This is a genomic window from Salipaludibacillus neizhouensis (assembly GCF_002886185.1).
GTDB lineage: Bacteria > Bacillota > Bacilli > Bacillales > Salisediminibacteriaceae > Salipaludibacillus > Salipaludibacillus neizhouensis.
Window position 1 is genome coordinate 296284 of record NZ_KZ614146.1, and the last position, 57671, is coordinate 353954.

The 57671-nt window shown below is 37.1% G+C and carries 52 protein-coding genes and 1 other annotated feature (2 of these 53 only partly in view); of the genes, 33 read left to right on the forward strand and 19 right to left on the reverse strand.

From position 1 onward, the window contains the following. Positions 1-398: the 3' end of a rod shape-determining protein RodA gene (gene rodA / locus CEF18_RS01260; RefSeq protein ID WP_110934792.1), read on the forward strand. The gene continues 787 nt to the left of window position 1, outside the view; the window shows 398 of its 1185 coding nt (coding positions 788-1185); its start codon lies off the left edge, out of view; it ends in the stop codon at positions 396-398. 206 nt (positions 399-604) lie between these two features. Continuing rightward, positions 605-1330: a pseudouridine synthase gene (locus CEF18_RS01265; protein ID WP_183041090.1), complete on the forward strand. Its 726-nt coding sequence runs from the start codon at positions 605-607 to the stop codon at positions 1328-1330. A gap of 182 nt (positions 1331-1512) precedes the next feature. Here the strand turns inward: CEF18_RS01265 and CEF18_RS01270 are convergent, their stop codons facing one another. Continuing rightward, positions 1513-1731, reverse strand: coding sequence for a DeoR family transcriptional regulator (locus CEF18_RS01270; protein ID WP_110934794.1), 219 nt, complete (start codon positions 1729-1731; stop codon positions 1513-1515). A gap of 437 nt (positions 1732-2168) precedes the next feature. Between CEF18_RS01270 and pepV the strand changes: the two genes are divergently transcribed. Next, positions 2169-3581, forward strand: coding sequence for a dipeptidase PepV (pepV, locus tag CEF18_RS01275; RefSeq protein WP_110934795.1), 1413 nt, complete (start codon positions 2169-2171; stop codon positions 3579-3581). A 158-nt stretch (positions 3582-3739) separates the two neighbouring features. On the opposite strand, the gene cysK is transcribed toward pepV, so the two are convergent. After that, positions 3740-4672, reverse strand: coding sequence for a cysteine synthase A (cysK, locus tag CEF18_RS01280; protein ID WP_110934796.1), 933 nt, complete (start codon positions 4670-4672; stop codon positions 3740-3742). A 114-nt stretch (positions 4673-4786) separates the two neighbouring features. Here cysK and thpR point away from each other — a divergent pair, with 114 nt between their 5' ends. Then, complete coding sequence (thpR, locus tag CEF18_RS01285; protein ID WP_110934797.1) at positions 4787-5356, forward strand: RNA 2',3'-cyclic phosphodiesterase; 570 nt, start codon at positions 4787-4789, stop codon at positions 5354-5356. A 14-nt stretch (positions 5357-5370) separates the two neighbouring features. Further along, positions 5371-6321, forward strand: a complete 951-nt coding sequence (locus CEF18_RS01290; RefSeq protein ID WP_110934798.1) for a nuclease-related domain-containing protein — start codon at positions 5371-5373, stop codon at positions 6319-6321. Between the two features lie 137 nt (positions 6322-6458). Here the strand turns inward: CEF18_RS01290 and CEF18_RS01295 are convergent, their stop codons facing one another. From CEF18_RS01295 to glgB, 5 genes are all read right to left on the reverse strand, one after another. Further along, complete coding sequence (locus tag CEF18_RS01295; protein WP_110934799.1) at positions 6459-8879, reverse strand: glycogen/starch/alpha-glucan phosphorylase; 2421 nt, start codon at positions 8877-8879, stop codon at positions 6459-6461. Positions 8880-8884: 5 nt separating this feature from the next. Further along, positions 8885-10315, reverse strand: coding sequence for a glycogen synthase (locus CEF18_RS01300; RefSeq protein ID WP_110934800.1), 1431 nt, complete (start codon positions 10313-10315; stop codon positions 8885-8887). Positions 10316-10639: 324 nt separating this feature from the next. Further along, a complete protein-coding gene (gene glgD / locus CEF18_RS01305) occupies positions 10640-11746 on the reverse strand; it encodes a glucose-1-phosphate adenylyltransferase subunit GlgD (protein ID WP_110934801.1) in 1107 nt (368 codons plus the stop codon). Then, positions 11746-12900 carry a glucose-1-phosphate adenylyltransferase gene (locus tag CEF18_RS01310; protein ID WP_110934802.1) on the reverse strand — a complete coding sequence of 385 codons (1155 nt, stop codon included), beginning with the start codon at positions 12898-12900 and terminating at the stop codon, positions 11746-11748. The genes glgD and CEF18_RS01310 overlap by 1 nt, the downstream gene beginning before the upstream one ends. 13 nt (positions 12901-12913) lie before the next feature. After that, on the reverse strand, positions 12914-14818 hold the full coding sequence (glgB, locus tag CEF18_RS01315; protein ID WP_110934803.1) for a 1,4-alpha-glucan branching protein GlgB: 1905 nt from the start codon (positions 14816-14818) through the stop codon (positions 12914-12916). Between the two features lie 274 nt (positions 14819-15092). Here glgB and pulA point away from each other — a divergent pair, with 274 nt between their 5' ends. Next, positions 15093-17210, forward strand: coding sequence for a type I pullulanase (pulA, locus tag CEF18_RS01320; protein WP_183041089.1), 2118 nt, complete (start codon positions 15093-15095; stop codon positions 17208-17210). A 92-nt stretch (positions 17211-17302) separates the two neighbouring features. Continuing rightward, positions 17303-18103 carry a phosphotransferase family protein gene (locus tag CEF18_RS01325; protein ID WP_110934805.1) on the forward strand — a complete coding sequence of 267 codons (801 nt, stop codon included), beginning with the start codon at positions 17303-17305 and terminating at the stop codon, positions 18101-18103. Between the two features lie 159 nt (positions 18104-18262). Here the strand turns inward: CEF18_RS01325 and CEF18_RS01330 are convergent, their stop codons facing one another. After that, the gene (locus CEF18_RS01330) at positions 18263-18601 is read right to left on the reverse strand and encodes a YtzH-like family protein (protein WP_183041088.1); all 339 of its coding nucleotides are present in this window, start codon (positions 18599-18601) and stop codon (positions 18263-18265) included. Positions 18602-18761: 160 nt separating this feature from the next. Here CEF18_RS01330 and trmB point away from each other — a divergent pair, with 160 nt between their 5' ends. Then, positions 18762-19406, forward strand: a complete 645-nt coding sequence (gene trmB / locus CEF18_RS01335) for a tRNA (guanosine(46)-N7)-methyltransferase TrmB (protein WP_110934807.1) — start codon at positions 18762-18764, stop codon at positions 19404-19406. A gap of 21 nt (positions 19407-19427) precedes the next feature. Beyond that, positions 19428-20291, forward strand: coding sequence for a YtnP family quorum-quenching lactonase (locus CEF18_RS01340; protein WP_110934808.1), 864 nt, complete (start codon positions 19428-19430; stop codon positions 20289-20291). 65 nt (positions 20292-20356) lie between these two features. On the opposite strand, the gene CEF18_RS01345 is transcribed toward CEF18_RS01340, so the two are convergent. Then, positions 20357-20680, reverse strand: a complete 324-nt coding sequence (locus CEF18_RS01345; protein WP_110934809.1) for a PepSY domain-containing protein — start codon at positions 20678-20680, stop codon at positions 20357-20359. Between the two features lie 222 nt (positions 20681-20902). Here CEF18_RS01345 and CEF18_RS01350 point away from each other — a divergent pair, with 222 nt between their 5' ends. Together CEF18_RS01350 and CEF18_RS01355 are read left to right on the forward strand one after the other, a co-directional pair. Then, positions 20903-21976 carry a M42 family metallopeptidase gene (locus CEF18_RS01350; RefSeq protein ID WP_110934810.1) on the forward strand — a complete coding sequence of 358 codons (1074 nt, stop codon included), beginning with the start codon at positions 20903-20905 and terminating at the stop codon, positions 21974-21976. Between the two features lie 127 nt (positions 21977-22103). Further along, on the forward strand, positions 22104-22610 hold the full coding sequence (locus tag CEF18_RS01355) for a DUF84 family protein (RefSeq protein WP_110934811.1): 507 nt from the start codon (positions 22104-22106) through the stop codon (positions 22608-22610). Positions 22611-22677: 67 nt separating this feature from the next. Here CEF18_RS01355 and CEF18_RS01360 read toward each other — a convergent pair whose 3' ends face one another. Further along, positions 22678-23124 carry a YtoQ family protein gene (locus tag CEF18_RS01360; RefSeq protein WP_110934812.1) on the reverse strand — a complete coding sequence of 149 codons (447 nt, stop codon included), beginning with the start codon at positions 23122-23124 and terminating at the stop codon, positions 22678-22680. A 192-nt stretch (positions 23125-23316) separates the two neighbouring features. Here CEF18_RS01360 and CEF18_RS01365 point away from each other — a divergent pair, with 192 nt between their 5' ends. The 9 genes from CEF18_RS01365 (at position 23317) to murC (ending at position 32731) form a co-directional block, all read left to right on the forward strand. Continuing rightward, entirely contained in the window at positions 23317-23829 is a 513-nt protein-coding gene (locus CEF18_RS01365) for a hypothetical protein (RefSeq protein ID WP_110934813.1), read from the forward strand. A 149-nt stretch (positions 23830-23978) separates the two neighbouring features. Further along, positions 23979-24992, forward strand: a complete 1014-nt coding sequence (locus CEF18_RS01370) for a PTS transporter subunit IIC (RefSeq protein WP_110937552.1) — start codon at positions 23979-23981, stop codon at positions 24990-24992. A 12-nt stretch (positions 24993-25004) separates the two neighbouring features. Continuing rightward, the gene (locus CEF18_RS01375; RefSeq protein ID WP_110934814.1) at positions 25005-25325 is read left to right on the forward strand and encodes a thioredoxin family protein; all 321 of its coding nucleotides are present in this window, start codon (positions 25005-25007) and stop codon (positions 25323-25325) included. Between the two features lie 202 nt (positions 25326-25527). After that, positions 25528-26328 (forward strand): DUF1444 domain-containing protein, encoded by an 801-nt coding sequence (locus tag CEF18_RS01380; protein ID WP_110934815.1) that lies wholly within the window; start codon positions 25528-25530, stop codon positions 26326-26328. 250 nt (positions 26329-26578) lie between these two features. Then, complete coding sequence (locus CEF18_RS01385) at positions 26579-28900, forward strand: DNA translocase FtsK (RefSeq protein WP_110934816.1); 2322 nt, start codon at positions 26579-26581, stop codon at positions 28898-28900. Between the two features lie 207 nt (positions 28901-29107). Next, a complete protein-coding gene (locus CEF18_RS01390) occupies positions 29108-29296 on the forward strand; it encodes a hypothetical protein (RefSeq protein WP_110934817.1) in 189 nt (62 codons plus the stop codon). A gap of 32 nt (positions 29297-29328) precedes the next feature. Next, positions 29329-30435: a nicotinate phosphoribosyltransferase gene (locus tag CEF18_RS01395; protein WP_110934818.1), complete on the forward strand. Its 1107-nt coding sequence runs from the start codon at positions 29329-29331 to the stop codon at positions 30433-30435. Between the two features lie 94 nt (positions 30436-30529). Next, the gene (locus tag CEF18_RS01400; RefSeq protein WP_110934819.1) at positions 30530-31192 is read left to right on the forward strand and encodes a hypothetical protein; all 663 of its coding nucleotides are present in this window, start codon (positions 30530-30532) and stop codon (positions 31190-31192) included. A 234-nt stretch (positions 31193-31426) separates the two neighbouring features. Further along, positions 31427-32731 (forward strand): UDP-N-acetylmuramate--L-alanine ligase, encoded by a 1305-nt coding sequence (gene murC, locus CEF18_RS01405; protein ID WP_110937553.1) that lies wholly within the window; start codon positions 31427-31429, stop codon positions 32729-32731. 207 nt (positions 32732-32938) lie between these two features. Here murC and CEF18_RS01410 read toward each other — a convergent pair whose 3' ends face one another. After that, complete coding sequence (locus tag CEF18_RS01410) at positions 32939-34084, reverse strand: polysaccharide deacetylase family protein (RefSeq protein ID WP_183041086.1); 1146 nt, start codon at positions 34082-34084, stop codon at positions 32939-32941. 185 nt (positions 34085-34269) lie between these two features. On the opposite strand from CEF18_RS01410, the gene CEF18_RS01415 reads away from it, so the two are divergent. The 5 genes from CEF18_RS01415 to ytxJ all read left to right on the forward strand — a co-directional run bounded on the left by CEF18_RS01415 (position 34270) and on the right by ytxJ (position 36760). After that, positions 34270-34473 carry a YvdQ family spore coat protein gene (locus tag CEF18_RS01415; RefSeq protein WP_110934821.1) on the forward strand — a complete coding sequence of 68 codons (204 nt, stop codon included), beginning with the start codon at positions 34270-34272 and terminating at the stop codon, positions 34471-34473. A gap of 47 nt (positions 34474-34520) precedes the next feature. Beyond that, a complete protein-coding gene (locus CEF18_RS01420) occupies positions 34521-34823 on the forward strand; it encodes a spore coat protein (protein WP_110934822.1) in 303 nt (100 codons plus the stop codon). 613 nt (positions 34824-35436) lie between these two features. Next, positions 35437-35895: a DUF948 domain-containing protein gene (locus CEF18_RS01425; RefSeq protein WP_110934823.1), complete on the forward strand. Its 459-nt coding sequence runs from the start codon at positions 35437-35439 to the stop codon at positions 35893-35895. A gap of 31 nt (positions 35896-35926) precedes the next feature. Beyond that, positions 35927-36400, forward strand: a complete 474-nt coding sequence (locus CEF18_RS01430) for a YtxH domain-containing protein (protein ID WP_110934824.1) — start codon at positions 35927-35929, stop codon at positions 36398-36400. A gap of 24 nt (positions 36401-36424) precedes the next feature. Continuing rightward, positions 36425-36760, forward strand: coding sequence for a bacillithiol system redox-active protein YtxJ (gene ytxJ / locus CEF18_RS01435; protein ID WP_110934825.1), 336 nt, complete (start codon positions 36425-36427; stop codon positions 36758-36760). A gap of 86 nt (positions 36761-36846) precedes the next feature. Here the strand turns inward: ytxJ and CEF18_RS01440 are convergent, their stop codons facing one another. Then, a complete protein-coding gene (locus CEF18_RS01440) occupies positions 36847-39012 on the reverse strand; it encodes a cell division FtsA domain-containing protein (protein ID WP_110934826.1) in 2166 nt (721 codons plus the stop codon). 355 nt (positions 39013-39367) lie between these two features. Between CEF18_RS01440 and CEF18_RS01445 the strand changes: the two genes are divergently transcribed. The 4 genes from CEF18_RS01445 to motS all read left to right on the forward strand — a co-directional run bounded on the left by CEF18_RS01445 (position 39368) and on the right by motS (position 43777). Next, complete coding sequence (locus tag CEF18_RS01445) at positions 39368-40462, forward strand: bifunctional 3-deoxy-7-phosphoheptulonate synthase/chorismate mutase (RefSeq protein ID WP_110934827.1); 1095 nt, start codon at positions 39368-39370, stop codon at positions 40460-40462. A 544-nt stretch (positions 40463-41006) separates the two neighbouring features. Next, on the forward strand, positions 41007-42020 hold the full coding sequence (gene ccpA / locus CEF18_RS01450) for a catabolite control protein A (RefSeq protein WP_110934828.1): 1014 nt from the start codon (positions 41007-41009) through the stop codon (positions 42018-42020). 163 nt (positions 42021-42183) lie between these two features. Then, a complete protein-coding gene (gene motP, locus CEF18_RS01455) occupies positions 42184-42993 on the forward strand; it encodes a flagellar motor protein MotP (protein ID WP_110934829.1) in 810 nt (269 codons plus the stop codon). Then, positions 42986-43777: a flagellar motor protein MotS gene (motS, locus tag CEF18_RS01460; RefSeq protein ID WP_110934830.1), complete on the forward strand. Its 792-nt coding sequence runs from the start codon at positions 42986-42988 to the stop codon at positions 43775-43777. Before motP ends, motS begins: the two co-directional genes overlap by 8 nt. Before the next feature lie 180 nt (positions 43778-43957). Here motS and CEF18_RS01465 read toward each other — a convergent pair whose 3' ends face one another. The 4 genes from CEF18_RS01465 to CEF18_RS01480 form a co-directional block, all read right to left on the reverse strand. Then, positions 43958-45136 (reverse strand): acetoin utilization protein AcuC, encoded by a 1179-nt coding sequence (locus CEF18_RS01465; protein WP_110934831.1) that lies wholly within the window; start codon positions 45134-45136, stop codon positions 43958-43960. Beyond that, on the reverse strand, positions 45133-45777 hold the full coding sequence (locus CEF18_RS01470; protein ID WP_110934832.1) for a CBS and ACT domain-containing protein: 645 nt from the start codon (positions 45775-45777) through the stop codon (positions 45133-45135). The genes CEF18_RS01465 and CEF18_RS01470 overlap by 4 nt, the downstream gene beginning before the upstream one ends. A 51-nt stretch (positions 45778-45828) precedes the next feature. Then, the gene (locus CEF18_RS01475; protein WP_110934833.1) at positions 45829-46464 is read right to left on the reverse strand and encodes a GNAT family N-acetyltransferase; all 636 of its coding nucleotides are present in this window, start codon (positions 46462-46464) and stop codon (positions 45829-45831) included. Positions 46465-46832: 368 nt separating this feature from the next. Continuing rightward, the gene (locus CEF18_RS01480) at positions 46833-49931 is read right to left on the reverse strand and encodes a transglycosylase domain-containing protein (protein WP_110934834.1); all 3099 of its coding nucleotides are present in this window, start codon (positions 49929-49931) and stop codon (positions 46833-46835) included. Positions 49932-50071: 140 nt separating this feature from the next. Then, positions 50072-50277: a binding site (T-box leader), on the forward strand. A 134-nt stretch (positions 50278-50411) separates the two neighbouring features. On the opposite strand from CEF18_RS01480, the gene tyrS reads away from it, so the two are divergent. After that, positions 50412-51683, forward strand: a complete 1272-nt coding sequence (tyrS, locus tag CEF18_RS01485; protein ID WP_110934835.1) for a tyrosine--tRNA ligase — start codon at positions 50412-50414, stop codon at positions 51681-51683. A 335-nt stretch (positions 51684-52018) separates the two neighbouring features. Here the strand turns inward: tyrS and rpsD are convergent, their stop codons facing one another. Next, positions 52019-52621 carry a 30S ribosomal protein S4 gene (rpsD, locus tag CEF18_RS01490; protein WP_110934836.1) on the reverse strand — a complete coding sequence of 201 codons (603 nt, stop codon included), beginning with the start codon at positions 52619-52621 and terminating at the stop codon, positions 52019-52021. Between the two features lie 473 nt (positions 52622-53094). On the opposite strand from rpsD, the gene CEF18_RS01495 reads away from it, so the two are divergent. Then, positions 53095-55017: a sensor domain-containing diguanylate cyclase gene (locus tag CEF18_RS01495; protein WP_110934837.1), complete on the forward strand. Its 1923-nt coding sequence runs from the start codon at positions 53095-53097 to the stop codon at positions 55015-55017. Positions 55018-55155: 138 nt separating this feature from the next. Here the strand turns inward: CEF18_RS01495 and CEF18_RS01500 are convergent, their stop codons facing one another. Beyond that, a complete protein-coding gene (locus CEF18_RS01500; protein ID WP_110934838.1) occupies positions 55156-55635 on the reverse strand; it encodes a GAF domain-containing protein in 480 nt (159 codons plus the stop codon). Positions 55636-55786: 151 nt separating this feature from the next. Here CEF18_RS01500 and refZ point away from each other — a divergent pair, with 151 nt between their 5' ends. Next, positions 55787-56428 (forward strand): forespore capture DNA-binding protein RefZ, encoded by a 642-nt coding sequence (gene refZ / locus CEF18_RS01505; RefSeq protein ID WP_110934839.1) that lies wholly within the window; start codon positions 55787-55789, stop codon positions 56426-56428. A gap of 12 nt (positions 56429-56440) precedes the next feature. Here the strand turns inward: refZ and hisJ are convergent, their stop codons facing one another. Then, entirely contained in the window at positions 56441-57244 is an 804-nt protein-coding gene (gene hisJ, locus CEF18_RS01510) for a histidinol-phosphatase HisJ (RefSeq protein WP_110934840.1), read from the reverse strand. 285 nt (positions 57245-57529) lie between these two features. On the opposite strand from hisJ, the gene ezrA reads away from it, so the two are divergent. Then, a protein-coding gene (gene ezrA, locus CEF18_RS01515) for a septation ring formation regulator EzrA (RefSeq protein ID WP_183041085.1) crosses the window boundary here: on the forward strand, positions 57530-57671 show its beginning. 1565 nt of this gene lie beyond the right edge of the window; 142 of the gene's 1707 nt are visible here — the first part of the coding sequence; it begins with the start codon at positions 57530-57532; its stop codon lies off the right edge, out of view.

Consider the following 57671-nt stretch of genomic DNA (forward strand, 5'->3'; position numbering starts at 1 on the left):
ACGGAACTGGTTTATTTGAAGGAGTTAAAGCACAAAGTGGAGCTATTCCTGAATTGCATACAGACTTTATCTTTGCAGTAATAGGAGAAGAATTTGGTTTTGTAGGTGCTACGGTGCTTATCGTAGTCTATTTCCTGCTACTATACAGACTAGTGATTATTGCTTTTACTTGTAACAATACCTTTGGGACTTATCTAGTTGCGGGAACGCTAGGTCTTCTTGTATTCCAAATTTTTCAAAACATTGGTATGACAGTTGGATTAGTTCCTATAACTGGACTTGCGTTACCTTTTGTAAGTTACGGTGGAAGTGCATTGATTACTAATATGCTAGCGATCGGGATCGTTCTTAATGTAAATGTCAGGACGAAGCATTATATGTTTGGTGAAGAGGAATAGAGGGGGGATGACTCAATAGGTCTTTAATGACCTTTAGAGTTATCCTTTTTTCATGTATTATGATAGCAGGACGATGGAAAGCGAGCGGTAATTCTTCCGAACAGACTTCGATGACAACAAAGCAACAAATTCACCAAATTAGATATAAAAGTTTTTTAAAGATTGCAATGGAGTTTTTCTTAAGTTAAAGAAATGAGGGATTTATTTTGCGTACTGACAAGCTTTTAGCAACAATGGGATTTGGATCTAGAAAAGATGTAAAAAAGATTCTTAAACAAGGGCTATTTTCTGTGAATGGAGAAATTGTGAAAGACGGAAAAAGGCATGTGAATACAGTGACAGATATTCTCAAATATTCTGGCGAGGTTATTGAATACAGGGAAACGATTTATATTATGTTGAATAAACCAAAAGGTTATGTTTCAGCGACAGAGGATAAAACTGAAAAGACTGTTATAGATATTTTACAGCCTGAAGATGCATTGTTTGATCCCTTTCCGGTTGGAAGACTTGATAAGGACACAACAGGCTTATTGTTGTTAACGAATGATGGAAAACTGGCACATCAGCTTCTGTCTCCAAAGAAAAAGGTTGATAAACGGTATATAGTACATTTGGATTTACCGATTAATGAAGAAGATATTTTAGCTTTGGAGCAAGGAGTTACATTAGATGATGGGTATACAACCAAACCAGCAAAAGTAGAATATAAAGCGGAATCTAATGCTTCAGTGGCTTATATTACAATCCAAGAAGGGAAATATCATCAGGTAAAGCGAATGTTTCAGACTAGGGGGAAAAAGGTCATCGAGTTAAAACGGGAGAGAATGGGGTCTCTTGTTCTGGATAATGAGTTGGAACTTGGAGAATATCGTGAATTAACTCCTGACGAACTTGAAGAACTAAGAAGTCATCAAGGTCATGAATCATAATGATTGAACATTATGCAAGTTTGTTTTCTGTGACTTATGAATCTAAACAGTGCTAGGCTCAAGGAGAAAAACTCCTTGAGCCTTAACATTATAACTGTGTATAAAATTAAACATACTTTTAGAGGATTAGAAAGCTAGCTATCCTATTATTAAAAAGATAATAGCTCTAATTAGGGATTCTTTTATGAAACCTTGATTTTCCTGTTCGTAGTTGTCCAAACACCGCGTTGATGACTGGCAACCAGATCGTTATATTCTAAAACATTAAGATCGCGTTGGACAGTTCTTTCGGTGATGCCGAATTCTTCCACTAATTCTTTTGTGGATGCACTTCCTTGTTTTCTAATGTAAAGGTAAATGGATTTAATCCGAGTCAACATTCTATTCGTTGATGGCTTCAAAAAACCACTCCTTCTCCTCAGTGAAAGTCAAATACTCCATGTTCAAGGTTTCAGGTCAATGTTTCTTTCGGCATTTAGATGAGAGGCGCATGTAAAAATTCTTTTTTTTAGTTGTAGCTTTAATTATTAACACTTCATTTCTCAAAAGTATAAAAATACATCTCGCATGATTATTAATAAAAAGCTTTCAAAAAAACCGAAGAAGTATCAGTAAAACTCCAGGCAAGTAAAGCCTGTATTTAACTGATGTTTAAAAGCATCTCCACCCTCCTTTGCTTTAAGTTTACCCGAACACGGAATCGGGGTAAAGTAATCTTTGTTTGAATATTGTTAATTGTTTGTAATGTTTTTTAACATCGCTTATATTTGGATTCTTTTTCTTATCATTAGAAAAGAGTATACTAATACTTGGAATATCCCAGTTAGGACGTGAAATTATGATAGATTGGAACCAAGAAGTCTTGATTAGAAAAGCAGAAATTATCAAGGAAACCCAAACATTTCTTCAAATAGAAAGCGTCTTAGATGAAGGGACTGCAACAGAGAATGCTCCTTTCGGTCAAGGGATAAGACGAGCTTACGATTGGCTTTTACAGAAAGCAAAAAATGATGGTTTTACAGTGAAAGATTTGGATGGTTACGCAGCACATATTGAATACGGAGAAGGTGCTGATATTGTTGGTGTCTTATGTCATATTGATGTGGTGCCCGGGGGAGACAATTGGACGACTCCTGCATTTTCAGCAACCATTCGTGATGGAAGCATATTCGCACGGGGAGCATTGGATGACAAAGGACCGACAATTTCTTGCTACTATGCGTTAAAAATTGTTAAAGAAGCTGCAAACAAACTTGGAAAAAGGGTTAGAATAATTATAGGAACCGATGAAGAAAGTCAATGGCGATGTGTTGATCATTATTTTAAACATGAAGAAATGCCTTTGATTGGATTCGCACCGGATGCCGACTTCCCTATTATATATGCGGAGAAAGGTATTTCTAATATTGAATATTCAATGAAAATGCATGGCAAGGGAAAAATACATTCATTTGAATCAGGTGATCGATTAAATATGGTACCTGATCAAGCAAATGCTAAGCTTGATCATTTATCAACTGTAGAAGAACAAAAACTAGAACAAAGTTTTTATGAATTTGTGCGTGAACATGAAGTAAGTGGAAAGTTTTCAAAAAGTAAAGGCTGCTTGGATGTGATTATAGAGGGTGTTTCTGCACACGGAGCTGAGCCTGAGGAAGGGGTAAATGCAGGGCTTTACCTTGCATGCTTCCTAACAAAATATGTGTCATTAACTGAACAAGAGAAACGCTATTTAAAGACGTTAAAAGATTACTTTTTCAGAGATTCCCAAGGGGCAAAACTAGAAGTTTCTTTTAAAAATGAGGAATTAGGCGATCTTACAATAAATGTGGGGAGGATGAGTTATTTCAGCGGAAAAAACGCTAGTATAGGAATAAATGTCAGGTATCCGGAAGGTGCCTCGTATGAAGTATTAAAAAAAATAATAGATGAGAAGCTCGGCAAAGAAGGATTACGTTTTATCACTCATAGTCATGAGGAACCCCATGCTTTAAATAAAACGCATGAGCTTGTTCAGAAGTTGTCTAAAGTATATGAGAGACAAATGGATAAGAAGGCATCCCTAATAGCAATCGGAGGGGGAACATACGCAAGGTCTCTAGATGCTGGAGTTGCATTTGGACCGCTTATGCCAGGTGAAAAGGATACTGCTCATCAGGCAGATGAATGTATATCGATAGACAATCTTTTAAAGATGACCGCTATTTATGCCGATGCTATTTATGAACTAGCTAAAAAAGAAGAGCAATAGATATAGAATGACAATCTCTTTATAATGTTGTTTGGAAGAATCCTCTAGCCCCCCCAGAGCGTTCGTTTGCTCGTGAGGCTCGTGGATCCATCCACGGAAAGCAAGCAGTTATTCTTCCAAACAATTTTCGATAATAATCAGGCAACTAATTAAATTAATTATTCAAATTGAAATAAATCGGTAGAGAGATATCTTTCACCTGTGTCACAAGCAATGGCCACGACAACATCATCTGGTGAGAGGCGCTTTGCTACTTCCAAAGCAGCAAAGCATGCTGCCCCAGAGGAAGGTCCGACGAGAATACCCTCTTCTTTAGATAAACGATGTGTTATGTTATAGGCATCTTCATCAGAGATTTTAAAAATCTCTTGATACACGCTCTCATTTAAAATTGGTGGGATAAATCCTGGGCTAGTGCCTACAAGCTTATGTGGTCCAGGCTTGCCGCCGGATAATACAGGAGATCCTTTAGGCTCAACTACATGAATAGTTGCGTCAGGATATTCCTTTTGTAATTCTTCTCCCGTACCAGTAATTGTTCCACCAGTTCCAGAAGCAGCAACGAAGGCAGATAACTTTTTGCCTATCTGATTCATTCCGTCTTTAATTTCAGCAGCAGTCGTATGGCGGTGAGCATCTGGATTAGCTGCGTTTTCAAATTGCATCGGCATGTAACTATTAGGAATCTCTTTCACTAGTTCATGTGCTCGATCTATCGCCCCAGGCATTTTTTTGTCACCAGGTGTTAGTTCAACTTTTGCGCCGTATGCTTTTAAGAGATTGATTCTTTCTTGTGACATCGTGTCAGGCATGACAAGAATTGATTTGTAACCTTTAGCGGCTGCTACCATTGCTAAGCCAATACCGGTGTTGCCGGAAGTAGGTTCAATGATTATTGATTGATTATTGATAAGCCCTTGTTTTTCAGCATGATCAATCATATTAGATGCCGCTCGATCTTTTACACTTCCACTCGGATTCATAAATTCTAATTTCAAGTATACTTGTGCTCCAGTTGTAGGAGCTAACTTTTGCAACTTAACTAAAGGAGTTTCTCCAATTAGTTCTGCCATATTATTTACTACTTTCACGCGTGTCATCCTTTCTTGTTTCAACGTTACGTATAATTGACTATACATATTTATAAACTATGATTAAGCTATATTGTATCACAGCTTTTTAGACTATAAAAAGGAGGAGACATCATGGCTACATCACATACATTTATTGGTATTCCAATTAACAAGAAACTACAGGAAGAAGCGAAAAAATTACAAGAAACATTTCAATTATCCACATATTTCAAAAAAATCGTGAATAATTACGATTTTCACGTGACATTATTATTTCTAGGTGGTTGGAATCCAGAGAAAAAGGTATTATTGTGGGAAGGTCTAAAAAAAACACTTGCAAACAAAGAAGAATTTACACTAGACTTCTCAAAGATAGAAACTTTCGGAAGTTCTAATAAACCAAGTGTTTTTCATATATCTCCAAACTATTCAGACCATCTTTTCGAGATTCAATCTCTCATACATAAGGAAGCCATTCAACTTGGGTTTGAAAGAGTAAAACGAAGATATAGCCCACATGTAACGTTAGCGAAAAAATGGAAAGACTCAGGGCGTTCCTTGCCTTGCGAGTGGAACTTCCCATTAGAGATAGAATTAATAAAGAATTCCGTGGAAAAAGTTTCTTTATACGAGGTATATCCCTCAAAAGAACCTATGTATAAAGTTCTTTCCTCAATAACACTGCAAAAAGGGATTCAATGAGAGGATGAAATACGATGGCGCAGCTTTTAAAATTAGCTGATTATGTATCACGATATGAAATAGATATTTACAGATACCCAAGCCGGTATGTTCGCTTGAAAAAAGAGCGGTGGCAAAGAGTTCAAAGAGAATGGGCAGTGCAAAAAAATATATCTATTGATCGTCCTTTTTGGGAATCTAATGAGGAGGAAGAAAAAACATTTTTTCAGAAATCTTGGAACAAACTAAGACGAAAAGCAAAAATGGAGTTAGATGATGAAATAGAATTACCGTCTGAACAGGAAATGCCGCACGAAACAAAAGATCAAATGAAAGCATCTTTTCTAGAAGAGCTTTTTAAATTTCAAATAAATTGGGTAAGTTCGACAGTATCAGAGAGATCGGCTGTAAAAAGAAGTTATTATTACGATTCATTGCTAGAGTTTCTTGTGAAAAAGTTGCCGGATTCTTTTTTCATATTATATGAGCCAGTTTTCTTCTTGAAAAAGGCAACGGTTGATTTAGATGTCATTATATTAACTCCTTCTGAAATATGGCTAATAAAACCTTTATTAGGAAATGAAAATACTATTTTTCAATTTGATTCAGACCGCTTTTGGTCAAAAAAGGATGGAAAAAGAGAATCGAAATTTCTTCATCCAATCATTTCTCTGAACAGGATGAGAACGGTAATAGAAAGTATTCTAAAAGAGAAGAACCTTTCAATGCCTATGAAACAAGTCATTGTCGCAAAAAATAGTTATATAGATATTCCACAACACAATCAACGTGCGAAGCTTATAGATAAACGTAATTTTCACGAATTTCATGAACAACTTTTAAGAAATAAATCTCCAATAAAGCATACGCAGCTAAAAATTGCTGATGCTCTGCTTGCAAAATGTATGACAAACTCGAGTTCAAGACTTATTAGTGAATCAGAAAATGCTGAAACTATAGATACTTTTGATGAATATAAGGAATGATGAATGACAGAAGAAAGGGTGTGTCAACTATGGCTAGTTACGCCTTGCTGACATACCCTTTAAAATTATAAACTAATAAAAGTGGCCACTACCTCCACGTTGCAAGTATCAAGGGTAGAGAACCTTTTAAAGCTGCGTTATAGTTTCCAAATTTCTGAAGCGTACTCTTTGATCGTACGGTCACTTGAAAACTTTCCTGAATAAGCAATATTTGTTACGCTCATTCTCTGCCACGTATTTTTGTCGCGGTAAGAACGTTCTACAAGTTCGTGTGATTCAATATAAGGATCAAAGTCTTTTAAAACAAAATAGGGATCATTATGGTACATAATGTTATAAAAGATATCTTTGAATTCAATTTCCTGGTGACCAAATTCTCCAGAATTCAATTGATCTAAAATACGTTTTACTCTATCGTCTGTGTGATAGATATCCTTCGCTACGTACCCGCCATATTGGTAATAATCATGCACTTGGTCTGACGTCAATCCAAATATGAATATATTGTTATCTCCCACTAGATCTTTAATTTCAATATTAGCGCCATCCAAAGTGCCCAGTGTAAGTGCACCGTTCATCATCATTTTCATATTTCCCGTTCCTGATGCTTCTTTACTTGCAGTGGAGATTTGTTCACTAATATCAGCAGCTGGAATAATTTTTTCAGCAAGACTGACATTATAATTCTCCAGGAAAATAACCTTTAATTTAGAATTAATCTGTTTATCATAATTCACTGTAGCCGCAACATGGTGAATCAATTTAATAACTTCTTTTGCTAAATGATAGCTCGGTGCGGCTTTGGCGGCAAAGATAAATGTTCTAGGTGTTATATCCAGAGAAGGATTTTCTTTTAATTCATTATAAAGATAGATGACATGGAAAATATTCAAAAGTTGTCGTTTATATTCATGAAGTCGTTTAATTTGAACATCAAAAATAGAACTTTCGTCAACTTTGATACCGGTTTGATTTAAAATTAATTTTGCTAACGTTTCTTTGTTTTGTTTTTTTACCTTGCCTACTTTTTCTAGAAACGGTGCATCATTTGAATAACGAAGAAGACCGATTAGTTTGTTTGGCTCTTGGATCCATTTGGGTCCAATCGCTTCGGTAATAGTTTCAGATAAACACGGATTTACTTGCAAAAGCCATCTTCTATGTGTAATCCCGTTAGTCTTGTTATTAAAACGGTTTGGGTACAACTTATAGAAATACTTCATTTCCTTATTCTTTAAAATTTCTGTATGAAGACGGGCAACTCCATTCACACTAAAACTGCCTACGATAGCTAGTCTTGCCATATGAATTTGGTCATCAGCAATCACAGCTAGTTCCGGTATTTTATCACGGAGATCCGGGTGATCGAACCAAATACCTTTGCAAAAACGTTCGTTAATTTCATTGATAATCATATAAATTCGAGGCAGGAGTTTTTGTATCATCGAAGTCGGCCATTTTTCCAATGCCTCACTTAATGTCGTATGGTTAGTATAGGCGATCACACTTGCCGTAACTTTCCAGGCTTCATCCCAACTGAAGTTTTCGTCGTCCATTAATATGCGCATAAGTTCAGGTACTGCTAAGCTGGGATGCGTATCATTAATTTGAATAACTACTTTTTCAGACAGGTGAGCAAGAGAAATATCATGGGTTGCTTTAAAGTTCTTTAAGATCCCTTGAATAGTTGCAGAGACAAGAAAGTATTGTTGCTTTAACCTTAATTCTTTGCCTTCGAAACTAGAGTCATCTGGATATAGAAATCCCGATATTTGCTCAATGGAATGGCTGTGATCTAAATGGTGATAATACTGACTGCTTGGATCTGACATAAGTTTAGATTCATCTTCAGTCACTTCGGCACTCCACAGACGTAATGTATTCACAACTTCATTTTGATAGCCGATTACTGGGACATCATAAGGAACTGCCATTACTTTGTCTTGATCTTCATAAGAGAATTCAAAGTCACCATTAAGTTTTTTATGCATATTTATTTTACCACCGAATCGAACTTCAATAGCCTCATCAGCTTTACGGGTTTCCCACGGATATTCCTCTTTCAGCCAGTAATCAGGAAGCTCAATTTGGTTTCCGTGAATAATTCGTTGTTCAAACAAACCATATCGGTATCGAATTCCGGAGCCTTGCCCGGCATACTTCAAAGAAGCGATCGAGTCTAAAAAACATGCTGCTAAACGCCCTAATCCGCCATTACCCAGCGCAGCATCATGCTCATGTTTATAAATTTCCTCTGGATTTCTGCCAATATCCTTTAAAACCTCGTTGCAAATATCAAGCATTCCACAGTTAAGCAGGTTGCTTTGCAACAACCTCCCAATAAGGAATTCCATGGAAATATAATATACTTGCTTTGTTTTATTTTCTTGATATTTTTCTTGAGTTTTCAGCCATTTAGGCGTTATTTCATCTTTAACAATGGATGATATAACATAATACAAATCTTTATCGGAAGCATCTTCTAAATGTTTTCCTCGTTTTCTTGTCATCTTTCCTTCTAATAAAGCCAGAAAGGATTCTTTACGATAATCTGACAAAACTTTCACTCCCTATCTTCTAAAGTTGTTAGTGATTTATAAATATTAGTATATGCTTTTGCAGATTCACTCCAACTAAAGCTGCTTTTATTGACGTTTTTCATAAGTTTTTTCCATAGAGAGCTATCATGGAAGACGTCAAGAGAATAACGTAGAATGGAAAGAAGTTCATGGGCATTGTAATTTGCAAAACTAAAGCCGTTACCTTCACCAGTTTCCGCATTGAAAGCTTGCACTGTATCTTTGAGTCCTCCGGTTTCTCTTACAATAGGTACTGTTTTATATTGCAAAGCGATTAATTGAGAAAGACCACATGGTTCAAATTTAGAGGGCATTAAAAAGAAATCAGCACTTGCATAAAGTTTTCTGGCTTGTCCTTCATTAAACTGTAATAACATGTGCATTTTAGTAGAGTTACGGATGGCAATGTGCGAAAAAGAATGTTCAAATTCATAATCACCAGTACCGAGAATAACAACTTGAATATCTTCCTGTAAAAATTCATCTAAAACTCTTTCTAATAAATGAAAACCTTTTTGCTCCACTAAACGTGAAATGGCAATATACATAGGTATATCTCCATTAACCGGCAGTCCGAGCTCTGCTTGTAAGGCTTCTTTATTTTCCTTCTTTTTTACACGTGAAGATTTGTAATTCACATGAATATATGGATCCTTCATTGGATGATAGTCCTCCAAATTGATGCCATTTATCACGCCTGAAAGGTCACCTTCTCGTTCATGGAGAATAGAATCAAGCCCCTCACTGTAATAGGGCTGCCTTATTTCTTCTGCATAAGTTGGGCTGACGGTCGTAATTTTGTCTGCGTGAAAAATTGCAGCCTTCATGCAATTAAGCATGCCATTCCATTCTAAGCCATTGAAATGCTCTCTTGATAAATTGAAAAGGTTATCGAAAGAATCGTGAGAAAGTAAGCCTTGGTATTTAATATTATGAATCGTAAATACGGTTTTCAATCGTGAAGCTGGAAGATATATATTTGCGAAAGCAACCGCTAGTCCGGTTTGCCAATCGTGAGCATGGAGGACATCAGCATCGAAATCAAGCAAAGGAAGGCCCTCGATAATAGCTTGGCTAAAAAAGACAAACCTTTCCCCGTCATCGTAATAACCGTAAACTCCTCTTCTGGAAAAATAAAAGTCGTTTTTAATAAAATAATAAAGGATGCCATCGTTTTCAAGTGTATATAGAATAGCCTCATGTGTTCGCCAGCCAACTTCTACTTTGAATGATGTTTTCTTTTCCATCTTATTCTGCCATTCTAGTGGAATCTCATCGTATAAAGGTAAAATTACTCTTACGTCAGCTAGATTATCTTTCATCAAAGCTTGCGGAAGAGATCCAATGACGTCAGCAAGTCCTCCTGTTTTTATAAATGGCACACATTCAGATGCAGCAAATAATATTTTAGTCATCGCTTGAATCTCCTCTCTGAAATCAGTGAATATTTTTAACATAAGTGTATAAGTGACAGTTAGCTTTCAAGGCACAGGTGATGGCACCTGTCTCATGGTTGCGTAGAGGTATAATTGCGATGAAAGCTCAACTGCTTAAAAATTAACATGGAAGACTTCCTTAATAAGGTAAGAATTTATAAGTTGACAGCTATCTTTACGCCACACGCATCAAGGGAAGTTCGCTTCCTTTCGAGTAGCACCTACACGCAATACGTAGGTGCTACTCGGGGGTGGCTTTAAAGATCACGCTGTATTTAATTAAAGACGGCTATGCCGTTTTTCTTAAATAGTTTGGCGTTTTGCAACAACAAAAGGTTTATCTTTTGAACCTATAAATGTTTGTCCTGCTGTAATTCGAACATCTTTGTCTAGAATGACATTTTCCAGATGGACACCTTCTTCAATGATACAACGCTGCATGACAATGGAATTTTTTACTTTTGTCCCCTTATGAACTTTCACTCCCCGAAATAGAATACTACCTGAAACCTCACCATCAATCACACAACCGTTGGCGAGCATAGAAGTGGTAACCTTGGAAGACTCTCTATATTTTGCAGGAGGTTCATTACTTATTTTTGTACGTATAAATTCATTTTTAAAGAATAAAGAGCGGTAATTATCCGGTTGTAATAAGTTCATATTGTGTTTATAGAAGCTTTTGATGGAATTTATAAAGATAGAACAACCTTCCGAATTAATATATTGAACGGCGAGACTGTCAAGGTTTTCTTTCACTCCGCCTAGAAAGAAGTGGTCTTTATGATAGGCGATGCACTCATCTAAGAGTTTTAGAAGGACTTCTTTTTTTATGATGTAGGCATTGGTGAATACATGTTTATTTTCATGGTCGTTTGTAAATCCTGTCACCCATCCATCATTATCATGTTCGATACGAAGTTGCGACATATGTTCAGGTTCTAACGTGTCAACCTCCGTGGTAATACACGTAACATCCGCCTCACGTTCAAGATGAAGTTTGAACGCTTTTTTATAATGAGCGTTTGAAATAAACTGACTGCCGCTAATGACTACATGGCTCGCTTTTGAGCGATGGAAATAGTCACGGTTATTGTGAAAGTGCTTTAAATCTCCTCTGGAAACATCTGTCGGATCATTCCAGTCAGGCGGTAGAATAAAAAGACCGCCGTGACGTCTGGCAAGTTCCCAGTCGGCCCCTGTTCCAAGGTGATCCATTAGAGAGCGATATTTGGAATTAGTGAAGATAGCCACTTCACTTACTCCGGAATTAACCATATTGGAGAGGGTGAAATCTACTAACCGATAACGCCCAGCAAACGGTGCTGCAGCACCACAACGAAAATAAGTTAGCTCTTCTAAAAAATCTTGTTCATGCTCTAAATTAATTAAACCCATTAAGTCTCCCATTATCGTTCCACTCCTTCCTTTTGAAAATCAACGATATTTTCACTGTTGATGACAAGTGGTTCGTCATATTTTTCTCCGTCTATGATCGTTCCTTCGGGAATTTCAACCCCCTCCATAATAATTGCCTTTTTAATAAGACAATTACTATTTATTCGTACTTCAGGATGAATAATGGATTCATTAATACTCGAGTTTGCACCGACATCAATTCTTTCAAATAGAATCGAGTTCGTGACCTTTCCGTTAATCCAACAACCTGAATTAATGAGGGAATTTTCTATGATGGCATATTCACCGATAAATTGAGGCGGATAATTCGTATCATGAGAATACGTACGCCATTCTTTACTGTTCAGAGAAAGAGATAAATCTTCTTCTAGTAGATCCATATGCGCTTCCCAATAGCTTTGAATCGTACCGACATCTTTCCAGTAACCTTCAAACTGATAGGCATACATACGCAAACCATCGTTTAACATAGCTGGAATAATGTCTTTCCCAAAGTCGTGGTCTGAATCTGTTAAATTAGCATCTTCCATTAAATATTGTCTAAGGGCTTTCCAATTAAACACGTAAATTCCCATGGAAGCTAAATTATTTTTCGGAGTTTCCGGTTTTTCATCAAATTCATAGATTTCCAGATTATCGAGTGTGTTGAGTATTCCAAATCGGGAAGCCTCTTTCCATGGAACTTCTATGACCGATATCGTAGCATCTGATTGTTTCTCCTTATGGTGCTCGATAAGCTTTGCGTAATCCATTTGATAAATATGATCGCCGGAGATGACAAGTATATACTCGGGATCGTACTGATCAATGTAATGAATGTTTTGATAGATAGCATCAGCTGTTCCTTTATACCAGCTGCCACCTTTTTTAGCAGTATAAGGTGATAAAATAGAGACTCCATCTTCCTGTCGATCTAAATCCCACGGTTTACCTATTCCAATGTGCTTATTAAGGAGCATCGGAGAGTACTGTGTAAGCACGCCTACAGTATGAACGGAAGAATTGGAGCAATTGCTTAACGTAAAATCGATAATTCGGTATTTACCACCGAAATGTACTGCTGGTTTAGCAAGTGTTTTTGTTAGAAGACCTAGACGTTTACCTTCACCACCAGCTAGAAGCATAGCGACACATTCTTTTTTCATTGAGAATCCTCCTTCATTGTTTGGTTTTATCTATTTGTTTGAAAAAGGTAACCGCTAGAGGAGGAACCATGATTTTTATATGTTGATCGAAACCATGCCATGGCTCTGGAAAACTAAAATGGGTACTGAGATTACATTGGTTTGATCCGGCAAAGTCTTCGGAATCAGAGGTGAAAATTTCCTTATACTTCCCGGGAACGTCTACGCCAATTTTATAATCGTAATAAACATTCGGTGTGAAGTTCATAATGATCACCAGACTTTCTTCTTTTCGGGCATCATGGCGATAAAAGGCAAGAATACTTTGGTCGGCATTATCGGCATCTATCCATTTGAATCCATCCGGATCATGGTCTAATTCAAATAAGGCAGGTTCTTGTTTGTAAAAGTTATTTAAAGCTTTTACATAATTAAATATGCCTTCATGCAAAGGATATTCTAATAGATGCCAATCAAGCTGCTCTTTATCTTTCCACTCCGCGTATTGGCCAAGTTCTCCACCCATAAATAAAAGTTTCTTCCCGGGATGCGCAAACATATATCCGTAAAGAAGGCGAAGTTGAGCAAATTGTTGCCACTGATCACCAGGCATTTTATTTAATAATGACTTTTTCCCGTGAACTACCTCATCGTGGGAAAGTGGTAAAACAAAGTTTTCAGAAAAAGTGTACATAAAGGAAAACGTTAGCAAATTATGATTTCCTTTTCGATAAAGGGGATCGAGTTCCATATATTCCAGAGTGTCGTTCATCCACCCCATGTTCCATTTGTAATTAAATCCTAATCCTTCTTCATGAATGGGATAAGTAACTTTTGGTAAATCCGAGCTGTCCTCTGCCATCATAAGTGTATTCGGGAAATATTCGAAAACAACTTTGTTTAACTTTTTAATGAAAGCGAAGGCTTCTAGATTCTCATCGCCACCAAAAGAATTTTGTACTTTTTCCTCTCCGTCATGTTTATCGAAGTTCAAGGAGAGCATGCTTGCTACAGCATCTACGCGAATACCATCAAGGTGATATTCTTCCAGCCAGTAAATGGCGTTGGAAACGAGAAAGCTTTGTACTTCGGGACGTCCAAAATCAAATGTTAAGGTGCCCCAGGATGTTTTCTCGGCTTTTCTGGAGTCTTCATACTCATATAAAGACTCTCCGTCAAATTGACGCAAGCCATGGTCATCTTTGCAAAAGTGTCCAGGTACCCAGTCCATGATTACTCCTATGCCTTGTTGGTGACACATATCAATAAAATATTTAAAATCTTCCGGAGAACCATAGCGGCTAGTAATAGAATAATATCCGGTAATTTGATATCCCCAAGATAAATCAAAGGGGTGCTCAGATATTGGCATTAGCTCTATGTGGGTATACCCAAGGTTTTTCACATAAGGAATAAGTTCATCTGCTAATTCTCTGTATGTTAATAATTCTTCATCGTTTCTCTTTTTCCATGTGCCCAGATGTGCTTCATATACAGTAATGGGTGACTTGTAAAGGTTAGTTGATTTTTTTTGTTCTATCCATCTATTATCTTTCCAATCATACTTATTTTGTTGAGGTGTGAGTGAAGCCGTGGCAGGTCGGAGTTCTGATTGCTTAGCATAAGGATCTGCTTTTAAGATATTACGGCCATCCGGGTGAATAATATTATACTTATATGTTGAATCTGGCGGTATATCTGAGAAAAAAGCGGTCCATAATCCTTGTGTACTAACTCGCTTGAGTGGGTGGGCATTACCTTGCCATTCATTGAAATCGCCGACTAGTTCGACCTTTGCAGCATGAGGTGCCCAAACAGTAAAACGAAAACCTTTTTCTTTCTCCCACGTTATTTCATGGCAGCCTAAAAAGGAATAACTGTGATAATTTGTCCCTTGATGAAATAAATACATGTCATCTTGCGTAAGATGATAAACCAATGAGCATCAATCCTTCCTTTATGTCCAATAATTATTGTGTATTATAAAAATTCGCTAAGATAGCAACAATATCCTTTCTTTTTTAAAATAAAATTCAAAATTATCAAAAGGTTACAAATAATGATAAAATGTACTAGTATACGACAGGAAAGATAACTTAAATCGATGGTTCTCCGACGTTTAAAGAACGGAATAAAGGTTAAGAGATAAGAATAACCAATTAGTTTTTTTGTCATAACATATAGTGGCTAGAGGAAGAAAAGAGGGAATGTATATGAAAGAGTATAAAGCCTGGATAGATAATTTCCATTCTTTACAATTAGAAGGTCCGATCGTAAATGACATCGTTACAAATATAGATCGTGCTTACGCAATTGGTAATGGCGAAAAGATCCACTTAATATCAGAGGGTCATACAATAGATGAAAATACGGTTCGTTTTTACTCGGAAGATTCCCTTCCAGTCGATCAAGATATGTTTTTATATCTGGGAGAACTGGAAATCCCTATTTATGTAAGAGGGGTCGTACGGACGGAAAAATTTGATGAAAAATATGGTGGATCACGTGAAGATTTAGGAGCCGTTTATTATGATATAGAAACGATTTTTCGAGTTTGGAGTCCCGTTGCAACAGAAATGAAACTACATGTGAATGAATCGGTTTATGAAATGAAAAGAAAGAAGTTCGGAGTTTGGGAATATACTCTGACAGAAGACTGTCATGGTTACACCTATTTATTCATCCCTACGTTAAATAAGGAGACGTATGAAGTTGTTGATCCTTATGCGAAAGCAGTCACTACGAATGGGGAATATGGAGTCGTAGTGAATCTGGAAACTACCGATCCAGATGAATTTAGAGAGACACCAAGACCGGTGATAGAAAATTTGCAGGATAGTTCTATTTATGAAATGCATATACGAGATGCTACTATTGATTCCAGAAGCGGAATTGTTGACAAGGGGAAGTATTTAGGATTAACGGAAAAAGATGCTAAAACAGTTCACCAGTATTCATCCGGCCTCTCCTATATTAAAGAATTAGGTGTATCTCATGTGCAATTATTACCAGTGAATGATTTTGCCAGAGTTGATGACCTAGAGCCGAATAAACAATACAATTGGGGATATGATCCACTGTTTTTTCAAGTTCCAGAAGGAAGTTATTCTGTAGATCCAACAGATCCTTTTGCGAGAATTACGGAATTAAAAGAGCTAATTCATTCGTTTCATGAAGAGGGCTTATCGGTAATTATTGATGTTGTATATAACCACGTTTTTGTGAAAGAAACGTCTTCCTTTGAAAAGCTTGTACCAGGATATTATTTCAGGTATCACGATAATGGAACGGTTAGTAATGGAACTGGTGTAGGGAATGATATTGCAACAGAAAAAAGAATGGCTCGAAAATTTATACTGGATACAATTGAATATTGGTTACGGGAGTATCAGGTGGACGGTTTTCGCTTTGATTTAATGGGAGCAATTGATCTAACAACCATGCAGCAAATTCAGAACTCCTGTAAAAAAGAAGAGACACCTATTCTACTATTAGGCGAAGGATGGGGACTGCAGACAGCATTTTCTTCTGAAAAGCTTTCGACAAGTTTCCAGTCTCATCATTTACCGGGGATCAGATTCTTTAATGATGTTTTTAGAGATACAATAAAGGGGAATTTATTTGAATCACATGATCATGGTTTTGTTAATGGTAAGGGAAGGTACATCGAACGATTAACACAGCTTGTGAAAGGTTCAGCTGCAAAGAATGAAGATATACCACCATTTGTTCATGAAGTCACACAAACGGTTAATTACGTAGAATGTCATGACAATCACACACTTTCGGACCGTCTTGAGATCACTAATAGCTCTGACACAAATGAAGAGCGAATGAAAATGCATAAGATGGCCACCGGGTTAACGATTGTTAGTCAGGGAATTCCCTTTATCCATGCGGGGCAGGAATGGTTCAGGTCAAAAAGTGGAGATGAAAATAGTTATATTTCCGGTGATAAGATAAACCAGTTAGATTGGAAAAGACGTGGAGAAAAAGAAGAGGATATTCAATATGTCAGAGATCTTTTAAGCATTAGAAAGGAATATTCCGTTTTCCGTATGACAAAACAAGAAGATATAAATCGTCATCTACATGTTTTAATAACGCCACCTAAAGTATTTGGTTTTACACTTCTCGCTTATAAAAATGATCTTTGTATATACGCGAATCCTACTGAAAAGGATGTTAAAATAGAACTGCCTTCTTCAGGAGATTGGGAAATACTAGTGACGAGCCTAGGAAAACATGAACGAACTTACTTCTCCGTTAGAGGCAAAGAATGTGAGTTAAGACCATATGAATTTATTATATTAAGAAAATCGAGACTTTAAGTTGAACAATAGAGTAATCTTCTTTACAATGAATAAAGGCTTTATTTTATAGTAACGTATTTTAAATGAAATCATTTACTGATAGATGAGATATGAGGGTGAAACGATTGGAACATTTCATGGGTGAAGGTTGGCAGCTGCGTTCCGCTGGTGGAGCAACAGGGGAAGCGTATATTGCTGAACAAGGAGAACAAAAGCTGTTTATAAAAAGAAATTCTTCACCTTTTTTAGCGGTGCTGTCTGCAGAGGGAATCGTTCCTAAATTACTGTGGACGAAACGTCTGGAAAACGGAGATGTTATAACTGCTCAGCAGTGGGTAGATCGTCCGGAATTAAAATCATATGAAATGAATCATGATAGCGTTGCTTCCTTGCTGTCAAAAATCCATCGTTCAAAAGAACTGTTGGATATGTTCATGAGAATGGGAAATCGCCCTTTATCTCCTACTGAAATATTAGCTAACCTGGATTTGAGAACAAGACATTTACAAGAGTCATTGCTGTATGTAAAAGAAGCGATGCAATGGTTAACTGATAACTTCCCGGTATTCTATGAGGAGAAATGTGTAGTTTGTCATTCTGATGTTAATCATAATAATTGGATTAATAATGAGGATGGAAGTTTATTTTTAATCGATTGGGATGGTGCACAAGTTGCTGATCCCGCGTTGGATCTCGCTCCATTACTGTATCTGTACGTACCGAAACAGGATTGGGAAGAGTGGTTAAAGGGATATGGGGAAGAGTTAAGTGAAGACTTAACTTTAAGGATGCAGTGGCACATGGTTGTTCAATGCATAGATAATATTCTTTGGTTTTGGAAACGTGAGGAAACGGCTAACATTACAAAGTGGTCTCATTTGTTGGATGATATTTTACAAGAAAGAACATAAAAACACTGCAGCTGGATTTAAAGGGCTGCAGTGTTTTTATGTTCGTAGATAAGTTTTAAAATAGTAGAGATTGTTGTTTTCGTCGAACAGAAAGGCCCGAATGGAGGCTTTAAAGATCACGCTGTATTTAATAAAAGACGGCTATGCCGTTTTTCTTAATTAAATCTCCCGGCCTTTTCGTTGTTCGTAATCAATGGTGACCTTGCCACCCCCCTCATTTAAAAGTTGAAGTTCTTCTACCCAGCGAGAAAGGTTCAGATGGTGGTGTTTTACTAACTCCGTTCTATTACTACTTTCTCGTCCATTATCGACATACGTATGAATTTCTTGTATCGTTCCTAGGAAGTTTTCGTTAATGGATTCTTCTCTTAGTGTCGCTAAAACTCCATCCATTTTTGTGAATTCTTCTATTGATGCAGTCTCCGTTGATGCAGTCTCCGTTTTTTTTTGGTGATCCAATAAAGACTGAAGCAAATCAATTCTTTGTTTTACATCCATACTCTCATGCACCTCCATTTTAAATTAGGGCTGTTTTACTCTTCATCTTCCCTAATTTTGATAAAGTATACATGTTTTTCAGACTTCTTAAGAGGTTAAAATGTGATATGATATTTTTGATGTACAGATTATGAATTAGAACAATGGAGTGTGACAATATATGCGTTTAAGAAATAAACCGTGGGCGATGGAATTTATCGATAGTCACCCGGAAATAAGAGAAAAGAATCCAAAAAGTTGGCAAGGGAAATGGGATGAGCGATTTAATAAGGCTCAACCTTTGTTTGTCGAGGTTGGTACTGGGAAAGGCAAGTTTGTAACTGATATGGCGAAAGAGTATCCAGACACAAATTTTATTGGAATAGAAAAATATGAGAGTATTATTGTCAGTGGAGTTCAAAGAGTGATCGATGAGCCAGTAGACAATCTTTTATTCTTACAGGAAAATGCTCACAATATTACTGATTTTTTTGGAGCGAAAGAAGTAGACCGCATTTATATTAATTTTACCGATCCTTGGCCTAAGAACAGACATGAGAAGCGTAGACTGACAAATAAATTTTTTCTGGAAAAATATGAGGAAATTTTGAAAGAAAATGGGGAGATTCATTTTAAAACCGATAACCAAGCTTTGTTTGAATACTCGATTGAAAGTTTGACAGACTATGGTTTTCTATTAAAGAATGTAAGTTTAGATTTACACAATAGTGACATGAAAGACAATATCATGACCGAATATGAAGAGAAATTCAGTGAAAAAGGTATGAGAATATATCGATTGGAAGCAAGTTTGCGCAAGCAGTAATCTTATCTGGGAGGAATGTTCATGGCTCTAGAACGCTGGAACGTAACCAATGATTTGACTCTCACTTGGTTGAATGGAGGGATTACACACATGGATGGCGGGGCAATGTTTGGCGTTGTCCCTAAGCCCCTTTGGTCGAGGAAGTACGAAGGAAATGCTCATAATCAAATTGAACTTAGAACGGATCCTATTCTCATTCAAGTGGATGGTAAAAATATCTTAGTGGAGTCTGGGATAGGTAATCAGAAATTCTCCGATAAAGCAAAACGTAATTTTGGTATCACTGAAGAATCAAAAGTAAATGAGAGTTTAAATGATTTGGGACTATCTTGCCAAGACATCGATCATGTTTTAATGACTCATATGCATTTTGATCATGCTTGTGGATTAACGGTATGGAATGGGGATGAACTCACTCCCGCTTTCCCAAATGCTACAATCTGGGTACAAGAGACGGAATGGATGGAATTAAAGAACCCGAATATTCGTTCCAAAAACACGTATTTTAAAGAAAATTGGCAAGGGATCCAAGACCAGGTGAAAACGTTCCAGAAGGAGATAGAAGTTGTAAACGGTATTAAGCTTATCCACACTGGCGGGCACAGTGCAGGACATTGTATCCTTCATATCACCCGTGGAAAGCAGGATATCTGGCATTTAGCAGATATTATGCCTACTCATGCTCATCAAAATGTTTTGTGGGTACTAGCGTATGATGACTTCCCAATGGATTCTATTGCAAAAAAACAAGAGTTTGTGCTTTCAGCAATTGAGAAGGAGTCATGGTTTATGTTTTATCATGACAAAAATTATCGTGCGTTAAAATGGGATAAGACAGGGAAGCATATTATAGAATGTATTACACGTAATAGAGATAATGAATAAATAAGTGGGCAAGACGACCAATTAGAAAAACACTCTCACGATTCAAAAATCGTGAGAGTGTTGGATTAATCTCCTTGTTTGTTTAAAGCGAGGATGGTCCCCGATGAGGCGTCTACAAAAAATTCATATGCTTCCATTTTTCCAGATTCATCGGTAGCGGTTATTCCACCACGGTATACTTGATAAAGTAACTTGTCTTGTTCGAATTCCTCGGCAATCATATGAATCCAGGATCCTTCAAGGGTTCCAAGATGCGTTGCCTTTCCTTTGACGAGTTTAAGCGCTTTTTCGGGAGACAGCTTTCCTTCGGTTTTATCAAGTTGGTTTTTTGCCAGTAAAGTTACAGCAACTCCTGCACCAATACCAACAGCAAAGTTTTTCCAGCTCATGAACACACCTTCTTTCGTTGTCGATTAGTGGTTATTTTATATTGTATGGCTTCTCCACCTCAGTATATAGAAATGCAAAAGAAAAGCCAATTGTATCCGCTTAAATTTCAAAAAAGTTATAGGGAATGTATTTCACTTCATGAAAAAAGTGGAAAGGATTTTAACTATTCGATAAGTTAGGAATGTCCCATACATAACACAATTATAAGAAAGGGGATTTGTATGAATAAGGAAACATATCAAATGTTTGAAACGTTAACTCAGTTACCGGGAGCTCCTGGTTTTGAGCATCAAGTAAGAAATTATGTCAAAAAAGAATTAGAGAAATATAGTGATGAAATAATTCAAGATCGACTTGGCGGCGTTTTCGGGGTGAAAAAAGGAAATCAACAAGGACCAAAAGTAATGGTTGCCGGTCATATGGATGAAGTTGGTTTTATGGTTACATCCATTGATGAAAAAGGTCTTATCCGCTTTCAAACACTTGGAGGATGGTGGAGTCAAGTGTTGTTAGCACAACGATTACAAATTATCACAGACAATGGTCCTGTTACCGGAGTAATTGGTTCTATTCCTCCACATCTACTTGATGAAGCTAAACGCAGCAAACCGATGGAAATCAAAAATATGTACATTGATATTGGTGCGGATGACCGTGAAGATGCTGTGAAGATCGGAATTAAACCCGGACAGCAAGTTGTACCGATATGTCCGATGGAAACGTTAGCCAACAAGAAGAAGATTTTAGCAAAAGCGTGGGATAATCGCTATGGTGTAGGTTTGTCTATTGAATTATTAAAGGAATTGAAGGACGAGAAAACTCCGAACATTCTTTATTCTGGTGCGACTGTACAAGAGGAAGTCGGCCTGCGAGGTGCTCAAACCTCAGCAAATATGATTCAACCAGATATATTTTATGCATTAGATGCAAGTCCAGCAAATGATGCATCCGGTGAAAAAGATGCTTTTGGTCATTTAGGCAAAGGGGCTTTACTTCGTATTTTTGACCGTACAATGATTACTCATTGTGGTATGAGGGAATTTATTTTAGACACGGCAGAGACGAATAAAATTCCTTATCAGTATTTTATTTCTCAGGGTGGGACAGATGCAGGGCGAGTTCATATATCTAACAGTGGTGTTCCTTCGGCTGTGATTGGAATTTGTTCAAGGTACATCCACACTGCTGCTTCTATGATTCACATTGATGACTACGCAGCAGCAAAAGAGTTAATTACGACACTTGTGCGTCATACGGATTCGACGACATTGCAAACGATTCGTGACAATAGTTAATGAGTCTGAATGACCTATTTAGTCCCAATCGAGCATGATTGGGGCTATTTTTCTCTTTAGCAAGTTGCCTTTCGTTATTTCAAAGAATAAATATAAAACATTTATAATAATACAAGGGGGAAGTTTTATGAAGCAGATCGTATACATAGGTACTATGAATCAAGCAAAGATAAAAGCAGTGGAAGCAGTTTTTAGCGAAGGGTATGAGGTTAGATGCTGTGACGCTCCATCTGGAGTGTCAGGCCAACCATACTCTGATGAGGAGACGAGAACAGGAGCTGTTAATCGAGCAAAGTATTCAGTGAAAGAATTAGATGCTAGTTTTGGGATAGGGTTAGAAGGAGGCATTATGCAGATAGAATCGCGGATGTACCTTTGTAATTGGGGGGCACTTGTTACAAACGATGGAAAAGTGTTTGAAGCAGCTGGTGCAAGAGTACCTTTACCGGAATCAGTTGAAAAAATGCTTGATGGTAACCTAGAATTGGGAGAAGTAATGGACATTTGGACGAACGAAAAAGGTATAAGGCATAGAGAAGGTGCTATCGGGATTTTCACAAACGGTCTCGTTAGCAGGGCAGAGATGTTCGAGCATATTACTAAAATGCTGTATGGACAAATGATAATTGAATAGAAAATGTCTCAAAAGTTTTGAAAACCTTTGAGACATGGCAAGAATAAACACCCTTAATAATGGAATATTAATTTTCGTCAAAAATGTAAGATAGGGCTTGTAAAGCTTGATCGACAGTCTCTACAGTAACCTGTGCTTTTTCAGAGAGCTCTTTTAAAGGATGATGAAGCTCCTTAGGTCTTATTAGAATAAGTGGTTTATTCCATGCAATTGCCGAGGCTGCATCAGCTGCACTGTTCCACTGCTTATACTTCTCACCAAACAGAGCAATAACGATATCGGATTTCACCATTAAAACGCGTGTTCTTAAATTATTCATTTGGGAAGCAACTTCGTCTTTGTAGATTGCATTTGGCTGCTCACCAAGGATCTCCTCACCAATATTGTCAGAGCGATTATGATTCTCCATCGGACCGACAAAATGAATAGGAAGATTTTGGTCACTAGCTTTTGCTTTGAGTGTTTTTCGCCAATCATCGTGAATTTGACCGGCTAAGTATACCGTTAGTTCCAAGCTGATCATCTCCTAATTATCCTAGTTTAATGTTAAACATATATGTTTATACCCTAACTATTTTATGATAAAACTTTTAATTAAAAAACAACATGTCGAAAAAAGTCGAATTTTAGCTATTTGGTTTTTAAAATTTTGTGGTATCATATACATTGGGATAAGTTTGGAAAATAGTTAGGGGTGTTTTAAGAAATGAAAGTCGTAAAACGATATTTAATTCCTTTAAGTTTGGCTTTCATTGTGGGCATGTTAAGCGCGTGCTCTATGGCAGAGGAATATGTGGTGGATGAGACTAAAAAAAACTTGGAATTAAAAATGGAACAGGCCCCTCATGAGGCAACCTTTCAAGATTCAGGTATTTCTTTTTATTTACCTGAAGATACTGAGGTTGAGTTAGTAGATGAATATAATTATGTGTTAGATCACGATGGGCAAATGTCTTTATTATTTTTAAATGACTCAAGTCAACATGAAGATATTGATGCTATACTTGATGACCTTTACTTAATGAACGAACCAGTTATTGGAGAACTTAGAGAGAAAAATGGCAAACAAGCTTATTTTGTTGTGGCCGAGTTTACAGAAGGAAACTATAAAGTAGTTGTTGGTTATGATGGCGTTAAATTATCATCTTTTATGAATATGAAAGATATACCTGATCGGGCAAAAGTAATGTTTGATATTGCCCAATCGGTAGAAAAATAATCGGTTTTAGAGAGTTCTTAGGAGCTCTCTTTTTTTAAGATTGTTGTTGCCGCTCGAAAAGAAAGGCTCAAATTTACTCTAGGCACTACTTTTAGTTTTAATAAGTTATACATACTTCGAACGTGATGAAAGGATAATTAATCATGAAGATGAGAAGTTTTTTTAAGAAAAAAGGGATCGAACCTTCTTTCCAAAACTATGTTATTAACGCACTGAGTCATATGGCATTAGGGTTGTTCTCTTCGCTAATTATTGGACTTATTATGGAAACAGCAGGTAATCAATTCGGGATAGATATTTTAGTGGATATGGGTGTCATGGCTATGGATCTATATGGTCCAGCTATCGGTGTAGCAGTTGCTTATGGGTTAGGTGCCCCGAGACTTGTTTTATTCGCTGCGGTAGTAAGTGGAGCTGCTGGAGCTGCGTTAGGTGGCGGTCCAGCTGGAAGTTTTTTAGCGGCGTTGATTTCTACTGAAATAGGAAAGATGGTATCGAAAGAAACGAAAATAGACATTATCATCACGCCGTTTGTAACAATTGTTGCTGGTGTTGGAAGTGCGATGCTCATTGGTCCGAGTGTTTATTTAGGGATGACACAACTGGGTGCCTTTATTATGTGGGCAACAGAACAGCAACCTTTCGTTATGGGAATTTTGGTAGCTGTATTAATGGGACTTGCTCTAACGGCACCTATTTCAAGTGCGGCGATAGCATTTATGCTCGAGTTGGAAGGAGTTGCAGCAGGTGCAGCAACGGTGGGCTGTGCCGCGCAAATGATTGGTTTTGCTACCAGTAGTTTTCGAGAAAATGGCTGGTCAGGACTTGTTTCTCTTGGAATCGGAACATCTATGCTGCAAATTGCAAATGTGATGAAAAATCCGTACATCCTTATCCCACCGACATTGACAGCTGCAATACTTGGTCCAATTTCAACAGTTATTCTTTTGATGGAAAATAATCAAGCTGGGGCTGGTATGGGAACGAGCGGTTTTGTCGGACCTATTATGACGATTCATACGATGGGGAGTGATGCATCGGTCCTCCTATCTATTGTTGTGTTGCATTTTCTTGCACCAGCTGTCCTAAGTTTGATATTCTCGGAGTGGTTAAGAAAAAAGAATGTGATCAAGTATGGAGATATGACGATCGAACAATCCTAGGAGGGTGCTACTTTGAAAGAAATTCAATCACAAGAAGAGTACAATAGTGCGATCAATGGCAGTGGAACTGTATTAATGTTTTCAGCAGGTTGGTGTCCAGATTGTGTAGTTATTGAGCCTGTGTTACCAGAACTTGAAGAAAAACATTCCGATCTTGCTTTCTACAAAGTAAACCGGGATAATTTTATGGAGTTGTGTCAGGAATTGGATATTTTTGGTATACCGAGTTTCCTTCTTTTTAAGAATGGAGAAGAAGTTCAACGCTTTGTTAGTAAAGATCGTAAATCAAAAGAAGAAATAGATGTATTTTTACAAGAGGCTAAACAAAAATAATGTTCAGGAAGTGGCCAAATGCTACTTCTTTTTTTTACGAGATAAGCGAACTGTGGTTAAATACAAGTGAGCTTTAGCAACCGTTTAAGTGTCAAGGATGGGGTTCCTTTGTTTAAACTAAAATCAAAAGCCCGAGTTCGTTGGTGATCTAAGCTAGAAATGTTAAACTAAAAATGGAATTACTGGAGGGAGACTTCATATTATGAAACCAATTCAAATGAAACGTGAAATAGAAGCACATTTAACAGATGAAAATTGGGTAATATCGTTTGACCGTGAGCAAAGTACCCTTAGAGTCGTTGATAAGCGTGTTGACAAAGGCGTAACTATTCAGTTGTCAAATTTAACAGAGAAGTTCGAAAGTGATAAAGAAAAAACGTTGACTGAGACCGTTCATTCAATTAAAGAGGGTTTGCGTTTGTTAACCGCAAAGGTGCAGATTGCTGGAAACGAAAAAAATATTTTTCCTGTTGTCAGATCTACGTCGTTCCCAACAGAATTGGAAGATGGGCGAAAACTTGTATTTACTGAGCACACGGCAGAAACTAAGATATTCTATGCTGTGGATCAGGGGGCCTCTTATTCTCTTATAGACGAGGGAATGCTTGAAGACGCTGTAAAAACAGTCAAGGAAATTAAAGAAACAGGTATGTTTAATCTTCGGTCATTAAATAATCCGATGAAAGAGGATAATGTTGCTGGCAATACATTTTATTTTATAAGAACTGATGATGGATATGATGCAAGCCGAATTATGAATGAAACTCTATTAAAAGAGATGAACGATAAAGTGTTGGGAGAACTTGCGATAGCTGTTCCTCACCACGATGTTCTCATTTTTGCGGACATCCGAAATGAAACCGGGTACGACATTTTGGGGCAAATGACCTTTCAGTTTTTCTCTGAAGGAAGAGTGCCGCTCACAGCTTTACCGTTTATGTATAAGGATGGAGAACTAGAACCGATTTTTATTTTGGCAAGAAAAAAACCAAAAGAGACGTAAAAAGAATGATGAATTATTTGTTCATTCGAGTTACTATAGAGGAAAGAGAAGGATCACCATTACAGGTGATTCTTTTTTTGCCAAAAAAGAATCTGTAAAATTGGCAGCTACCTTCACACCGCTATCTAGTATCGAGGGAAACTCATCCTTGATACTAGATGGCGGTGGAAGCTGACGCTGTATTTAATAAAAGACGGCTATGCCGTTTTTCTTACGGATATAACGCTCGAAAAGGAATAGGTGGATGAACATGTTTGGTAAACGTTTTGGTAACTATCTTACAGATTTGAAAAATTTGGTATTTCCCCAGGATCAGGATGAGGAGATAGATCAAATAAGTAAAGATGCAGTAAAAAGGTATTCTCAAACAACAAGCGAGAGAAATAGAAATGAAAATGTAAAAGTCATTAATCAATATCCTAAACAAGGAGCTTTTCGTTTTCCTTTAATAAAAGATGATCATGAGAAAGAATCACCTCCATCAAAAAAGTCAACATATCCGAAAAAAGAAATGACAACAACGAAAAAGTATAAATCGTCAGTTAATCCAGAGAAGCCAGAGGCAAGGAAAAAGTTTCAAGGACAACATTTTTCTGCAAGCACCATTCCATCACCTGTATATGGTTATCAGGCTCATGAAAAAAGGCTGACTAAATTACAAAAGATTGCAAGACAGTCACAAACCTCAGATAAATTATCTTTAGTTCCTTCAGAGGACATTGGTGAAGATCAACCAGTATCCGAGGCGGTTATGGAAAGGCCTCTAGAAAAACAAGAATATCAGCCAGTAAAAGAAATCGAGGGAAAAGTAAAAGAACTGTTTGAAGGCACTGAAACAAATAAAGTGTATGACACAGAAAACTTACCGGAAGCAGATTCAGAAGTGACTAACGTTACGGAAGAAAGCGAAGAGTTATCTACCATAGAGGATAACCGACAGTTTAGGGATCAAGAAAATGTTACTCCTATTAGAAAAGAAAATGGTGGTAGTGAGATTTCTTCTATTCAGCGTCCAACTTTCACTAGAGAGAAAAGGTCAAAACCCAAGGAAATCAAGACTAGTAACCGTGAGAACAAACAAATGGAAAATGTTCCGTTTAATGTATTAATGCATTCAAAAGATCGTGTTAGGATGAAAAAAAGAGAAAAAGATCGTCAAGCGAATTACTCTTTTCCTCCTTTACATCTATTAAGTGTACCTAAAAAATTAGGCGAGGATGATAATCAATGGCTTGAAGAGAAAAGGAATCAATTAAATGAAACCTTTGAGTATTTTCATATTAAAGCGAAGGTTGTTCATGTAACGAAAGGACCAAGTGTAACAAGGTTTGAAGTCCAACCTGATCCAGGTGTTAAAGTCAGTAAAATCGTTAATTTAACGGATGATTTAAAATTAAGCTTAGCTGCAAAAGAAATTAGAATAGAAGCACCAATTCCCGGCAAAAACACAATCGGTGTGGAAGTGCCAAATCTTGTTTCTTCTCCAGTTTTTTTAAGAGAAATCCTTCATCATCCAAGTTTCCAACAATCTGAATCCCCACTAACTGTGGCTATGGGTATGGATATTTCAGGGGAGCCAATTGTCATGGATCTTCAGAAAATGCCTCACGGATTAATTGCTGGGGCGACAGGTTCTGGAAAAAGTGTTTGCGTAAATTCGATTTTAACGAGTCTTGTTTACAAAGCCTCACCTAGTGAAGTTAGGATGTTGTTGATTGATCCAAAAATGGTTGAGTTAGCGCCATATAATAACATTCCTCATTTAGCAGCACCAGTTATAACCGACCCAAAAGAAGCAACGGAAGGTTTAAAGTGGGCAGTGAGTGAAATGGAAAGGCGCTACGAATGTTTGGCGGAGGCAGGGGCAAGAGATATCGCTCGTTATAATGAAAAAATGAAACGTTCCGGGCAACTTAATAAACATATGCCATACCTCGTTATCGTCGTCGATGAATTAGCAGATTTAATGATGGTCTCACCTCATGATGTGGAAGAGGCAATTTGCAGGATTGCTCAGAAAGCTAGAGCATGTGGAATTCACCTTTTAGTTGCGACACAAAGGCCATCGGTTGATGTAATAACGGGATTAATAAAAGCTAATATTCCAACTAGAATAGCATTTTCAGTATCTTCTCAAGTGGACTCAAGAACAATTCTGGACGGTGGAGGTGCCGAGCGGCTGTTAGGAAAAGGAGATATGCTTCTGCTCGAAAACGGGTCCTCAAAACCAATTAGAATTCAAGGTACGTTTGTAACTGATGATGAAATAGACCGTGTAGTGGAATTTACAAAAAAATCAATCCGACCAGACTTCTTATTTGAACAAACACATTTAAAGGAACAAATTGCTCATGAAGGAGAAGATGATCTTTTTGATGAAGCATGTGAATTTGTAACGGAACAGCAGGCTGCATCAGCATCTCTACTGCAGAGAAGATTCCGAATGGGGTACAATCGAGCTGCCAGACTTATAGATGATATGGAGGAAAAAGGTATCGTTTCACCTGCAAAAGGAAGTAAACCGAGAGATGTTTATTTGACAAAACATGATCAAAAAGAAGAGAATAGATAAAAGGAGAAAATTTCACTCTACATTTCTCCGCATTTTTTATATACTATTGTAGAATGATCGCAATTTTATTATTTCTCACAATTGAATAGGGATCCGTGAGGACTTCGTTACAGAAATGGAAAGCAAGCAGAATCCATCTATTACATCGATGTCGTTAGCTTCACGATTCACGGCGAGATCGAACTAATCCCAGGAGGCGATGTTCTTATGCAACAGATGTCTTTGGAAAATTTGGTTCAATATATATCTCCGCAGTGGCTTCACCTTTTAAAAACGGTAGAAAGATCTCAATTCGTTGTGTTAAGAAATGGAATTCAAAAAGTAAATGAAGCAGATGTAGCAGAAATTATGGGTGCCGTAATACAAGAGCACACGAAAGAAACCCTATACCAATAAAACCAACTGGGACACATTCAAGGAGAAAATTCATGAAGGAAATTAGTCTTAAACTACAAGGCAAATTAAAACGATTGACCAATTACACGTTTAAGTTTGATGAACGTGTAGGAGATGGCTGGTTTTCAGCCGTTTATTTCTTGAAAACAAAAGAAATTGCAGAAAAGTATAAACCGAATAACACAGTTACAATGCAGTTTTTTCAAAAGAAACGAGCAGTTCTCTGTGGGACAGATGAAGTGATCGCATTATTAGAAACATTCGCTACAAAACCAGAGGAGTTAGAAGTTTACTCGCTGGAAGATGGAGATAAAATTGAACCATTTGAAACAGTAATGACGATCACTGGACCTTACCAGTATTTTGGATTTTTGGAAGGTGTGATTGATGGTATTTTCGCTCGTCGTACCTCTGTTGCTACAAATGTTTATGAAGTTGTAAAAGCTGCAAAATCATCAGGAACAGAAAAACCGGTTATTTTTATGGGTGATCGTGATGATCATTTTATGATGCAAGCAGGAGATGGTTATGCTGCATTTATTGGTGGTTCGAAAGCCCAAGCTACGCATGCGATGAATGAATGGTGGGGGAAACGTGGAATTGGAACAATGCCTCACGCGCTAATTCAACTCTTCCAAGGTGATGTTGTTGAAGCGACCAGAGCTTACAAAGAAACATATCCTGACGATGACTTATTAGCCTTGGTTGATTACAATAACGACGTCATCACAGATTCATTGAAAGTAGCAAGAGAATTTGGAAATGAATTAGAAGGTGTAAGAGTAGATACTTCTAATCACTTAATAGATCAGTATTTTAATCGTCATCCAGAAGTATTGGGTACTTTTGATCCTAGAGGAGTAAATCCTAAAATTCTTTTTGCTCTCCGTGAGGCTTTAGATGCAGAAGGTTTCCAACATGTAAAGATTGTTGCTTCCGGAGGTTTTGATGCAAAACGGATAAAGCGATATGAACAAATAGGTGCGCCAGTAGACATGTATGGTGTCGGGGGAAGTTTGTTGAAAATTCATATCGGCTTTACAGGTGACAACGTTATATTGGACGGCGAGCCTCAAGCTAAAACTGGCAGGAAATTCAGAGAAAACCCGAGATTACAGAAAATTCATTTCGGTCAATAATAGATGAGGCTGTTCAATTATTATTATGTTGAACAGCTTTTTCATTTTGATTTAATAAAGATTTAAAGGTGTAAAAGTTAGGAGGATGATCGTAATGAAAGGAAAAAAAGCCGAATTTATCGTGGATTTTTCACGAGTAAAAGAAGATAAGCAAAAACGAATTCATAATAATTTTACAGAATTATATGCATGGATGTTTACTTATTTACAATCGGAAGCGAACTTAAGGGAAAAAGTACGAGCAAAACATTTATTTCGGCATAAATTAGGCCTTCCAAAGGATGCTGTATTAACGGATGATCTACAAGTCCATTTCGAGCATTGGTTACTATTTGATTATGTGACGGTTATAGGTTCTAGAGTTTTTGATATGTTTGTCAGAGGCAAAAAAAATGAGCTTTCTAAACAGCAGCTTGAAATTTGTGGGATTATGATGTTGATGCATCTTGAGCCTATTCAGATAATTGAGAAAAAAAAGAACAAGATAATGTATACACCTTTGTTTGAAACAAAGAATAAACAGATAGAAGCTACTCCGTATCTGTTCCCGGGAAAATTCCACGAAGGAGATCTTGTCCTCTCCAGAGTATTAAAAATGGGAATTGAAAATAAACTTATTGGACCATCCATTCAAGTTTCTCCAAGCTATTATAAGGATGTCGTCAAACGGTTGGAGAAAAATTATGCGGAAGGGCCATCTGTATACCGGAGATACTTGAAGGAATATGGTATAGATATGCTTCAATATAAGCATTGATCCTTTAACGAATCTTCGTTACCTGTATTTTAGGGTTAATAAACCTAAATAAGGGTACTAAAACAAGGACGTCTGTTTGATGGTTTGCTCTTTTCATTTTTGATATAATAAGCTAACATTATTAATTGTGCCTATAAAAAGAGGCATAATTCAATGATGCATAGGAGTATCATGAAGAAAGACATGAGAATGCAAACACAAATAGATATTAATTGGAACGTGGAGGTTCAACAAATGACTGTTTACCATTTTATTGGCATAAAAGGCTCTGGAATGAGCGCTCTGGCTCAAATTTTAAATGATATGAAGTATGACGTTCAAGGATCAGATGTGGATAAAGTATTTTTTACCCAAAAACCTCTTGAGAAAAAAGGGATCCCTATCTATTCTTTTAAAAAGGAAAACATTGAGGTAGGTCAAACATTAATAGCCTCACCGGCATACAATTCAACAAATGCTGAGATTCAAGCAGCAGCAGAAAAAGATGTGCCTGTTCATTTTTACCCCCATTTTCTGGGGGAATTTATTCAAAAATTTACGAGTATTGCTGTCACAGGATCTCATGGAAAGACATCGACCACCGGATTATTATCACATGTCCTGGGCGAGGCGCGTCCGACATCTTATCTAATTGGAGATGGAACTGGTAAGGGAAGAGAAAACAGTGAATATTTTGTATTTGAGGCGTGTGAATATCGTCGTCATTTTCTAAATTACCATCCTGATTATGCAATCATGACAAATATTGATTTTGATCATCCTGATTATTTCAAGGATGTAGAGGATGTTTTTCATGCTTTTCAACAGATGGCAATGCAAGTGAAAAAGGCAATTATAGCATGTGGAGACGATTCACACTTACAAGGCATTAATGCACAAGTACCGGTAGTCTATTACGGATTTAACGAAGATAATGATTTCTATGCGAAAGACGTTCGATCAGATGATCTAGGAACCCATTTTGACGTTTATGTTCGAAATTCTTTATATGGGTCTTTCACGATTCCAGGCTATGGCTCCCACCATGTTTTAAATGCATTATCAGTAATTTCAATATGCCATTATGAAGATATAGAGATAGAAACAGTGCAAGAACAATTGAAGACTTTTGGTGGAGTGAAACGGCGGTTTACAGAGAAAAAACTTGGGAATCAAATTTTAATTGACGATTATGCGCATCATCCTACTGAGATTTCGGCAACGATTGAATCTGCGCAGAAAAAATATCCATCGAAAGAGGTGGTTGCTATTTTCCAACCTCATACTTTTTCGAGAACAAAAGCTTTTCTTGATGACTTTGCTCAGAGTCTACTTGAAGCAGACCGTGTTTACTTATGCGATATTTTTTCTTCCGCAAGGGAAAAAGACGGTAAGTTGTCTATAGAAGATCTTCAGGAGAAAATTCCCCAGTCTTCATTAATACAAGAAGAGTCGATTGAAAAGCTACAGAAGCATTCAGATGCTGTCCTAATTTTCATGGGCGCTGGTGATGTACAAAAGTTCCAAACGGCTTATGAAAAAACAATGGTGACAAAGTAAGAAAAACGGCAAAGCCGTCTTTTATTAAATACAGCGTCAGCTTCCACCCCCGATTAGCACCTACGAAGTGTGTGTAGGTGCTAATCGAAAGGTGGTGGGTTTCCCTTGATAGTTGCGGTGTGAAGGTAGTTGCCCATTTTATAAATTTTTAACTTTTAATAGAAGGACACTGAAAAAAGTAATTTAAACTTTTCTCAGTGTCTTTTTTTAGAAATCGCTCTCTTTTTTGATGTTTTGATTTTTCTCATCTAACAGTGATTCAACAGTGACAAAAGTATAACCGCGTGATTGAAGATCATCAATAATACGTGGAAGAGCTTCTATGGTCCCATCTAATTTACCTGGGTTACTATCACTATTGTGCTGTAAGGTTATTCCACCTGCTTCAATTTCTTTTGACACGGTCGAAAATATCTCATCCGCTGATGCTCCTGTCCAATCTAGAGTGTCCACAGACCATGTGACGATACGAAATCCTTTTTCACTAGCTAACTCTTCATCACCTCTTGATAACGCCCCATAAGGCGGACGAAGCAGATTTGGTTTCGTTCCTACTATTTTTTCAATAGCTAATTGTGTCTTTTTCAACTCTTGAAAGACCTGACTTGTGGTGATGCTTGGAAAAGAAGCATGAGAATAAGAATGATTTCCTAAAGAATGACCTTCATCTACAATCCTTCTCATTATTTCCGGATACAATTCTACTTGCTTTCCCACTACAAAAAAAGTAGCTGATATTTCTTTATCCTGAAGAATATCAAGTATTTGTGGTGTATAAGTGGCCTCTGGACCATCATCAAAAGTTAACGCTACCTGCATGTTCTTAGGGTTAGTTGACCCAATTCGTTCGGTTTCCCTTTCTACAGGGTTTTGAATCGATACATGATCCTCTTCATCATGTACCACTTCAAGGCCCAGGCTTTCAGCTACACATTCTAATGGTATGAATAATTGACCCTCCACATAAATTGGAATCACAGGTAAAGTCTTACTTTGTGTTTCAAGATCACTATCAGTCACATTAATTAATGATTTTTCCGGCAAGACGGTAACGTGTGTTGAATTTAAATTAAAAGCCATACTTTGGTGATCTTGATACCAATCGACGGAGGCGCCTGTATTCTTAAGAAATAAAGATGGCACCATGATATGATCATCTTTTGAAATGATTTCTGTTTCAACGGCGACATCGTCAACATAAATAGTTCCTTTTACTATTTCTGATTCTTGAGCATAAACGACAGGTCCTGGAAAGATTACAGTGAAGAAAGTTAGCAATAAAAGAGAGGTTTGTATTCGATTATTTATCATGTGCATGATTGCGTTCGAAAATAACGGCTGATTATTATACATATTGGGATAGCTCCTATCATCCATTTCGTCCATTCTCTAGTGTGCCAACCATTTGTATTTTTACCCATAATTACAATAGAGATCCATATTAAACGAAAAAAATAATCTCTCCTTTATGAAACGGATAAAAGTTTGCTGATGGTTACAAACTATAATAACGAAGGCAAATTTTAGGGGGGGAAAGAATGGCGAAATTAACAACAAAAGAATTAAGCTATATTGAAGATGAAGTACGAGCAGAAGAAATAACCGCCAAAACAATGAATTGGTTTGCTTCTCAATGTAAAGATGAAGAGATTAGCAATATGCTGGAGAACCTGGCAGAGAAACATCAGTTAAAGGTTGCAGAAATATCACAGTATTTTAATCGGTCTGGAAATATTCATTGATAAAGAGTATGGAGTAAACATTTAATAATGGGGAAGGGGAATCACTAATGCCTAATAACATGATAGGACGGGGATTAACGGATCGTGAAGTACTTCATCTTTGTCTGGAAATAGAGAAAGGACGTTGTATGAGTATCGCTAATACAATGATGGAAACAAGCCACGAGGAGTTGCGGAATATTTATCAAAATTGTTTTGAAAATGCTAGTAGTAACCAATACTCGTTATATGAGATGATGAAAGATAAAGGATGGTATCAATCACTATACGCTTCCAAAGAGCAAATAGGAGAAGTCCAGGAACTAATGCAAAACAACTTGAATCCCGATTCTGAAAGTGACGAGCTTTAACTACATATCAAGACGAATAAACTAAAAGGATTCTCCCACTAGCGCACTTGCATCAGTTGAGTCTATTTGAAGTCTATGGTGTCGATTATGCCCGTGTCTCATTGGATCCATCGGCTTAATAGGCTTCAAAAATTAATTGTCTGAGTAAATATCTGCTCTGAAGGGAAAAGACAGTTAACAAAAAAATGGCTAATAATCTATGTTTCTAGTGTTGCTTTTAGCTTTAATATTTGTTTTAGTTTAAAAAGCTTAACTATTTAAGTGTTAATAGTAACTTTACGTGTATTACTAATTAATAACTTTATTTCCACTATCCTTTGATAAGTTTAGTTACATGCGGTAAACTGGAGTTCTTCTAGTTCTGTATTCACTTCCTCAGTTTCGTATTGTTTTCAAGGTGTATATTCTTGTAAACTTCGGTTTATTTCATCCTCATAGAGGGAAGTGAAAGATAGGACATCAGCTATATTCTTTAAGCGTCTACTAGAGATTTTTCATAAAATTAGTATGTAAAAAGCAGGACTTTGACGTTTTTTGTGGAATATGAATTAGCATGAAGTCTTTTGAACAATTATAATAATACTTAGAGAATTTATTTTAGGAGGTGTTGGTCATGGAATGGTTATTATACTTAAGTTTAGCAATTATAGCGGTTGCCTTTGCAGTACTTGTCTATTATTTAGTTCAAACCTTTTTATCCATGAAAAAATCGTTTGAAAACATAACCGCAACAGCAGAGGGGTTACGGGAAGAGGTTATTGGTTTAAGGAAAGAATCTGAGCAATTATTACATAAAACAAATCGGCTTGCAGATGATTTACAGTATAAGTCAGATTCATTAAATTCTGTTTTTAATGCTGCGAAAGACCTTGGGGATTCTTTTCAAACTATGAATCGTTCTGTTAAGAATATGTCAAATACGGTTTCTCAAAAGGCAGATGAAAATTCAGAGCAAGTTGCAAATGCAGTAAAATGGGGAAATGTTATGCTTGAATTTTGGAGTAAATGGAAAGCAAAGAAGGATGCTAAGCAGACAACGGAATCAGTTCAGTCAGATTCAAATAATGTTTAAAAAATATTAAACGAACGAGGGGGAATGGGCAATGAGTGAGCAGAATATGAATACAAAGGATTTTTTCATTGGGGTTTTAATAGGTGGAGTTGTAGGAGCATCTGCCGCGCTATTATATGCACCAAAATCAGGTAGTGAGTTGCGTCAAAATATCAATGATCAAGCGAAAGTAGCTAAAAATAAAACGACTGATTGGACAAACCAGGCAGTGGAAAAAGGAAGTTCAATGGCTTCTACGGCAAAAGAAAGTACCACAAGTATTGCAAGAAGTGTATCTGATCAATCTTCTCAATTGATGGATAGAGTAAAAAAACTTTCAAAATCTGTACGAAGAGATATGGAAGAATTAACGGAATCAGCAGATTACCTTATGGATGATATGGATGGAATTGGTGAAGACATCGCAGCGTCGGTTAGGAAAGAAGTAGAAGATTTACAACTTTCTGTTGAGAAATTAGTCAAAGAAGTGGAAGAAAAAGAACGAGCTAGAAACCAGCAGTCTTAGACTTCCCCTAGGAGGAGTTACAATATGGAAATGAAAAAACTTGAAAGTAATGAGGAGTTATCGCAACTTTATGATACAACGGATACTTTCTTTCTAATGAAAAACAGTACTACTTGTCCTGTCAGCAGTGAAGCTTATTCAGAAATGGAGTCTTACACGAAGGAGAAAGATGCTCTTCCTGTTTATTATTTAAATGTTCAGGAATTAAGGGATGTATCAAATCAAGTAGCTGATCACTTTCAAATAAAGCATGAGTCTCCGCAAGCTTTTCTGATTCAAAAAGGAAAAGTAGCATGGCATAGTTCGCATTGGCACATAAAAAAAGATGCCTTGAACAAAGCGGTATCAGATAATAAATAATAAAAAGCACGAGGGATTAAATCCCCTCGTGCTTTTTATTATCGGCTTCTTCAAGTTTTATCTCAAACATAATACTAAAAATAATTTTAATTGATGTCTACCCAATTTAGTTCAAGGGTATCCCCGTGATGAATGTCAGAAGAAAAGGTTGTTTCATTATTATTTCTTACTAATACAGGTTTTTTACTCTTTGTATTGGATCGATCAATATGAACTTTTGAAAATACATCTTGGAAAATAAATGAGACACTTTCTTTTTTACTGACCGTAATTTTATCTTCATGTCGTAATTGAGAGTAAGCAGTGAGTAATTCTTTATCTCTGAAACACTCATAAAGATCTTTTTCCAAATGAACAGGTTGGTTATTAAACGTGACAATTATCTCTCTGTTAGCTGGTTCATATACTTTTTCTAATGCTGTTTTAAGTAGAATATCTTCATGAATGTCTTCTTTAATTTTGATGGAATCTGAATTTTTGATTGGTGTCGTATAGGATGCTTCCTTATCATTTATGAAAATAGTTGTTTTATTTTCGAATAATGTCACAGCCTGGTCATTGAGAAATACCTGAATTCCTTCTGAATCAAAGGAAGGCTCCTTGTTTTCGATAAAAGTAATAACATCTTTTACTGACGATGGTGGAACGTATTCAATAACGTCACGGTCTGCTAACGGTTCTTGCACATCCGTTATTTCTCCATTTTTATAAAGTATAAATGGTATATTTACCTGATCTCCATTGTAATAAATGGTTAGAAATTGTTTCGTATCCAATAAATCTTCAATGGTTCCTGTGGCATCTTTTCCACTAGCTCCTTTTTGTATTTCAATAACATCACCATGGACTAAAGGTGAATCAAGTTCTGTATCCTGACCGTTATTTCTTAGGATTGGTGGCGTACCATGTTCTCCAGGTATCGTAACTACCCTGTCATTGAACTTTATCATCATCGCCATTCCTGGTTTTCCAAAAAGCTTTGTAAGTTCTTGACCACTAGATAAAAGTCCATCCCCGACTGTTAATTTCTTAATGTCGAATAATCGAACCGGCTGGTCATTTACCTTAATGCTTATGTATTCTACAGGTGTTTCTTTTGCCGCAATGGCTATGCCGATTGGCGTGACAAGTTCAGGTGTGGCTTCATACTCATGTTCAAAGGTTAATCCTTTAATTGCGTCGATTCCTCGGATAGCAACTCTATTAGCTGGAAGTTGCAGATGCTCTGCAATCTTGTCAGTAAGTCCTGGAGTCATACTTCCTCCCCCGACTAACATGACAGCTTTTGGAGTTTTCCCGTTTAACGCTAATATTTCATCACTAATTTTTTCTGCTAATGAATAAATAGAGTTATCAATAGAAGCTACTATGTCATCCTTTGAATGATAGGTTTCCATCCCTAAAATATCAGTTAAAACCACTTCATCCTTCGTGGATAATTCTCTTTTTATTTTTTCAGCATCTGGAAAGTCCAAAAGGTACAGGTCACTTAGTGCTTCCGTTATCTCATCTCCTGCAGTTGGAACCATTCCATAAGCGGTTACTGTTCCGTAATCCGTAATAGCAATATCTGAGGTACCTGCGCCAATATCAACTAACGCTACGTTTAATCGTCGCATAGACGGAGGGATTAATACGTTAATTGCTGCAATAGGTTCTAATGTAAGGGCTTCTAGTTCTAAGTTTGTTCTTTGCAGTGCAGAAATAAGGGATTCTACGACTACTTTTGGTAAAAAAGTAGCAATTACTTCGACTGAGGCAGTATCTCCTCTTTGGTCGACAAGACTTCCTATTGGTTCATTATCTAAACGGTAATCAATAACAGAATAACCCACACAGTAGTCAGTAACTTTATAATTTGATGCATTTGTTTCATTGGCTAATTGAAATTGAGCTTTTTGAACAGCACTTAATTCCAAGTGTAAAATAGATGGCTTATCAAAAATTATTTTTCCTTTAATGTCGATTTGTTCCGAAGCACGCTTTGTTTTCAAAGATCTACCGGCAGCAGCAACACATACTTTAGTTAACAGACCGTATTTTCCTTCTAAAAACTCTTTTACCTGACTAATGACTTCGGCTACGGCAAGTACATTATGTATTTGTCCATCAAGCATGGATCTCTCTTCGTGTTCTAGGCTATATACATCGAGTACATGATAGCCTTTTAATCGTTTTTCAAGAATGAGACCAACGACGGAACGGGTACCTATGTCCAAGGCAAATACCAAGTCTGGTGACGATTCATTCATCTACATTCACCTCATTATATTTTAAAAATGGTTATTAAGATACATAGCACTTTATCCGAAACTATATCTAAATTTATTAAGACGCTTTCACTATTCTTACTAGCAATTATAACAGTTTTCTAGTGCTTAATTGAACATTATCAAAAAAAAATTTCTGAGATAAATAGCGGTAGATTAACCTTCAAACGCTTTAGCGCTTAAAAGCGGTTATCTAATAAAGGAAAAATGATGACATTTTACAATTTATCATATATAATGGGGCTACAATAAAAAAAGTCATTAGAAGAGAATTCAAAGAGAAAGAAATTTGAAATACTTACTAGAGGACTTTGTGCAAAGAGAGGAGATTTTTAATATGGGAAATGAACAATTGGAAGAGTTGAGAACACAGTTGGATGGAATTAATGATCAACTGTTAGAGTTAATTAATGAGAGGGCCAGTATCGCTCAAGAAATCGGTAAGGTTAAAGGTTCACAAGGACTTAACCGATTTGATCCGGTGAGAGAACGAAAAATGTTAAATTATATTGCTGAAAAAAATGAGGGTCCATTTGAAACAACTACCCTTCAACATATTTTCAAGGAAATTTTCAAAGCTAGTCTAGAGCTTCAAGAAGATGATCACTCAAAGGCAATGCTAGTATCGCGTAAAAAGAAGCCAGAAGATACTATCGTTACTATCAAAGGTGAAGAAGTAGGAAATGGTCAGCAACGTTTTATTGTGGGACCATGTTCTGTGGAAAGTTATGAGCAAGTAGACGAAGTAGCAAAAGCAATCAAAAAAGAAGGAATTAGATTCTTACGTGGTGGAGCATTTAAACCCCGTACTTCGCCATATGACTTCCAAGGTCTTGGATTAGAAGGTTTGAAGATATTAAAACAAATTGGAGATAAGCATGATCTTGCAGTAATTAGTGAAATTGTTACTCCACATGATATTGAAACAGCAGTAGATTACCTCGATGTTATTCAAATTGGTGCACGTAACATGCAAAATTTTGAGTTACTTAAGGCAGCAGGCAGTGTGAATAAACCAATCTTATTAAAACGTGGGCTTTCAGCAACTATTGCGGAATTCATCAATGCTGCTGAGTACATCGCTTCGAAAGGAAACAGCAATATCATCCTTTGTGAACGTGGTATAAGAACTTATGAAACAGCAACTAGAAACACATTAGATATTTCAGCAGTGCCAATTCTTAAACAAGAAACTCACTTACCAGTATTTGTAGATGTGACACACTCAACAGGACGCCGTGATTTATTATTCCCTACTGCAAAAGCAGCTTTGGCAGTTGGTGCAGATGGCGTAATGACAGAAGTTCATCCAGATCCAGCGGTTGCTTTATCAGATTCAGCACAACAGATGGATATTCCACAATTCCATGAGTTTATGGATAACTTAGAGAAATCCGGACTTTATAAGCGAGAAAAAACAGCAGTAAAATAAATTAAGAAAAACGCAAAGCGTCTTTTGTTAAATACAGCGTGATCTTTCGCCACCATCATTTAAGTGTCAAGGATGGATTTCCCTTGTCACTTGTGGCGTAAAGATAGCTGTCAATTTATAAAATATCTCTTTAAAAAGGATGCCTCAAAAGGTCAATAAGATCTTATGAGGCATTCTTTTCGAGCAATGAGCTAAGTCGCTCCTTTTTGTAAGTGGATAAATGATACAGAGCCATTATCTTTCATAATTAAAAGGGAAGAGCACTGAAAAAGTAAAATTAACTTTTCCAGTGCTCTTCTTTTGAGTAAATGGTAATATTATTTTATGAAAAGCGGAGAATGAATCGTGTATCATCCAAATAAAGGGATATTTATCCGTCAAATCCGGTTATTGATTAAGAATTTGGTAGATACTTATAAACATAACAGGTGTGCATGTCGATATAATGAAAGAATTTGCGTGCCTCCGAAAAGTGTCGTATCATAGCATTAAGTTATGAAAAAATGAAAGCCATAATATGTAAGATCCCAAGGAGGAGCAATTTATGAATATTACCATTTATGATGTAGCAAGAGAAGCAAGTGTATCAATGGCAACCGTATCCAGAGTAGTAAACGGAAACCCGAACGTGAAACCAACTACTCGGAAAAGAGTACTGGAAGCCATAGATCGTTTAGGATATCGACCAAATGCTGTAGCAAGAGGTCTTGCTAGTAAAAAAACAACAACAGTCGGTGTTATCATCCCGGATATTTCAAGTATCTTTTTCTCTGAATTAGCCCGAGGTATTGAGGATATTGCTACTATGTACAAATACAATATCATTCTATGTAACTCAGATCAGAATAAGGAGAAAGAAATTCATCTTATAAATACATTATTGGAAAAGCAAGTAGATGGTATTGTATTTATGGGTGGCGAAATTACTGCAGATCATGTAGATACGTTTAAAAAATCTCCAGCACCTATCGTTTTATCAGCTACAATTGATGATAAAAAAGAATTTCCATCAGTTAATATTGACTATAAGCAGGCAGCATATGATGCAGTTAAATATTTTATTGATCATGGTCATGAAAAAATTGCAATGTTAACTGGTACGTTGGAAGATCCGATTAACGGGTACTTGAAGTTTGCAGGATACAAGGAAGCACTTTTGGAAGCTGATATTGAAATGAATGATGATTTCGTTGTAATTGGAGATTACACGTATGACTCGGGATTAGAAGCAATGGAAACCTATTTGAAATTAGCGGACAAGCCATCGGCAATTTTCGCATCTACCGATGAAATGGCATTAGGACTTATTCATGGGGCTCAGGATGCTGGTTATAAGATCCCTGAGGATTTTGAAATCATCGGTTTTGATAATACAAGGCTAGCTACGATGGTTCGTCCGACATTAACAACAGTAGTACAGCCAATGTATGATATTGGTGCAGTATCCATGCGTTTATTAACAAAGTTGATGAATAAAGAAGAAGTATCAGATAGTGTCGTGCTATTGCCCCATCGTTTAGAAGAGCGGCATTCGACTTCCTTTCAGGAAAACGACTAAGGGAATCGTTTTCTTGAAATTATTTTATTATAAAAAGGAATTCGGTCCATTAAAAGTGTGAAAAAAGTAGTAAGAAGTATTCACATAACATGATTTTCCGGACATTTGATTATCTTCTTAATGGGGTTAATAAGAGACATCATGTAGGGTTAGGGTGAGGTTTATGAAAAAATTAGATATATTAACTCCAATTGGAATTTTTATTGGGATAACAGCTGTTTTGTTAGCTGTATACTCCAATACGGGTGGCGGATCGATCCTTGATTTTGTGCAAATTGCTTCTATACTGGTTGTATTTGGTGGTTTATCAGGTGCGATTTTAATTAACTTCTCTCTTGCTGATTTACGCCTTTTACCAAAAGTGATGAAAGAAGCATTTCAGAGTAAGAATCAAAATTTACAAGATCTAATTGATACTTTTGTAAATTTATCCGGGATAGCAAGGCGTGAAGGACTTTTAGCGCTTGAAGCTGGATTAGAGGATGTACAGGACCCTTTCATTGAGAAGGGAGTACTTCTTGCAGTAGACGGTATTGAACCCGATATCATTAAAGATATTATGATGGCTGAAGTAGTTGCTATGGAGGAACGTCACCGCAAGGGGCGTAATATCCTTGAAAAAGCAGGCGAGTATGCACCTGCTTGGGGAATGATTGGTACATTAGTCGGTTTAGTACTTATGCTTCAAAACTTAAATGATCCAACAACTCTTGGTCCAAATATGGCAGTTGCTTTATTGACAACGCTCTATGGTAGTCTTTTAGCAAACTTAGTATTCATACCTATGGCTAATAAACTGGCAATGAGCACGGAAGAAGAAGTATTTATTAAACAAATTGTTGTTGAAGGTGTTATTGGGGTTCAGTCTGGTCAAAATCCTAAAATTCTTCAAGAGAAGCTTAGTGCTTTCCTTCCAAACCATATGAAAGGAAAGAAAGAGGAAGATATAGAGGAGCCTGTATTAAATGAATAGGCGACCTCAATCCCGAGAAGACAAAGGTGCTCCAAAATGGATGGTCACCTTTTCAGACTTAATGACATTAATTCTTGTTTTTTTTATTATGTTATTTTCGATGTCTGTAGTAGATGCCAACAAGTTTCGAGCGATAGCAGAATCATTTCAGGATAGAGCAGTGTTTGATGGTTTTCCGTCTGTTATTCCTTTTGAAAATCCTTCTGATAATGCGGAAGTGAATGACGATACAGATGAATCACCAGATCCATTTGAAGAAACAACAGATCCATTTGAAGCTTATATAGACGAAGATGAAGAAAAAATGAATCAGGAATTAGATAATCTTATGGATGATGTTAATGAATTTTTAGAAGTGAATGAGTTAACTGAGGAAATTTCGGCTTCAAGAGATGATCGAGGAGTAGTTCTTGTTCTCCAAGAACAAGCATTGTTTGAGAGTGCAGCGGCGGAAATAATTCCCGATGCTTATCCGTTTTTGGATAAGGTCGGAACGCTTCTTGATACGATACCTAATATGGTGAAAGTAGAAGGACATACAGACAGTCGACCTATTAGTACAGCGCAGTTCCCTTCGAACTGGGAATTGTCAGGAGCCCGGGCAAGTAGTATTATTCGCTATCTAGTAGATAGTGAGTCCTTAGCGCCTGAGAGATTCTTAGCAGTTGGCTATGGAGATACTCGTCCAGTAGTACCTAATACAACAGTCGATAACTTACAACAAAATCGTCGAATTGTGATTGTCATTTCAGACCCAAATTATGGTGATGAAGACCTATATTAATAAAAAAGCTTAGAAAACTTCTAAGCTTTTTTTATTTGTTCCATTTTCAGCTTGGTGTTTTCAATCGAACAGAGAGGCTCGAATCCACTCTAGGAGGCTGCTTTCCGCGGCAACGACTTCAGCCAAACTCCTCGGGGTGGTGAAAGATCACGCTGTATTAAATGTCCAAGTTGCAGATACTTAAGAGTTTTTGTAAATATTTTGTTTGTCAAAAATCGGTTTAAGAGCTTTCAAGAGCATGCGTTCATTTTTTTCTATGATTTCTTTCTGTCTGGGAATATCCGGGTATATTCCTTCAGAGTCATGCCATTCCTCAGGTAATTTTACGGGAGCTTCTTTTTCCCATTGGCTGATCCAAGAGGATGGAATGGACTGAAAAGTCTTGTCCGTTTGTTCCGTCATTTCTAACCATAGATGAGACCAAGCCCTTGGCACGACTCGCCATATATCATAACCGCCACCGCCAACAGCAATCCATTTGCCATCGCAATACTCATGTGCAAGTTCATGTGCAATTTTTGGTATTTCCTGAAACATTTTCATCGTCCCGCAAAGATGAGTCAATGGGTCGTAATAGTGAGCATCCGCTCCGTTTTGAGTCAGAATGACATCCGGTTTAAAATAAGCGATGACCTCTCTTATTGCCGCTTTATAAGCTAACAACCAAGATTCATCCTCAGTAAATGCTTCAAAAGGTACATTAAAAGAGTACCCTAAACCTTCTCCATGACCTCGTTCATTTACGTGTCCAGTACCAGGGAAAAGAAACCTGCCACTTTCGTGAAAGGATAATGTGCACACATCAGGATCATTATAGAAAGCCCATTGGACGCCGTCACCGTGATGGGCATCAGTGTCGATATACAGAACTCTAGCATCATATTTTTTTCGAATATACTCTATCGCAACAGAACTATCATTATAAATACAAAATCCAGACGCCTTTCCACGAAATCCATGGTGAAGGCCGCCACCTAAATTTAATGCATGTTTATAACCATTGGTAAATACTTGATCAACAGCCTCTAATGTTCCTCCTACTAACCACGCTGCCGCATCGTGCATTTGCGGAAATACAGGAGTATCCTCGGTACCTATTCCATATGTTGTTCGGTATGAAGAGCGAAATTGTCCCTCACTAGCACCAACAACAGCCTGTACATAGTCTTCATCATGTACCAATAATAGCTCATCTAAGGTAGCCATTCTAGCGGGAATAATCGTTGAAGGGTTTAACGCACCGATTTTAAACAGAAGGTCATTTGTAATAGATAATCGGTCCTGATTAAACGGATGATCTTGATGAAATTTATATTTTAATTGCTCCGGTGAAAAAATAAATGCTGCTTCTTCTTTCATACTTTCATCTCCAAATCTACAGGCCAGATTACTTCATACCTCTTCTTTTTCAATGTGTTGAGAAGGGGTCGCATATTCAAACTTTGAATGCGAAATACGAGTATTTTTTTTTCGTTCGTTTCAAAAGATTGATAGACGAGAGCACTTTGAATATTTAGCTGATGATCACTAATAATTGAAGAAACTTCTGCTAATTTACCAGTTTCATTTGGTACTTCTACTTCCAATCTGGATGTAGGCAAATTTGCTCCTGTGAGACGAACCAGGGTATGCAAAAGATCAGTCTCTGATATAATACCTTCGAGTTTCACATCTGTTTCAACCGGAAGACAGCTAATCTTATTTTCTATCATCGTGTGAGCAGCTTCTTCTACAAAATCATCCGGCATTGCTGTAATCACATCTGTGATCATTACTTTAGAAACCGGTAGATTATGAAATTTCTCATTGTTATTTTCAAAAATTGATGGCTTCACATCACGAAGGTCTCTATCTGAAATGATTCCTATAAGGTAAGAATTTTCATCTATAATAGGTAAATGTCGAATTCGATTTTTATCCATCAGTTCTATGGCTTTGTAAACAGGCATAGTCGGATCAGCTGATATAACTTCTTTTTTCATAATGTGATGTAGGTTCAAAAGAAATTCATTCCTCTCATAAAAGATAAGCAAGTTAAAATTACTTTGGCATCAAAACATATATTTGTGTTTAAATCGAACCCTATTAAACTCATGAACTGCGTCAGGACCAACTCTCTTGCCGATTCTTGCCATCAAACAGTTAGCGGGGTGAGAACATATTTCGGGATCGTCCGTGGCATACCATTCCAATCCGCCGGTATTCATGACTTTTTCCATTACTTTTCGATAATCCCATATAGATAGTCCGGTGCCTCTAAGGTCCCAATGCCAATAATATTCGGTTGTGATTATAATATAGTCTTCAACAGCATCATCTGACATAGACACTTTTAATAAATTTTTGGCTAGCTGATAACCACGGTATTTATTTGAAACTTCGATCGCACCTAACTCTAGTAAATTGTCCAACTTGACTTCTGACCATCTTTCTAACGGATCCGGATACAGAAAAATGGCATATCCGACAATTGTATCTCCATCACGAGCAATAATAATTCGACTTTCTTCGAGTTCTGCAACCTTCAGCAAGGCAACTTTCTGTTGTTTAGGAGGTCTAAAAGCAACTAGGTTATCGTCGAAAGCGCTGTCATTTAGACGTTCTTTTGTTATTGGGCCTTCAATCACTATCTCATTCCCATCTTTCGTTTGAATAGTTAGTGAATGATGTCGCTTTTTGTGTTTCATAGCCATCTCACCCTTCAGGCATTTACGAATTGTAACCTTTCTTTTACTATACCATAACCCTATCTTTTTGAGGAAATGCCAAGGGATATCATATAGGTGAACTAATTCATTATTGGTGTGACTTGTGGAGTACTAAAAGAAGCGAAAGGCGGCGACGATGCATGCAGGAAAAGGATCAAACGGTCTTCATTCGAAGAGGCTGAAACGCTTCCCATGGAGAGAGAGCACGGGCCGAAAGCGAACTAAAGCGCCTTTCTGTTCTTTTGTAATTAAAACAATCAAAAGAAAAGGACACTGAAAAAGTAATATCGACTTTTCAGTGCCTTTTCTGTTCTTCTGGTGTCAAAAATGTAACCTACGTTCTTAATTCAATTTCCTGTGCTGTTAGCATTGTTACTGGTGTTTGAATTACTATTGTTGTTACTGCCATTGTTATTAGCACTTTCGTTATCATTGGATTGAACCTCATTACTAGTCTCATCTTCTTCTTCTTCTTCTGGAGTAGCATTAGAGTTGTTATTTTCAGAGTTATTAACATTATTGTTACCTTCAGGTTGTTCAGGTTCAGGCTCAGGCTCAGGATCAGGTTCCGGTTCTTGTTGATTGTTTTCATTTTCTGCATCTGGTGCACTGTTATTGTTATCTGTATTATTATTTGCATTATCATTGGCATTGCTATCATTATTATCTTGACCTTCGTCTTGGTTATTTTCTTCAGGCACTTCTTCTTCCACAGGTTCTGGAGCACTGTATGTGCCCATGATGACTTCTGCGCTTCTGGAAGATTCTCTACCAGCAGAGTCTACGGCAGTCACATAGTAAGCACCTTGGCTTCCTGAGTAGCTGTTACTCTCATCCCAACGAACACTGCCTACTTTGGTAAAACTAGAGCCCTCTTCAGCAGAGTAGTAGATGCGATAGCCGACAACATCTCCATCAGGATGGTTATTCCATGAAACATTCCCATTTGAAGATGATACGGATTGCAGCGAACCTGGTGTTTTCCCATTATTAGGAGCCTCACGATCAGGAACAAGATTATTCCAGTCATCTGGTATATATTCCGAAATATCACCATCTTCAGCAAAGTCGAAAGAGTCTTCATCAATGGATACGCCACTTTTTGTAAATTCATTTGGCGTAGAATCAAGTGCTTTATAGACCCCGCCAGCTACAGTTACGTAATCAACTCGCTGTAAACTGTCATCTGTTTCTGTTGGAACATACCTTGAATCAAATATGTCTGTTGTAACAAATCCAGCCTCGCGACATAAATCAGATGCAAGCTTGCCTGATAGACCGCAAATAGTTGCACTGACAATCCCACCAGGAGACTCAAAACTCTCCTCAGGTGCCATTAGATCAGGATCAACCTCATGGGCAGCATTAGCAAGGGCAGCCCAAAGCTTTTGTGTGCGCTGTCCATAGCTTAGACCATAAGCTTGTTGATCAATAGGGGTACTGTCATCATAGCCTAGCCAAATACCTTGTGTAACATTAGGATTTAAAGCTACAAACCAGGCATCTTTAACATCTTGTGTAGTACCTGTTTTTCCCGCCCAGTCTGCACTAAAGTTTAAATATCCCGGAACAGCTGAACCGGTACCCGGAGATTTCAAAACATCGCGCATAACGTCGAGAGTAAGATAGCTTGCTTGTGGTGAAATTACTTCCACTTCATTTTGCTCTTGTTCAAAGACAACGTCACCATCAGCGGTTTCTATTCTGTCAATAATATGGCTCTCGAGTCGTTTTCCATCATTAGCAAACGTTGAGAACGCACTTGTATTCGCTTCAGTGGATAAACCTAATGTCCCAAGAGGTGTGCCTTCAAATGGTTCTCCTAGGGCCATAAAATCTTCAAAACCGTAGTTAAACATTGCTTGTTGTGCTGTTTCATAATCAACATCATAAAACTCTCTAACGGCAGGGACGTTTCTTGATCTCACAAGGGCTTCTCTAGCAGTGATTAACCCTGAGTGCCTGAAATCAAAGTTATTAACAGTTTTCCCGGCATGTCTGTATTCAAAAGGAGTATCAGGAGTGATGAAGGCAGGTTGTAACGAACCTGTTTCAAAACCAAGGGCATAGGTCAATAACGGTTTCATTGTCGATCCAGTGTGCCGTATTGATTGAGTAGCGTGACTGTAGTTTTGAACGTCATAATCCCGACCAGCAACAAAACTGATAATTGCCCCTGTTTTATTATCTATTAAAACAGAACCTGTCTCTTCTAAGATAGAAACTTCTTCTGTTTCTCCATCCTCAGAAGTGACTTCTTCTGTTCGATCCACAAAGTATTCATAATCAGCAACTGCTTGCTGCTGCGCATCGTAAATCTCTTTATTAATAGTAGTATGGATTCTATATCCATTTCGTTGAAGAGCTTTCGCAGCTTCTTCTGCATACCTGTTTTCTAATAGTTGGACTCGGGATTCATCCTCAATTTCGCTAAGATCAATGTCATCTTCTTCCATCAAAACAATAGCTAACTTATCTACTGCCCGATTACGAACCTCATCAGTAATGAATGGGTATGCCTCATAGCTGCTAGGTTCAGGTTCAGTGAAATTCGCCCGGAAATCGTAGTCATTTGCTTCTTTTAATTCTTCCTCTGAAATATAACCTTTGGAAAGCATGCTGTTTAAAACGATATCCATTCTATTTAAAGCAGCTTCAAAATCTTCCTTTACTTCGCCATCTCCGGTAAACGGTGTATAAGCAAAAGGACTTTGAGGTAACCCCGCGATAAATGCTGCTTGTGGGATATTTAAATCAGAAGCATCCACTCCAAAGATTCCTTGTGCGGCTGATTGAGCACCAGCAATTTGTTGACCTGAAGCATCTCGGCCAAATGGCACAATATTTAAATATGCTTCAAGAATGTCTTCTTTTGCAAAGAAATTTTCTGTTCGCAGAGCCAACAGAATTTCAATAGCTTTGCGATCATGTGTTACTTCACTAGTAAGCAACTGATTTTTAATTAACTGTTGGGTTAAAGTACTACCACCTGTTTGCGTGGATGCGTTTGAAAAATCTTGATAAACAGCACGAAATAGTGCTTTCGGAACGATTCCATTATGTTCGAAAAAATATTCGTCTTCCGTAGCGATAACAGCATCGATTAAATGAGGAGAAATATCCTCCAAATCTACTTCACGTCTTTCCAGTGGACTTGGCATATCACCCAAGTATTCTTCACCAGCAAAGTATATTTCAGTTGCTTCTTCATAGTCGTAAATGCTTTGTTCCATTTGTTCAAAGCTTTGTATAGGTTCGTCTTGAACCAATGAAGCGAAGTATCCAGCACCAGCGCCACCGGCAAATGCTGCACCAACTATGCCCAGGATCGCAATAATTAAGAATAAGTTCCAGAATACATTAGATGTTACTCGGACACCTTTTAATACATATCTCGGCTCTTTCCGTTGAAAGAGTTTTTTTAACGAAAATCGGTCTTCACTCATCGTTCATACCTCCTAAAAAGTCAATCATATTATAGCATATTAGTTAATTGATAAGTATAAGTAAACGAAATAAGTTTTATGTTTTTATTGACTTAGTCTGTGATATTGTGGTAAAAATAATAAACATATCAATATGATACTTGCATTCAATGAAGAGGACCTAGTAGTTAATGTCTCCCTGTTTCAGAGAACCGGTGGTGCTGTGAACCGGTACAAAGACAGAAATGAATTACCACCTTGGAGAAAATCTATGGAAACATAGAACGTAGAGAGGCGTTAACTCTATTTTGAGCTGGGAAAACATTTTTTCCAATCAGGGTGGTACCGCGATCAATTCGTCCCTTTATACTGAAGGGGCTTTTTTGTGTTTCAAGGATTGTTAACGCAGTTGAAAAGTATTCAATTTTGTTCATGTAACGATTTCTATGATAATTGGTCAGTAAAAGTTTAATAATAAAATGAACATATGAGGTGAATCACATGACATTACTAGAGGATTTAAAATTTAGAGGGCTTGTAAACCAGATGACAGATGAAAAAGGTTTAGAAAAATTGTTAAGTGAAGAAAAAGTAAAGCTTTACTGTGGTTTTGATCCCACAGGAGACAGCCTCCACATTGGCCATTTATTGACAATCTTAACATTACGTAGATTTCAACTAGCAGGTCACCGCCCATACCCGTTAGTAGGAGGAGCTACAGGTCTAATAGGGGACCCAAGTGGTAAAAAAGCGGAACGAACACTCAATGAGCAAGAAGTAGTAGAGGGCTATAGTGATAAAATCAAGGACCAACTATTGAATTTTCTTGATTTCAAGGGTGAAGATGGAGCTACACTTGTAAACAATTATGAGTGGATAGGTTCTATGACTGTAATTGATTTCTTGCGTGATGTTGGAAAATATTTTGGAGTAAATTATATGCTTGCGAAGGAATCAGTGGAATCACGTATTTCTTCAGGAATCTCTTTTACCGAATTTAGCTATCAAATCCTGCAATCCTATGACTTCTATCGATTGAACAAGGAAGAAGGGGTTAAACTCCAAATTGGTGGAAGCGATCAATGGGGGAATATCACAGCGGGTCTTGAGCTAATTCGCAGAATGTCTGGAATGGAAGAAAGCGAACGACCTGACGCCTATGGATTTACAATCCCACTAGTGACAAAAGCAGATGGATCTAAATTCGGTAAAACGGAAGGGGGAGCAATCTGGCTGGATCGAGATAAAACTTCTCCTTATGAATTCTATCAATTCTTATTAAATACAGAGGACCAGGATGTTGTTAAATTTCTGAAGTACTTTACGTTCCTTTCCAAAGAAGAAATAGATAAACTAGAGGTGGAAGTTCAGGAGCGTGCTCATGAACGTGCTGCTCAGAAAAAACTGGCTGAGGAATTAACTAGGGTTGTTCACGGAGCAGAAGCAGTAGAAGAAGCATGGAAGATCAGTGCCGCTCTATTTGGTGGAGGGGATTTAAAACAACTGACAGCAAATGAAGTACTTCAAGGATTTAAAGACGTTCCTTCTTATAAAGTTAGTGAAAAAGGACTTGGATTAGTTGAACTTTTAGTTGAAGCTGAGATCGCATCTTCTAAACGCCAAGCGAGGGAAGACATTAAAAACGGAGCGGTTTATATTAATGGGGATCGTTGTCAGGAGATTGACAAGGTAATGGACGGAACAGATAAAATTGATGGTGAATTTACAATCATTCGCCGCGGGAAAAAGAAGTTCTTTCTAATTAAGTATTAAAACTATTCAGTTCCAGGGTACCTTCCATTATGGAAGGTACCCTTTTTGGTGGTTTTAGGGGGCCTTAGCCGGTCGTGGAGAGGACACTCGGTGGCGTGAACGTGTATGGAGCTGAAATGAATGCGTTGTGCGATGAAATGAATGGGAACGAAGCATAAATGAGTACGTCGATTTGAAATGAACGTGTACGGAGCTGAATGAACGGAAGAGGCGTGGAAATGAGTACGTCGCCCCGGTCATCAAATAAAAACGATTAAGTCCAACTTTGAGATAGAACGAAACGATCATTATGAAAGAACAAAAAAACACAGCCGCATTGGGCTGTGTCTGAAATATTAACGTGAATACCACTCAACGATTAGTTGTTCATTGATTTCAGCAGGTAATTCAGAACGTTCAGGTAAACGAGTGAACTTTCCTTCTAACTTGTCTGCATCAAATTCAACAAATGATGGTGTGAAGTCGTTCATTTCAAGTGCTTCTTTCACGATGTCAAGGTTACGAGACTTTTCGCGAAGTGTAATTGTTTGACCAGGACGTACACGGAATGACGGGATGTCAACGCGAGCACCATCAACTAGGACGTGACCGTGGTTAACAAGCTGACGAGATTGACGACGAGTACGTGAAAGACCTAAACGGTAAACGATGTTATCCAAACGTGATTCTAATAGAATCATGAAGTTCTCACCGTGAATACCATCTTGTTTACCAGCATTAACGAATACCTTTTTGAATTGTTTTTCGTTCATGCCGTACATGTGGCGAAGCTTCTGCTTCTCCTGAAGCTGAAGACCGTATTCTGTTACTTTTCTTCTTGAGTTCGGGCCGTGTTGTCCAGGTCCGTATGGGCGTTTTTGAAGCTCTTTTCCAGTTCCGCTTAGAGAAATTCCTAAACGACGGGAAAGCTTCCAACTTGGTCCAGTATAACGTGACATATTGAGATCCTCCTTAAGGATATATAAGATTTCGTGAAATAATTAACAGTAGTAATCCCATTCACGTAGACATTTCATTTTCGGCACCTTCGCCTCGACAGCTGTAGGTTACGCAATACCCCTCGCATATGCGGGAATGAAATGAGCTATATGATGTTTACTTTGGCTGTCTTATTTGCACAACGAATATTGTATAATTTTTAAGGCTCAATGTCAATACTACACAGATTTTAATAATAGTTTCTCTCTTCTATTATAAAATCCTAACATGATTTTCTGCGAAAACTTCAAAATAGGATACAAAATCAAAACTAAGCTTCCCAGAATCATAAAAGAATTAAAAATACAAAAAGCAAACTGTAATCTATTAATAATAAAAAAATTACCGATTTAATAGGAAAGACTTGATGAAAACGTGTATAATTAAGTTATGAATACAAAATTATATTAGAGATGAAAAGTGAGGGGAAAGAATGGCTAAAAAAGAACAATATGATAAAAGTTCTAGGGGGGAAAGTCTTTGTCTGGTCGCTAAAATGCTGGAGAAAACTGGATTCACGAATGAACTAAGCCAATTCTCGCTAACATTTATACATATGTTAAAAGAGGAATTAGACTTACAGGAAGATTTTATTCTTTTCTTTAAAGATTCGTCACAACCATGCTTTCAACCTTATGAATCATCAAACATAAATGTACTAAATAGTAAAGACTATGAAAAGGTAGAAGAGTCTTCAATTCTGGAAGTATTTACGAACGAAGAAATGGAAATACGTCCCTTTTTAAAAAAACATGAGGTTACTTTAAAATCTCAATTATTTACGAATATTCAAAGTGATTATGTTTTATTCCCTTTGTATGCTAACAATGAAATGTTAGGCTTCGTTATGGTCCTTCTTTTAGAAAACGATAATTTTTCAACTATTTCCGTTGAAGCTATTGCAGATATAAGTGAGCTGCTAGCTCCATGGTTTAATAGATTGATAGATTATAAAGAAACGATGAATGAAAAAATTCAGAAAGAATTACTTCTAAAAGTAAATCGGAAGTTCTATTCGTCGATGGATGTTAACGGTATTTTAAAGGAAATTCTTCATGCATTAAGTGAAGCATATCCAACATTTACTATAGAATTACTTTTATCTAATGATTGGAAGGTTTCTGAATACTTATCAGCTCAGCCACTTGATATAAATGATGGTAAAGAAAATTATGCAGCAGAAGCCTATCTAACTGGAAATGTGTTAACAATGGATCTAATTGAGAAGAAAAAAACAATGCTGTATATTCCCCTTAAAGGAAAACAAGGAGTATACGGAGTATTTAAAATGACAGCTACATACTCTCAAATATTCAAAGATCAAGAAATTGATTTCATTCAAGTGTTAGCAGATACCGGTGGAATCGCAATTGAAAATGCAGAACTGTATCAGCAATCAAGGAAACATATAGCTGACCTTCAATTAATCAATCAAACGTCCCATGAGTTAAATGGTAATTTAAAATTAGATGAAGCAATAGGCATTCTTGTAGAAAAAATGAAGAAGGCATTTTCAGCAGATGAAGTTTGTTTTCAGATGGCGGATCGGCACTTGTTAAATGATCATTCGGAAAATAAGCTTTTTTCCTGTGAACAAGTTAAAGTCTTAAGTGAGCAACTTTTGACTCAAATGGAAGAAACGCAAAAAGAAATATTTCACAGCGATTTTCAAAAAACTACTAACGAAGTCGTTCCATATAAATCAGTAATAGGTGTACCAATGCTTCATGATAATCAAATTTTAGGCGCCGTACTTGTGTTCGGTAAAGAAGAATATGCATTCAGCTATGATGCATTTAAACTGTGTCAGTCACTTGTACATCACTCTACTTTAGCTTTTGTGAATGCGATGTTACATGCTGAAATGAAAGAATTGATCATAACAGACTATCTTTCAAAATTGTATACGAGAGAGTATATGGATGAACAGGTACTTGGATCTATGAATGCAGATGGATTTGGCTCTTTTGTTTTATTGGATATTGATAATTTTAAAAAAGTTAACGATCAGTACGGTCACCAATCTGGAGATGAAGTCATTATTCAAGTAGCTAAGGTGATTATTGAAAACATTAAATCCGGCTATGATATCCCTGTGCGATGGGGAGGAGAAGAATTGGCAATTTATTTGCCTCGAACGAAGATAGTAGATGCTAAAAACGTAGCGGAAAGAATTAGAAAAAAAGTGGAAATTCTTACACTTCCAAAAGTGACGGTTTCCTGCGGTGTCTCTTATTGGTCTAATACATTGGGAATACCTTCAGCGACTAAGCTTTTCAACCAAGCAGACAATGCCATGTATGAAGCGAAGAATTCCGGTAGAAATACCGTCATAGTTTATCAAGAAACGGATTAGTAAATTAAAAGTGAACTGTAAATGCGTCACTAGAGCCGTATAAAATTAAAGAATCTAGTTATTGCGATGCCGCTAGTCTCAATGGAAAAGATCTTATGAGATAAAGCGGCATAAGCTAACACTTACTTTAGTACTGAATTACAAATGTTTAAGCAAGGTAGAAGCAAATTGTTCGAGTCCTTTTTGGTCTTCTTCAGAGAATCTATTTTTACTAGGGCTATCGATATCCAGAACGCCAATAAGACTTCCATTTTTCAATAAGGGCACCACAATTTCAGAGTTTGAAGCTGCATCACAGGCTATATGGCCTGGAAACGTGTGAACATCCTCAATACGGAGAGTACGCTCCTCTTTCGCAGCAGTTCCACAAACACCTTTTCCATATTTAATTCTTACGCATGCAGGCATGCCTTGAAATGGTCCTAATACTAATTCATTTTCTTTCCAAAAGTAAAAACCAACCCAATTTACATCAGAGAGAAATTGATTCAACAAGGAGGAAGCATTGCTAAGGTTAGCAATTTGATCTTTTTCGCCTTCTAGAAGGGCATCTAATTGTTTAGTAAGTAACGTATACTTTTCCTCTAAAGATCCTTGATACGTATTTGTTTGAAACATACATCGTCATCCTTTCAGACATTTTGAAAAAGTATATCATATCGCTTATTGCAATGAAATATATAATCTTGTCGATTAGTTTTTGCAGGAGAATAATTTGCAATCATGAATATGTTATATAGAGAGTAATAGATAGGAGGAAGTGACGACGATGGAGAAAAAAGCCTCTAAAGAAAAAGTCCTTGAAGCGGCCATTTCACTTTTTAATGTGCAAGGCTATTCTGGTACCTCTGTAAGAGATATTGCGAAAAAAGCGGAAACTAACGTTGCCCTAATATCATATTATTTTGATGGGAAACAAGGATTATTAGAGTATTTGATGACAAAATTTTTAGAGGGATATGTTTCAGCAATTGAATTACAGGTTCAAAAACAAAGAAATGATAGCGAAGCGGTGTTTGATTCATTACTAAAAGCTATATGGGACGTGATGATTTATCAAAAGAAACATCACGAATTAGCAAGATTTGTTCATCGGGAAATCACCTTGGATACAACTCTCGTTCGTGAATTGATGGCTTCTTACTTAGCGAAAGAGAAGCATTTGTATGAGTTGTTACTTGAGATGGCGTATGAAGAGGGGGAGTTGAAGACCTTGCCGAATGAGTATTTTGTGCTGCAACTGCGCGGAATGTTGACATTGCCTTTTTTACATCCTCAATATATTCGGGAGGTCTACCATCTCATGCCTCATGAAAATGATTTCCTGGATCAGTATTTCTCGGAATTGTGTCAGTGGGTTTCTACGCATTTTAATGACTCTGTTACGAGTGTTCCATCAATTGTGAGGTAGACACATTCCTAATTAAATAAAATTATCAAGTTCAGCCTTTCCAATTCCAATTTGTTTAGCTTGGTGTGAATCTGAGCCGTATACACATTGGATGCCTAACTGTTTAGCACGCAACAAGACTTCAATAGGGGGATAGACCTCCATACAATGTTGTTTAACAAGCCCGGCAGCGTTTACGTCTAGTGACATGTTATGTTCTTTCATACTACGTAACACGAGATTGATATATTTACTGTCATCAAAGTTTGTAGGGAAAAGTTTTTGGAATTTCCTTACCAAAGTCATATGTCCTAAGCGTTTAGGCTTGAAAGGTCCGAGATCCCATCGAATAGATCGGAGCAAACATAAATAATACAGTTTATAAACATCTTCTACTGTGTCGCATTGTTTAATTAAAAATTCAAAGCTCTCAGGTGAAAAGTCCATACAAGTATAGTGGCCTTCTGTTGTCTGAAGAAAGTGAAGAGATAAAATCGAATCATCAATAAAAGGTCCCCACTCATCTAAAAATTCTCGTGTTTCTTGCTCAAAACCCTCTATATAATCTACTTCCAATCCCGTGTAGATAGTAATGTGCTGGCTATATTCCTGCTTCATTTCGTTACATGCTTCTAAGTATTGAGGTAATAAATCAAGGGCTAATCCACTGTCCTTATCAGGAACTGGATCTGAAAAACCCCGTGGTAAAGGCGCGTGTTCTGTGAATGATATCGTTGAAAATCCTTGTTTAATTGCTTGTTCAATATAGCTGCTAAACATATCTTTTGACCCATGGGGACAAAAAGGGGTGTGAATATGACCATCTCTTCTTATCATAATTAAATGTCTCCTTTTAGCTTTTTAAAAAATTAATATTCGAAAGAAGTGAGTGACATTTCTTTTGGGAAAAATAGAAATTATTTCGACAAAATTATCTTATTACGTGATATGATAGGGATAAGTATATGTAGATCCTGAAGAAAAATGTAAAAAAAGATAATTAAGTGAGTAAATATAGTGAAATAAATAGCTAGGTTATTAGTTTGTCGATTTTAGGATTAGGATATATTATATCATAATTTTATGAATATTTTCATGAAAATGCGTTGGAGGAGGCCTCATATGTTTATGTATGTCATTTATGGCTCTATTCTTCTATTTTTAATTATAATTATTTATGGGGCTTGGTCGCGAAAAAAATTATATAAAGAAGTAGACCGATTAGAGAATAAAAAGATGAAGATGATGAATGAACCAATAACGG

Bases quoted from the DNA above. Each gene is read 5' to 3' on its own strand.
- CEF18_RS01350 (WP_110934810.1), top strand. From the start codon at position 20,903: ATGAATAAGGAAACATATCAAATGTTTGAAACGTTAACTCAGTTACCG.
- trmB (WP_110934807.1), top strand. From the start codon at position 18,762: ATGCGTTTAAGAAATAAACCGTGGGCGATGGAATTTATCGATAGTCAC.
- CEF18_RS01380 (WP_110934815.1), top strand. From the start codon at position 25,528: ATGAAACCAATTCAAATGAAACGTGAAATAGAAGCACATTTAACAGAT.
- CEF18_RS01440 (WP_110934826.1), bottom strand. From the start codon at position 39,012: ATGAATGAATCGTCACCAGACTTGGTATTTGCCTTGGACATAGGTACC.
- hisJ (WP_110934840.1), bottom strand. From the start codon at position 57,244: ATGATAAGAAGAGATGGTCATATTCACACCCCTTTTTGTCCCCATGGG.
- tyrS (WP_110934835.1), top strand. From the start codon at position 50,412: ATGACATTACTAGAGGATTTAAAATTTAGAGGGCTTGTAAACCAGATG.
- pulA (WP_183041089.1), top strand. From the start codon at position 15,093: ATGAAAGAGTATAAAGCCTGGATAGATAATTTCCATTCTTTACAATTA.
- CEF18_RS01425 (WP_110934823.1), top strand. From the start codon at position 35,437: ATGGAATGGTTATTATACTTAAGTTTAGCAATTATAGCGGTTGCCTTT.
- ytxJ (WP_110934825.1), top strand. From the start codon at position 36,425: ATGGAAATGAAAAAACTTGAAAGTAATGAGGAGTTATCGCAACTTTAT.
- CEF18_RS01310 (WP_110934802.1), bottom strand. From the start codon at position 12,900: ATGAAAAAAGAATGTGTCGCTATGCTTCTAGCTGGTGGTGAAGGTAAA.
- CEF18_RS01415 (WP_110934821.1), top strand. From the start codon at position 34,270: ATGGCGAAATTAACAACAAAAGAATTAAGCTATATTGAAGATGAAGTA.
- motP (WP_110934829.1), top strand. From the start codon at position 42,184: ATGAAAAAATTAGATATATTAACTCCAATTGGAATTTTTATTGGGATA.
- CEF18_RS01420 (WP_110934822.1), top strand. From the start codon at position 34,521: ATGCCTAATAACATGATAGGACGGGGATTAACGGATCGTGAAGTACTT.
- CEF18_RS01400 (WP_110934819.1), top strand. From the start codon at position 30,530: ATGAAAGGAAAAAAAGCCGAATTTATCGTGGATTTTTCACGAGTAAAA.
- pepV (WP_110934795.1), top strand. From the start codon at position 2,169: ATGATAGATTGGAACCAAGAAGTCTTGATTAGAAAAGCAGAAATTATC.
- CEF18_RS01340 (WP_110934808.1), top strand. From the start codon at position 19,428: ATGGCTCTAGAACGCTGGAACGTAACCAATGATTTGACTCTCACTTGG.
- CEF18_RS01390 (WP_110934817.1), top strand. From the start codon at position 29,108: ATGCAACAGATGTCTTTGGAAAATTTGGTTCAATATATATCTCCGCAG.
- CEF18_RS01410 (WP_183041086.1), bottom strand. From the start codon at position 34,084: ATGTATAATAATCAGCCGTTATTTTCGAACGCAATCATGCACATGATA.
- CEF18_RS01430 (WP_110934824.1), top strand. From the start codon at position 35,927: ATGAGTGAGCAGAATATGAATACAAAGGATTTTTTCATTGGGGTTTTA.
- refZ (WP_110934839.1), top strand. From the start codon at position 55,787: ATGGAGAAAAAAGCCTCTAAAGAAAAAGTCCTTGAAGCGGCCATTTCA.
- CEF18_RS01330 (WP_183041088.1), bottom strand. From the start codon at position 18,601: ATGGATGTAAAACAAAGAATTGATTTGCTTCAGTCTTTATTGGATCAC.
- motS (WP_110934830.1), top strand. From the start codon at position 42,986: ATGAATAGGCGACCTCAATCCCGAGAAGACAAAGGTGCTCCAAAATGG.
- CEF18_RS01495 (WP_110934837.1), top strand. From the start codon at position 53,095: ATGGCTAAAAAAGAACAATATGATAAAAGTTCTAGGGGGGAAAGTCTT.
- CEF18_RS01445 (WP_110934827.1), top strand. From the start codon at position 39,368: ATGGGAAATGAACAATTGGAAGAGTTGAGAACACAGTTGGATGGAATT.
- CEF18_RS01325 (WP_110934805.1), top strand. From the start codon at position 17,303: ATGAGGGTGAAACGATTGGAACATTTCATGGGTGAAGGTTGGCAGCTG.
- rpsD (WP_110934836.1), bottom strand. From the start codon at position 52,621: ATGTCACGTTATACTGGACCAAGTTGGAAGCTTTCCCGTCGTTTAGGA.
- murC (WP_110937553.1), top strand. From the start codon at position 31,427: ATGACTGTTTACCATTTTATTGGCATAAAAGGCTCTGGAATGAGCGCT.
- thpR (WP_110934797.1), top strand. From the start codon at position 4,787: ATGGCTACATCACATACATTTATTGGTATTCCAATTAACAAGAAACTA.
- glgD (WP_110934801.1), bottom strand. From the start codon at position 11,746: ATGGGAGACTTAATGGGTTTAATTAATTTAGAGCATGAACAAGATTTT.
- CEF18_RS01465 (WP_110934831.1), bottom strand. From the start codon at position 45,136: ATGAAAGAAGAAGCAGCATTTATTTTTTCACCGGAGCAATTAAAATAT.
- CEF18_RS01365 (WP_110934813.1), top strand. From the start codon at position 23,317: ATGAAAGTCGTAAAACGATATTTAATTCCTTTAAGTTTGGCTTTCATT.
- CEF18_RS01345 (WP_110934809.1), bottom strand. From the start codon at position 20,680: ATGAGCTGGAAAAACTTTGCTGTTGGTATTGGTGCAGGAGTTGCTGTA.
- CEF18_RS01355 (WP_110934811.1), top strand. From the start codon at position 22,104: ATGAAGCAGATCGTATACATAGGTACTATGAATCAAGCAAAGATAAAA.
- CEF18_RS01500 (WP_110934838.1), bottom strand. From the start codon at position 55,635: ATGTTTCAAACAAATACGTATCAAGGATCTTTAGAGGAAAAGTATACG.
- CEF18_RS01290 (WP_110934798.1), top strand. From the start codon at position 5,371: ATGGCGCAGCTTTTAAAATTAGCTGATTATGTATCACGATATGAAATA.
- CEF18_RS01370 (WP_110937552.1), top strand. From the start codon at position 23,979: ATGAGAAGTTTTTTTAAGAAAAAAGGGATCGAACCTTCTTTCCAAAAC.
- CEF18_RS01300 (WP_110934800.1), bottom strand. From the start codon at position 10,315: ATGACTAAAATATTATTTGCTGCATCTGAATGTGTGCCATTTATAAAA.
- CEF18_RS01385 (WP_110934816.1), top strand. From the start codon at position 26,579: ATGTTTGGTAAACGTTTTGGTAACTATCTTACAGATTTGAAAAATTTG.
- CEF18_RS01395 (WP_110934818.1), top strand. From the start codon at position 29,329: ATGAAGGAAATTAGTCTTAAACTACAAGGCAAATTAAAACGATTGACC.
- CEF18_RS01480 (WP_110934834.1), bottom strand. From the start codon at position 49,931: ATGAGTGAAGACCGATTTTCGTTAAAAAAACTCTTTCAACGGAAAGAG.
- CEF18_RS01475 (WP_110934833.1), bottom strand. From the start codon at position 46,464: ATGAAACACAAAAAGCGACATCATTCACTAACTATTCAAACGAAAGAT.
- ccpA (WP_110934828.1), top strand. From the start codon at position 41,007: ATGAATATTACCATTTATGATGTAGCAAGAGAAGCAAGTGTATCAATG.